Here is a 57,671-nt window from a genome sequence, read left to right on the forward strand (position 1 = left end):
AGGAAACGCCGGAAGGCGTGCGCGCATTGTCTTCCAGCACGTAAAACTGGTTTTCAGCCGTCCGCACGATATCAACACCGATAATATGCGTGTAGACATTGCCCGGCGGACGAAATCCGATCATTTCGGGCAGAAATGCCTCATTATTGGTGATGAGTTCCTTTGGAATGCGCCCTGCCCGGACTATTTCCTGACGATGATAAATATCATCAAGAAAAGCGTTGAGCGCCATCACGCGCTGTTCGATCCCTTGCGATAGCCTTCGCCATTCCTGGCCGGAAATGATACGCGGAATAATATCGAACGGAATAAGCCGTTCCGCAGCGTCCTGATCACCATAGACCGCAAAGGTGATGCCGGTTTTTCGAAAAACGCTTTCCGCATCATGTGTTTTTTGCAGAAGTTTGTGCTGATCCTGCTGGTCTAGCCACTGCTTGAGAAATTCATAAGGTTGGCGAACACTCCCGCCATGGTTGAGCATCTCATCAAATGGCTTCACTTAGTTCCCCTTCTTTTTCACCAATAGTCGGCTTCAAATCAGGGAAATGCAAGTGTGCAATTTATGCAAAAGCGCAAAGCTGGGTTGCGCAATTGCGTCGCGACAGCGGATTAATTGCTCGCGATAATCCGCGAGCTTCAACCGGGACGATGTGCTTTGACGACTGCTGGATCGGTTTCGATACGCCCTGCACCAATAAGATCGAGACAATAAGGGATGGCTGGGAATACGGCCTGCAGTGTGATAGCGATCGAGACTGGCTTACCCGGCAGATTGAGAATGAAGCTTTTGCCACGGCTGCCTGCCGTCTGGCGCGAAAGAACGGCTGTCGGCGTCTGCTCAAGACTTGCACGACGCATTTGTTCACCAAAACCCGGCAGTTCCTTATGCAGAACAGCCTTCATCGCCTCCGGTGTTTCATCGCGCGGGCTTGGGCCAGTTCCGCCTGTTGTCAGGATCAAATCGCACCCAACATTATCGACGAGATCGATAAGCGTATCACGCACGGATTCCATACCATCTGGAATGACGCGTCTAACAATTTCGTAAGGCGTTACAATCGCGCTTTTTAGCCAGTTTTCGATAGCAGGACCGCTCAAATCATCGTATTCGCCGCGGCTTGCACGGTCTGAGACTGTAACGACGCCGATTTTCACTATCTTATCCTTTTAATTGAGCTTTTACTTAAGTTTATAGCGACCACGCTTTGTCTTGTGAAGGTTTGAAGCTGGCCGCTAGCCTTCCAAAGCTGGTATATCACCTCGCCATCAAAATGCAGTTGCTTTCCTCTTAAATTCGAGCTTCAATCAAAAAGTTGGGGAGAGCAAAAATGCCATTTAGAGGCAGCCAATATCGCGGAACGTTCACGCCTGAGGACTTGCAAGTTCTGCAAGCCGCCTATAACCGCAGCTGTGCCATGTTAGACCGCTGCCCGACAACCCATGAGGCGAAAAACGAACTCGCCCGTGCGATCATCAGGACATATGAATCTGGTGAACATGATCCAGAAAAAATTGCTGCAATCGCAGCGCGAGTAGAACTTATGCGCAGTTGAAACCAGTTACTGAATGTAAACTATCCCTAAGTATGATAGTAAAGTGTTCAGTTTTACTAAAGACATGCCTTGAAAAGTATCGTCACAGGTTATGAAATCCGGTCAATCACGACCAGACTGCGAATGAAACAATATGCCGTTTTCGAGAGATTATTATTTTAAGCGTTTCAAGCCCGCTGAGCTCGAACAGTTGCAGGCGGCCTATCTAAAGACGTGTGAAGTTCTCGGACGCTGCCCGATCACCTCTCCGCAAAAGGATGAGATGTCGCGCGAAATTATCCAAATCTATGAATGCGGTATTTCAAGCCCCGAAAAGATCGCCGAGCTGATGCTTCAGATTGAGAGCGTTAAGCCAAAGCCTTATGCGGAACAGTTCTTTCCGCAGGACTTCGATCTTCCAGCGAAGCGTGCCTGAAACAGTTCGCAAAAATTATAAGCGCAAAAACACAGAAATCATTTTCACCCCGGCCCGTTTAAGCATTTCGTAAACTTTGGATTCAGCTTTTGGCGGTAATCTTTGGTTAGCAAATAGCTCGGGAGGAGCGTTGCGGGTGTTGGTTGATGGCATTTCTGCAACCAGTTTTGGTTTGGCTGTAGAGCGCCTGAGTTTTGTGTACGGGTATCATGCGTTTTTCGGTTGTGTCAGCAATTGCCCTTGCCTGCACCGCTTTGGCGGGTTGCACGTCTAGTTCCGGCATCGACAGTATCATGCCGCAGCCATCTGCAGAGCTGACCAGCTCGGTTGTCAGGCCTTCTGCACCTTTGACCGAAATGGCGAGAGCCCCGCAATCAATGCCATCCGCACCACAGGAAGAAGTTCTTGCCTGGGCTGGTCCGGTTCCTGATGCGGGCCCATTTAAAAACGAGCCGCCTGCACCATTGACGCAGCGTCCAGAGCAGCGTGTGGTGGCTCCAATCTCGGTTCCCAAGCCGGAAGTCGCGGCTTACCCACCTGTTCGCCTTGATCGCCAAACGCGCAATAAGGTCTACAGCCAGCGCTTCCGCGATGCGAAGCCGATCAACTTCGGTAGTGTTTCGCCACGCAGGCATGCAGTGCATGGTGTAGATATTTCGCGTTGGCAGGGAGACATTGACTGGGCAACGTTGCGACAGAACGGTGCGAATTTTGCCTATATCAAAGCGACCGATGGCGGCGATCATCTCGATCCAATGTTCCGCAAGAACTGGCGTGATGCCAAGGCTGCAGGCTTGAAGCGTGGTGCGTATCACTTCTTCTATTGGTGCCGCGTAGCCAGTCAGCAGGCTGATTGGTTCATTCGCAACGTGCCGGTTGATCCAGATGCGCTGCCGCCGGTTATCGACGTTGAATGGAACGGCGACTCGTCTTGCAAGCGTCGTCCATCGCCTACTCAGGTGCGTGAAAAGATGCAGGTTTTCATGGATGCGCTTGAGCGCCATTATGGCAAGCGTCCGGTTATCTACACCGCACCAGATTTTTACGATGATAATTTGAAGGGTGCGTTTACCGATTATCCGTTCTGGCTGCGTGCTGTCGCGCAACATCCATCCAAGGTCTATCCGGGCCGTCGCTGGGTCTTCTGGCAGTATTCCGGCTCAGGATTGTCGCAAGGCGTGAACGGTAAGATCGATCTGAATGTCTTCCACGGAAGTGAAGACCAGTGGCACCAGTGGATCGGACGTTTCGCGAGCTGAATTCTGGGGTCAAAATTGAGGGAGCGCTAATCTGATAATTTAGATTAGCGCTCTAATATTCTGTTTTATATTGATTTATAGATTCTCAGCAAGCTCAATCAGGCTTGCCGATCTTTGCCAGATCATACGGCGTCGATTGATACATCTCATTGATCCAGTTCCCGAAAAGTAGATGTGCATGGCCTCGCCAGCAGTTCTGTGGTTTGCGGCTTGCGTCGTCGCTTGGGAAATAGTTGGCTGGCACGGGTGTATCTGGTTGCAGCTGGATATCCCGGAAATATTCATCAGCAAGCGACGTCGTATCGTATTCGACGTGATTGAACATATGAAGTGCGCGGTGCTTTGGGTCTTCCAGCAAGCAAAGACCGCTTTCAGGGCTATCGACGAGAACCTTCAGATTGCTATCTACCGGGATGTCGTCTTTGCGCACTTCCGTCCAACGAGAAACAGGAATTGCAAAGTCGTCGGAAAATCCGCGCAGGTAAGGCGATGCTGGAGCAAGGTTTTGTTGGCTATAAACGCCTGACGCTTTACCGGGCAGGTCATATTTGCTCATGCCATGAAAATGATGCACAGCCGCCTGTGCCGCCCAGCAGATATTGAGCGACCGATGAACATGGGTCTGTGTCCAGTCGAAGACACGCTGCATTTCGTCCCAATATGTGACTTCTTCAAACGGCATACGCTCGACTGGCGCACCGGTAATCACAAAGCCGTCGAAACGTTCGTCCCGCACCTCTTCCCAAGGCCGATAGAAAGAAAGCATGTGATCTGCAGGCGTATGACGCGCTACGTGATTGGTGATGCGAACAAGCGTCAATTCCAGCTGCAATGGAGTTGAACCCAGAAGACGCGCAATCTGCGTCTCTGTCGTGACCTTGTTTGGCATTAGATTGAGAAGGCCGATTTTCAGCGGCCTGATATCCTGACGGATAGCATCTGCCTCACGCATGACCATAACGCCCTCGGCTTCGAGAACACTGGTTGCGGGCAGATCGTCAGGAATTTTAATAGGCATGTCGCGTCAGTCCTTCGTTATGTCAGAGCAGACGCGTGTGGCTTGATCCGTATATTTGCCGGTTGGCCACATCCTTCCATTTTAGGAAGTACCACCTTGCCCGGAAAGGCAGGTTGGCGTTGGGCGTCGCCCCAACTCTTGATGTGACGCTACTTCTACTCAAACTCCTGCGTCCTGGCAATAGTGTTTGAGTGCTTGTAACTCGGCTGTGATGGAATTTTATTCTAACAATTTAACGCGCAAAGTTGCTCCGGTTTAAAGAGCGTCTCCAAGACGAAAAGAACTGTCTTTATACATGCGCGGAACAAGCCGTCGCATTACGCGTTTTTCTTTTATCCGCCTGGTATGGTAAACTGTTGGTAAAAGGGAGGGAAAAATGAGCAACATTATATTTTGGATGGCGCTTGTCATTCTGCCGGTTCTGGCCGGAACTGCTTTCGCTTACCTTCGTCACATGCATCATGGTGATGATTTCTAAGCGGTAATTCAGATTGCGCCTGAAAGCTTCGAATGTCGGAACATTGATCCGATTGGATCAGATCGGAGCTCTAGGCATCTGTTTAACGCGCAACTCTGTCCGAAAACCGTTTCACACTTTTCGGAATGCGCGTTAATGACGTGGCTTACTAACTGGCTTGACGAAATAGATTGATATCAACATTACTAAGTAATGCCAGATAGTCGCGCCGTTCCGTTTGAAACCACGCTTCTTGTGCGTGATACCTGTCTTTGTTTGCATGTTCAGCGTGCAGCCCGTGCGCTTGCCCGTTATTTTGACGAGGAACTTCGCCCTTCTGGTCTCAATAATGGTCAGTTTTCGCTTCTAATGGCATTAAATCGTCCCAGCCCGCCGCCTATGAAGCCGGTGGCTGAACTATTGGCCATGGATCAAACCACCCTCACCGCAGCATTGAAGCCTTTGCAGCGCAATGGCTGGGTGGAGATTGTCGTAAATCCCGACGATCGCCGCCAACGCCTTCTTTTGCTTACATCTGAAGGACAAACGGTTCTTGCATCAGCTGTTCCTATTTGGACATCGGCTCATGCAAAACTCGAAAGCACGTTCTCCGGCAATAATCTTGAATTATTTCGTCAAGAATTAATGTCACTTTGCCGTTAGGCTCTTTACCATCTGCCTGATAACGTTAGTTTGCGAAGTGCAACTATCGTACGAAAAGCGTGACTCGGGTTCACGCCAACCTCAGGTGGTATAACTTCAATGAACGGACCGGATACCCCCCATATCCTCGTCGTTGGTGCAGGCTTCGGAGGCCTGCAATTAATTCATGATCTCAAAGGTGCCAATGTTCGCATAACCCTTGTCGATCAACGCAATCATCATCTTTTTCAGCCGCTGCTTTATCAAGTTGCAACAACGATCCTCGCTACATCGGAAATAGCCTGGCCAATTCGCCATCTTTTCCGTGATCGTAAGGAAGTGACGACATTGCTTGGCACTGTCGTGGGCGTCGATGCATCCGCAAAACAGGTGCGGCTCGAAGACGGCACGAAGATTGATTATGACACGCTCGTCCTGGCCACTGGCGCACGGCACGCCTATTTCGGCAATGATCAATGGGAAAAGCTGGCACCCGGTCTTAAAGCGTTGGAGGACGCTACGACCATTCGCCGCCGCTTGCTTTTGGCTTTTGAACGCGCAGAGCGCGAAACAGATCCAGAGAGACGGCAGGCACTGCTTACTTTCTCGGTAGTTGGTGGGGGACCAACTGGCGTAGAGCTGGCAGGCATTATCGCAGAGCTGGCCAAGCAGACAATGTGGCCTGAGTTCCGCAATATCGATACGCGTGAGGCGCGTGTGCTGCTGGTGGAGGCAGGGCCACGCATTCTGGCTGCATTTCCAGAAGACTTATCGACTTACGCACAAAATGCTCTTCAGAAGATCGGCGTAGAAGTGCGTCTCGGCGTACCTGTCAAGGAGATCACGGAAGATGGCGTGACCGTTGGCGAAGAGTTTATTCCCTGCAAAACCGCTATCTGGGCTGCTGGTGTCGCCGCATCGCCTGCAGCTTCATGGCTCGGAGCGGAAAGCGATCGTGCAGGCCGCGTTCGCGTGCTTTCCGATCTTACGGTGCCGGGACACGAAAACATCTTTGCGATTGGCGATACAGCCTGGGTTGAAGGACCTGACGGAAAGCCTGTGCCGGGTATTGCGCCTGCCGCAAAACAGCAAGGCGCTTATATTGCAAAGGTTATTCGCAGTCGCGTTTCAAGTAGTGCGGCTCCAGCGCCGTTTCGTTATCGTCATCAGGGCAATCTCGCGACTATTGGTCGAGGTGCTGCCGTGGTTGATATGGGGCGGATCAAGCTTAAAGGCGCAATTGCCTGGTGGGTATGGGGCATCGCCCATATTTTCTTCCTGATCGGCACGCGTAGTCGCGCAGCCGTTGCATGGAGTTGGCTCTGGACATTTATATCTGGGCAGCACAGTGCGCGCCTGATTACTCAGGGCAAAGCTGCCGAAGATAACAAATAAACAAAACGGCCCGCCAAAAGCGGGCCGTTCCGGTTGCCTGAGAAAGAAGATCAGCCCAATTATTCCGCCGGTTCGAGAACCGGTGTGCCCTGAACGTCGATCACATCGCCCTTCATTGCTGCTGCCAGCATGTCAGTATCGAGTTCGTTTTCCCAACGTGCCACAACGATGGTTGCAACGGCATTGCCGACGAGATTGGTCAGTGCACGGCATTCCGACATGAAGCGATCAATGCCGAGGATCAGCGCCATACCAGCAACCGGCACTGCCGGAACAACCGAAAGCGTTGCAGCAAGCGTGATGAAGCCTGCACCGGTGATACCAGCAGCGCCCTTCGAGCTAAGCATTGCCACGAGAAGCAGCAGGATCTGATCAGTGAGCGAAAGCGGAATATCCGTTGCCTGTGCGATGAACAGTGCAGCAAGCGTCATGTAGATATTCGTGCCATCAAGGTTGAACGAATAGCCAGTTGGAATGACAAGGCCCACGACCGAGCGCTTACAGCCCGCTTTTTCCATCTTGTCCATGAGGCTTGGCAGAGCAGCTTCTGACGATGAAGTGCCAAGCACCAGCAGGAGCTCTTCTTTGATGTAGCGAATAAGTGCCAGGATTGAGAAGCCGTTATAGCGTGCAACCGCGCCAAGCACGATCAGAACGAATAGCAAAGCTGTGATGTAGAACGTCGCGATCAGCAAGGCCAGATTGGCAATCGAGCCGATACCATATTTGCCGATGGTGAAAGCCATGGCGCCGAACGCACCAATCGGAGCCGCCTTCATCAGGATCGAAACCAGCTTGAAGACAGGTGCTGTGAGCATCTGTAGGAAGTCGGTGACTGGCTTGCCTTTATCGCCAACCATGGCGAGCGAAATACCAAACAGGACCGAGAAGAAAAGAACCTGAAGGATATCGCCAGACGCGAAGGCGCCAACGATGGTGGTTGGGATGATGTTGCTCAGAAAGCCGGTAATCGTCTGTTCGTGAGCTTTTTCGGCGTAGTTTGCAACTGCCTTCGGATCGAGCGACGAAGGATCGATGTGCATTCCTGCGCCCGGCTGCACAACATTGGCAACGATAAGGCCAATGATCAACGCAAGCGTCGAAAAAGTCAGGAAGTAGATCATGGCCTTACCGGCCACGCGCCCCACCTTCTTCATGTCAGTCATGCCGGCAATGCCGGTCGCGACGGTCAGGAAGATTACCGGGGCAATGATCATCTTCACCAGCTTGATGAAAGCGTCACCCAGTGGCTTTAGCTGCGTGCCAAGCTCCGGATAAAAATGACCAAGAAGAATACCGGCAGCAATGGCTACCAGAACCTGCACATAGAGGTGCTTGTAAAAAGGGATTGGGCGGCGTGGCTCGGCCACAGCGCCTGACGGTACAGCGATCATGATGTCCTCCGTTCGGCTCAGCCCGGATCTCATCCAGCCTCCCGAGCCACTAGTCTGTCGTTCAACAGCTCCCGCTGCTGTTGACATCATGATTGCAAGCTGCGTGCCAGTTTTTGTTATTAGAATTAAGCTATTGAAATAATTATATAATAGTAATTAGTTGGGAGTCTTTTTCTTCTGTTTGTGCGAATTATCGCACATATTACTTTTCATGCGGTGCGGATTAATGCACAATCGATTTCATGAATGAAGCATCGGTTTCTACAATTGAAGCAATTTCGCTGCCCGCCAATAATCGCCGGACATGGTGGATATTTGGTGCGATTTGTGCTGCAATTTTTGCACTGGCTTTCTGGGTTGTAGGCGATGCTGCGCGTGATCGTGCTTTGCTTTCACTGGGTGAGCAGACCCGGATCGATGCAAATCTGAATACGGCCCTCCTCCGAACCGTTCTTGAGAAGCAACGCGCACTACCTCTGGTCCTTTCCAAAGACAAGGAGCTAGCCGACGCGCTTGCAATGCCAAGTGCGGTGGCTATCGATCAGCTCAACCGTAAGCTGGAAGCGCTCGCTGAAGGCACACAAGCGGCGGTGATTTATCTTGTTGGACTTCATGGCTATGCAATCTCCGCCAGTAACTGGCGCGAGCCGGACAGTTTTGTCGGCAACGATTATAAGTTCAGACCTTATTTCAACGACGCTTTGAAAAACACAAACGCCGAATATTTTGCGCTTGGTAATGTCAGCCTGCGGCCTGGCCTTTATATTTCGCGCCGTGTCGATGGTCCAAATGGACCACTTGGTGTTGTCGTGGTGAAACTGTCGTTCGATCAGCTGGAAAGCGATTGGAATGAAACTGGCCGTCCGACTTTCGTTACAGATAATCGAAATATAGTGCTGATCACCACCATGCCCTCATGGCGGTTTATGACCATTGGTGAACTTCAGCCTCAAACAGTTGAAACCATTCGCAACAGTCTACAGTTTGGTGATGCGCCTCTTAAGCCTCTGCCGCTTTCGCTAAAGCCTGTGGCGGGAGATGATATGGTGCTGGTTGATGCAATTCTGCCGGGGTCGGCACGGAGCACAGATTTTCTGGCAATCCGCTCGCATGTTCCAAGCACACCTTGGCTCATGTATAGTCTCGCGCCGATCAGGCAGCCTGTGGAAGCTGCTATACGTGAGGCACGCCTTATCGTTTTCATTATCTTGGCAAGTATTGCTACCGTGGCCGGTATTCTGCTGCGCCGCCGTCAGCGTGTTGCCGCACGTATTGCCGATGCGCAACGCCGACAAATTGAACTCGAACAACGTGTAGCAGAGCGAACGCTTGATCTCATTTCAGCGCGCGACCGACTGGAGTCCGAGATAAACGAACACCATAAAACCGAAGGCATGTTGCAAGGCGTACAGCAGGATCTGGTACATGCAAACCGTCTGGCGATCATGGGACAAGTTGCGGCTGGCGTTGCACATGAGATCAACCAGCCTGTCGCGACAATCCGCGCTTATGCCGATAATGCACGGACGTTTCTTGATCGCAAGCGACTTGATGATGCGGCGGAAAACTTAGCTGAAATCGCCGCTCTGACCGAACGTATTGGTACGATCACCGGTGATCTTCGTGCTTTTGCACGTAAAGGACATCGTGCTTCAGAACCAGTGCCGCTAGCTCAGGTGATTTCAGGCGCACTTGTCCTTTTGCGCAGTCGCTTTGCAGGCAGCATGGATCAGCTGGACATCGAGCTTCCCGCGCCTGATCTTTGTGTTTTCGGTCATTCAATTAGACTTGAGCAAGTTCTCATAAATCTGTTTCAGAATGCGTTGGAAGCAGTTGAAAGCAAAGGAAATGACGGTCACATAGAAGTCCGCACAAAAGCTCTTTCGAAGAGTGTTGTACTGACGGTTTCGGATAATGGCCCGGGCATTCCGCAGCATATTCTCGATAATCTATTCACGCCATTCAACACATCCAAGGAAAGAGGCCTTGGGCTTGGACTGGTGATCGCCAAGGAAATTCTAACCGACTATGGCGGCAAGATTTCAGTAAAAAGCAGTGCGAATGGCACTCTATTCCGTGTGGAATTCAAGAAAGCATGATGAATATTCCGGTCATACTTGTCGATGACGACAAAGCACTACGCCGTGCAACCAGACAAACATTGGAGCTGGCGGGCTATGAAGTGCTGGATTTTGGCAGCGCCAGCGAGGCGCTGAATGCAATCAACTCCTCATTCGAAGGCGTGATCGTTACAGATGTGCGTATGCCGCAGATCGACGGGTTGGAGCTTTTTGCCCGAATCCGCGAAATCGACGCCGATTTGCCGGTTATCCTGATTACTGGTCATGGTGATATTCCAATGGCCGTCCGGGCCATTCAGGATGGTGCTTACGACTTTATCGCCAAGCCTTTTGCAACCGACAGACTGGTTCATAGTGTATTGCGTGCGGGCGAGCGCCGAAAGCTTGTTCTGGAAAATCGCAGCCTGCGCCATTTGGCGGATGAAGCACAGAACGACATGCCTCTGATCGGTCAGACACCGGCAATTGAAAATCTGCGCCGCACGATCCGTGATATCGCTGATACGGATGTCGATGTGCTCATTGCAGGAGAAACCGGCAGCGGCAAAGAAGTCGTCGCTCAGTTGCTGCATGATTGGGGCCGCCGAAAAAAAGGCAACTTCGTTGCGCTTAATTGTGGTGCTTTGCCCGAAACCGTCATTGAAAGCGAGTTGTTCGGTCATGAGGCAGGAGCTTTCACGGGAGCGCAGAAAAAGCGCGTCGGACGCATCGAGCACGCGAGCGGCGGCACTCTCTTTCTTGATGAAATCGAAAGCATGCCTGCGGCAACTCAGGTGAAACTTCTGCGTGTTTTGGAAATGCGTGAAATCACGCCGCTTGGCACGAATGAAATCCGTCCAGTCGATCTTCGTGTTGTGGCGGCTGCAAAAATCGATCTCGGCGATCCTCAGGAACGGGGTGATTTTCGCGAAGACCTTTATTATCGGCTGAACGTGGTTACGCTGACGATCCCACCTCTACGGGAACGGCGTGAAGATATTCCCCTGCTCTTCTCACATTTTTTGGCGCGCGCAGCTCGACGTTTTAATCGGGACATTCCAGCTCTCGATGCCGCTACACATCGCCATTTGATGGAACACAACTGGCCCGGCAATGTTCGAGAACTCGTGCATTTTGCCGAGCGATTTTCTCTTGGTGTCACGACACCTGCGAAGACAGTTCCTGTTCCAGACGATCAAGCCACGCTGCCAAAGCGGCTTGAGCGTTACGAAGCTTCGCTGATCCGTGAGACCCTCGCGGCGCATAATGGCGATGTTCAGCAGACACTGGAATCTCTCGGTATTCCGCGCAAAACATTCTATGACAAGATGCAACGGCACGGGATAAACCGCTCAGACTACAAGTCCGAAGCTTGAATATTTAGCTGATTATCGCGGTGCGGCAATCAAATGTCCTGTCGATGCATGGCGCATGACATCCATCGGAATGCCGTAAATCTCTTCGAGCTGTTCTGGCACCATAATACCGGTTGGCGTCGACTGCGCGATAAGACGACCGCTATGCAGCGCAAACACTGCGTCACAGAAGCGTGAAGCCATGTTGACGTCGTGAAGGACAACAAACACACTTAGTTTTTTCTCGTGCGATAATTTCTGCACAAGTGAAAGCACTTCAATCTGATGCGCGATATCCAAAGCTGATGTCGGCTCGTCGAGCAACAGGCATTCGGCATCTTGTGCAACCAGCATGGCAAGCCATACGCGCTGCCGTTCGCCCCCTGAAAGCGTATCGACCATACGGTCGGTGAAAGGAGCGATGCCTGTGAGCTCGATGGCTTCTTCAACCTTCTGGCGGTCAACAGCTCCGAAGCGACCAAGAGCGCCATGCCATGGGTATCGACCAAGCGCTACCAACTCTTTTACCAGCATACCGGATGCTGCAGCTGTTTGCTGAGGCAGATAGGCGAGCTTGCGAGCAAACTCACGGTCGCCCCACTCATTCAATGGCTTGCCTGCAAAGCGCACCGTCCCGCCTGATGCCGGATGTTGTCGCGCCAGAATTTTCAGCAAGGTGGACTTGCCCGATCCGTTATGACCAATGAGCGCTGTTAGGCTTGCCGCTTGGATCGACATTGTGAGGGGCTGCAGCAAAGTGCGCCCTGGTACTGCGAAGCTGACATTCTCAAGTTCAAACAATGCGGAAGTCATCAATTTATCCCGTTTTCGGATAGCAGCTCTGCATTTAAGCAGCATTTCGCCGGTTGATAGCAAAACCTGACGAAGATATACATATTAAAATTGCTTAATCAGGAAAATGCTATTGGGCTTCCATCCGCATATGACAAGCCGCATTGAGGACGTCCGCTTGCTGGACGATCTTCATTATCGTGTCTGGAATGGCGCGATTGCGGATGTTTGGACGGTCGAATGTGGTCCTGGAGCGCGAGGCGAGTATGTCTCACAGGCGCCACGGCTTTTTCTGGTGCTTGAAAGTCGTGGGGAACTTGCGATCCGGCCTGAGCAAAATGATCGCACCATCGTGCAGAACACCGAACAGCCGCGACTTTGCTATATCCCGGCAGGAATGACGATCTGGAGCCGTGTCACGCGACCCGGAAAACTACGACATCTCGACCTGCATCTCGATACGACTGTCCTTCAACAACGACTTGGAGGTGCGCTGAGTAAAAGTAATTTGGAGCGCCCTCGTCTGCTCTTCTCAAACTCAAAGATTGAGCAGATCGGATCCTTGTTGGCGGATGAATGCCTTTCACCCGCACCGCTTCACGATCTTTATGGTGAAGGTCTTATCAATGCGCTTGTCAGCGAATTGTTCGATGTGCGCCGGGATGTTCCATCGCGAAGTAGCAAACTGTCACCATGGCAGTTGCGCCGCGTTACAGATTTCATCGAAGATAATTATCACCGGATCATCCGCCTTCAGGAACTCGCATCGCTGGCTGAGCTTTCAGAATCTTATTTCTGTAGTGCATTCAAAGCTTCGACCGGAATTTCCCCTCATGCATGGCAAATGAAGCGACGTATTGAGCGTGCGCAGGGGTTTCTTTTGCAGCCTCGTGCATCTTTGCCGCATATAGCCACGATTACCGGGTTTTCGGATCAGGCGCATTTTACGCGCGTATTCAAGAAGTTGACAGGGACTACGCCGGCAGCCTGGCTGCGTTTGCAGGCCTGATATAGGCCCCAGTATATTAGCGAAATATCATTCAATTTGGCGTAATAACGATCAATCTTCACGTCATATCCTGATGTAAACACTCATATTAATTTGCTGCGTCGAACAATCGACGCAATTATAGTGCCAGCAGCTTCTTGCGATCAGAAAAAGCCATTCGTTTGAAGCAAGCACTCTCCAGATTATTTGAGGGGCTGAATACATGACGAGATCGATGAAGCTGACGCTTAAGGTGCTGCTTGCCAGCGGAACGGCTCTAGCCGTGTTACCGCTTTCGCTGATGCCTGCTGCGGCACAGGACGCCAACACTTCAATCCGTCTCGATACGGTGGTCGTACAGACTGGTGACGGTAAGCCTTCCGATGGAACTGCACCTGTTCAGGGCTTTGTTCCCCAAGCCACAACCACAGGCTCCAAAGATAGTGTTGCGATTGAAAAGATACAGCAATCTGTTGCAGTTGTTGGCCGTGATCAGATGAATGCGACAGGCGCGCAGAAAATCGATGAAGCTCTGCGTTATACCGCTGGCGTCATGGGGCAGCCGTTTGGCGTGGATAATGATACAAACTGGATTTACATTCGCGGTTTTGAAGCAACCCAGTACGGCACTTATCTCGATGGTTTGCAGAACTTCAGCTATGGCTTCGGTGGCTTCCTGATCGATGACTTCGGACTTGAGCGTATTGAAGTTCTACGGGGGGCTTCTTCGGCGCTTTATGGCGGTTCCAACCCCGGCGGTATCGTCAACTATATCAGCAAACGTCCTGATGGCGAGCGCACTCGTTATCTTGAGGCTGGCATTAACAGCTACGGCAATGGCTACCTTGGCTTCGATATCGGCGATAAGGCAACAGATACCGTTAATTACCGTATTAACGGCAAGATTCAGGGCGGCGACAACTACACGGATTATTCCAAGGAATTCCGGGGCGTCATTTCACCGAGTATTCAATACAAGCCGGATGAATCGACCAGTCTTACTATTTTGGCCAGCTATAGCCATCTTGATCTGACACATGACGGCGGTGGCTTCCTGCCCTATTATGGCACCGTTGTTCCAACTGAATTCGGTAAGATTTCGCGCAAGACCAATCTGACTGAGCCGGGTCTGGATGACTATAACCGCGAGCAGGTGCAAATCGGTTATGAGTTCGAACACCAGTTCGACAATGATTGGACTGTTCGCCAGAACGTTCGTTACGGCTATGCGCATGTAAAGGAACATAGCCTTTACGCATTCGGATATGATGGTTTCCTTGCGCAACCTGCGCCTGGAAATCCATATGTGTCACGCATCAATTTCAAGCACGACACGACAATCAATACGTTTCAGGCAGACAACCAGCTCGAAGGCACAGTTACAACTGGCGCTTTGACTCACAATCTTCTGTTTGGTGCTGAGTATCGTTATTTTGGTATCGACCAGATGCAGCAGTCCGGTGATGGCACGCTGATCAACCCATTTGATCCGGTATATGGCGCTACACAGCCTGCGATGCGCGATCCATATATCGATCAGGATCTGAGCCGGAACCAGTTTGGTATCTATGCTCAGGACCGTATGGAGTTTGGCGACGGCTGGATCGTTACGCTGAATGGTCGTTATGATTATGTGACGACAAATGCAAAGGGCTTGCCGCACTACAAGGACCATAATGATCGCTTCTCAGGTCGCGCAGGTATCGGCTACGAGTTTGAAAATGGTCTCACGCCCTATGTGAGCGTCTCATCATTTTTCAACCCGGTGCTGGACGAGCTATATCGAATTGGGGATGCTCCGAACATCGTCATTACGCCAGCCAAACCTGAAACCGGTATTCAGTACGAAGTCGGCGTAAAATATCGCCCCGAACTTTTCGACGGTCTCATCACGGCCTCATTCTTTGATCTCACCAAAGAAAATGTTGTGACCGGGCCATTCGGTAACAAGAGCCAGCTGGGACGCGTAAACTCCCGCGGCTTTGAGTTCGAGGTACAGGCCAATATCAATGAATCATGGAAGCTGACAGGTGCGTTGACGGCCTATGATCTGATAGTCAAAGACGACGACGATACATCGCTCATCGGCAAGCGCCCATATCTTCTGCCAGAACAGCAGGCATCCGTATTCGTGGAATATAAAGTTCCGGAAGGCGTACTTGAAGGCGTCAAGCTTGGAGGCGGTATTCGCTATGTCGGTTCTTCTTATGCCGATGCCCAGAACACACTTAAGGTTCCTGCCGTGACTTTGGCTGACCTGAAGCTCGGCTATGAAAAGGACAATTGGGGCATTGATCTCAACGTTACAAATCTCTTCGACAAAGACTATGTAGCTGGCTGCCAGGGCGTTTATGTTTGTGGCTATGGCGAAGGCCGTAAGGCTTTGCTCAAAGTCCATACCAAGTGGTAAAGGTCGGATAAGCCCCAAAAAGGTTGAGTTTTATATATTTTGGCGCCCACGATTTATTCATCGTGGGCGCTATTTATTTAAGCTGTTATAAATAGATAGGCTTCTTTTCTAATAAAATAATTCAAGATTGCTCCATTAGGAAGTCACGTAACACGACCGCCTGATTGTGCTCGACGTCTTTCGCACCAAAAAGTAAAGTGAGGCGTGCACCAGAGGCTTTCGTGAGGGCCTCTTGAATTGCTGCTTGATTGGCTTTCAGCTCGTCTCGATATTTTTCCTGAAACTCAGGCCACTTGGCAATATCATGGTCGAACCACTTTCGAAGCCCTGTTGATGGGGCCAAGTCTTTGGCCCAAAGATCAATTGCAGCTTCTTCTTTTGTCATCCCGCGTGGCCAAACACGATCGACCAAAATCCGAAAACCATCATTCGGCTGCGGTTCGTCATAAATACGTTTGATCTTGATATCGGGCATGACTTGTTTCCAGACTGGTTGGTCAGGAAACAATAGGTCTATTCACGTCGAGAGCAAGCCTCTGAGGATTGTAACGGATCAAGCCTCAGGTTTATCCAGCCGCGGAAAGAATTCCATCGCTTGTAGAACCCGCCTGCACCGCATGAAGACGTTTGTAACGACCATTCTTAACCGACAACAGTTCCGAATGACTGCCCTGCTCTACGATCTGGCCGCCTTCGACAACCATGATACGATCAGCATTGACGATAGTCGCCAGGCGGTGTGCGATCACAAGCGTTGTACGGCCCACTGAAAGCTCTGAAAGCGATTGCTGGATTGCACGTTCGGTTTCCGTATCCAGCGCTGAAGTTGCTTCGTCTAGGATCAGGATTGGTGGATTGCGCAGGAAAATACGCGCAATTGCCAAACGCTGTTTCTGTCCGCCAGAGAGCTTGACGCCGCGCTCGCCAATGACCGTATCGTAGCCATCAGGCATAGCTGCAATTACAGCGTCGAGACGTGCGCGACGAGCGGCATCGGCAACTTCTTCATCCGTCGCATCAAGGCGACCATAGGCGATATTCTCGCGGATTGTACCCGCAAACAGGAACACATCCTGGCTCACAATGCCTATATTGGAGCGCAGCGACTTCAGCGTCATGTCGCGAATGTCAATGCCATCGACGAGAATGGCCCCGCCGGTCACTTCATAAAATCGTGGCAGCAATGAACATATCGTCGTCTTGCCTGCACCTGAAGAACCAACAAAAGCAATGGTTTCGCCTGCGTTGATGCTCATGTTCAGACCATCAAAAATCGGGCGTTCGGAATTATAGCCAAACTTCACATCGCGATATTCGATATCGCCTTTGAGGCGCGCAACCGATTTTGCTGTCGGACGATCAGCAATATCCGGGCGGGTATCGAGAAACTGGATGTATCGCTGAAAGCCTGCAATGCCTTTCGGATAGGTTTCAATGACCGAATTGATCTTGTCGATCGGGCGGAAGAACACGTTGACCAGCAGAAGGAAACCAACAAAACCGCCAGCTGTTAGATCGCCTTGCACAACAAACCATGCACCGGCGAGCATGACCACAACCTGCACGAAACGCATCGATAGATAAGAAAGTGACATCGAGGCAGCCATGATCTTATAGGCGGCAAGCTTGGTCTTCTGATAGTTTTCATTGCTTTCAGCAAACAGCTTGCGTTCATGGTCTTCGTTCGTGAAGGCTTGAACCACACGAATGCCACCGACATTTTCTTCAATACGGGCATTGAAGTCACCAACACGACGATAGAGCGCGTGCCATGTTGCGGTCATCCGTCCGCCATAACGGAGCGTCACATAAGCGCAAAGCGGAACGATCACAGCTGTTATAAGTGCAAGTGGGACGTGGACCCACATCATCAGGCAGAAGGCGCCGATGAGCGTCATTATAGCGATAAAGAGATCTTCCGGCCCGTGATGGGCGACCTCCCCGATTTCTTCGAGATCCTTGGTCAGTCTGGCAACCAAATGTCCGGTTTTTTGATTGTCGAAGAACCCAAATGAAAGCTTCTGCAGGTGGTCGAATGCCTTGCGACGCATCTCGGTTTCGATTTTGATGCCGAGCATGTGACCCCAATAGGTCACAATGACTTGCAGAATGGCATTGAAGACATAAATCGCAAGCAACCCAACGGCAGCCAGAGCAATAATGCCGAGCTGGCCAGTAGGCAGAAGCCTATCGATGAAGAGAGTCACGGCAATTGGAAAGGCCAGTTCCAAAAGACCGGCTGCCACGGCGCTCGAAAAATCCAGCACGAACAACCCGCGATGCGGGCGGTAATATGTGCCGAAGCGCTTCAACAAATCCGCCATGGCATGGCTCCTTCCATTCACAATTAGTAGGGTGCCTAGCGCATTCCTATCGTGAGTGGAAGGCTATTATGACTTCTTGGGTCAGCATTTTTTGGGAAATGGCCTTTTCGGCCTACCCAGCCATAAAACCAACCGCATCCTTGTGCCAGTAACCAGCGACGAGCGTTTCCTCGCGGCTTTTACCCAGCGTCTGACGCCAATGCTGGCGAACAATCTTAGCCTGATCAGCCTCACCCGCAAACCAGCCAAAACTGTCTGGTCCTTCGGGCCACTCAGCTTCGCACAAAATTTGCGTCAGCGTTTCGCCTGCACGCTTTTGATCCGCATCGATAACCCAATCGACGGAAATGCCCTTTGGGTGCTGCAGAGGCTGAACGTCTTTTTCGCTATCGACGGCAATGATGACGCGACCTGTTACGTCTGAGGAAAACTCTTCAAGCATACGACCAATAGCAGGCAAGCCAGTCGCATCTGCGCCCATGAGATAGCGGCTTGCACGACGCAATGGACGTCCGACTGGCCCCATCAGACCAACCGTATCGCCAATCTTCGCGCCTTTCGCCCATTTGCAGGCCAGGCCTTCTATTTCATGGAGATAGAAGTCGATTTCAAGCCACCCAGCGTCAATATCAAGAGCCCGGATTGTATAAGCGCGCGAAGCGGGTCTGCGTTGTTCATCAGGCCAGAATGGCAAGCCATTTGGCCCCATGATGGGCCAGATCGGCTGTGGCACTTCTTCCGTGGGAAGCAGCAGACGAATATGCATCGCCCCAAAGAGGGAAAAGCGTTTCAAGTCCTCACCAGCTAGCCGCACGCGCAGCATATGCGGCGTCAACAGACTGGTAGAAATTACCCGCATCAACCGGAACTGCGGCAAAACCTGTTCACCAGCACGGTCGCCTTGCCAAACGATCTCCGGCGCTTCTTCCTTGGTGTAAAGTTTGATGGCAACGGCTGCGAGATCTTTAAGGCGATGCAGACCGATGTCTTCGTCTGCAAGCAAGGAAACGCGATAGCCGCTATCAGCGGCATCAATCTCGATCCGACCGAATTCATAAGTGAACTCGTGGCGGCTTTCGTGACTGTTATATTGCGCCTGATAAGAGTTGAGCCGATCAATGATGTTCGGCAGATAGGCTTCGCCTTTCAGAAGGCGAATATGGGAATGGCTTGTCAGCTTGGAGGTCAGTTCTGATGACATCTTGGACACGGCTTTTCTCAATCTATGTTTTCAGGAATCTCACTATCATAAACTTGAGTATTCAGGAAAACTTTTATCGTTCAGATGAGTGATTGGCAGACGAAGCAATTTTTAGCCTCGCCTGCCCAATGATCAGCCGCCAATGCGACCTGTGATAGCGATCTTGAAGGTTCGACCCTTGGCCTGCTCAATATCCGTACTCGTGGCCCAACCAGTCTGGGCGTCGGTATAGGCTTTGTTGAAGAGGTTATCGACGCCGAAGTCGAGCTTCACATTGTCGGTGACTTGCCAGTTGGCAAACGCATTAACGAGATCGACACGCGGGTAAACCTTGACGCCACCGGTTGTCAGTGCGCGATTGACCTTGCCGACGCTCTGATATTCGACACCATAAACGAGCTTCTCTTCAAATGCCTTGAGGCCAAGCGTTGCACTGAAATTGTTGAGCGGCGTGTTGCTCAGGCTTTCTCCTTTGTAAACGCCGTCTTTCATTTCGGCATCCGTGTAAGAAGCAGCCAGGTTCACATAGCCCCACCAGTTGTCATAAGTGCCTTCCAGCTCAATACCCTGCAAGCGTGCAGCGCCGACGTTTTCGGATGTTGTTACGTTCCCGGTTTTCACAGTGTTGATGTAGTTCTTGACATCTGTATGGAACAGATTGAGCTTGGCACGAACCTGATCGCCTGCATCCAGAATACCGTCTTGGCGCAAGTTTACGCCAAATTCGTAAGAGGTTGCGACTTCGGGCTTGAGAAGCAGATTTGGTTCATATCCCGAGCCATGTGCGCCGTTCTGCCTGAACATATCCTGCATATGAGGAACGCGATAACCTTGGGAATAGAGACCGTAAAACTGAACGCCGTCCCATGGTGTTACACCGACGCTGAAGCGTGGTGAAACGCGATTGCCGTCGACGTTGACATCTTCCGAGGGCAGAACATTCGTCGCCTTGGTCGTGCCATCGAGGCGATATCCGTCATAACGCAGAGCGCCAATCAGTTCGAGCCACTTTTGATAATCGCCCTGCCACTGAATAACGCCGCCATAGGCCTGCTGTTCACCATTACCGAAGTTGTCGGTGTCGGATTCACCGCGCATCTTATAGTAATCCACGCCATAGGTGAGCGTATGGCTCATAGCGCCGGTTTCAAAACGTGAGCTGTTGTAAGCACGGAAACCTGCCGTTGAGACATCATAATAACGCGTCTTGCCGATATTGGCTTTCGTCCAGACCTGATATTGATCGTTATCCGTATCACTGTAATAGGCGTTGACCGACAGATCCCAGAATGGGTTGTCGTCCGGCTTATAAGTGTAATTACCCGTGTAAGTGCTGACGATGGTTTCGGCATTATAACGCGATAGCGTGCTCGAAGTGGAACCACTGCTGCCGGTCATGATGTCATTATATTTTTGACGCTGGAAACCGAGCTTTATTTCATGCCCATCTGCAGGACGGATGGTGATCTTGCCAAGACCGCTGACAACGCGCTCGCCAGTCCAGCGCACGACATCGCCGTCACCATTCTTATAGGCGTCACTGTCGCGATAGTTGATATTACCGATGACATCGAAATTCGGGTTGAAGCGATAGGCGCCGACGGTGCTGGTCATCCAGCCATTGCCGTTGCTTTCATAGCGTAGCTTTTCGCTGAGCGCCCATGTTTCATCATCGCGCAGGAAATCGCCTGCATCCTTGGTTTCGAAAGCAACGAGACCGCCAATGCCACCAGAACCATAGGCATTGGATACCGGTCCTCGGATGACCGTTACCTGCTTAAGCATTTCAGGGTCGATATAGAATGAACCCGACCCATGCCCAACGCGCCAATAGTCCTGACGAGCACCATCTATCGTTACCGCAACCCGGCCATATTCCTGAAGGCCACGAATATTAATGGATGTTGCAGGATCGTCGCCATTCAGAGATGCGTGTACGCCCGGTGTCGAACGGAAAAGGTCGGCCGGTGTTGTTGCCTGAATACGATCGAGCTGCTGTTGTGTAATGACGCTGGTCGAGGCCATTGCATCAATCGCAGCCTGGTTCTGGATTGTCGGCGAAATAGTGATGGTGTCCAGCTGAAGAGCTTGCTCTTTCTTTTGAGCTGGCTGTGCTTCTTCCGTCGTCTTCTGATTCTGAACTGTCGCGTTTTGTCCCAGATTTTGTCCAAAAGCAGGCATCGCTGCCAACAAACTCAAACCAATTGCCCCGCTTAAAACCGTTGTTTCCAACAAATAACCGCCGCGCTTCGACTTCATTTTCATTGCAACCCCCATATTGGCTTTCACCGTCATGCCATTAAGATGATAAAAAGACTCATATTAATTGGGAGGCTATATTAATCCTGATTTAATGAGTCAACTTTAATTATATGTTGGCGGCCATGGCTATGCGTACGGTTGTGAAATGTGAAGCATTGCAGCGCTTTAATCGATTAAAGAATTTAACACCTTCACGACCAATTAAAGTTAAGACGTGAGCCTTAGGCGTGTAATTTTTTACAGAGTTATTAAAAAATTTCTTATTACATGACGATTGATGAAGAGGCTGCCGTTACAGCTTGATGGCTATTTAGTAATGCTGGTTTTACATGCAATAATTTCAGTAATTTCTGAAAATTGAGACTAGATATTAAGGGGTTGCTTTTTGATTATGTGCCGTTATTGTCGGCTCCACTTGGAGGAGGATAGAGCCGCCCCAGCGCGTATATCGCTGCGGGGCGGTTTCTTTTTTTAGCTATTCGTAAATGCATAACAGCATTGCAGCATCGCCTCTTGTAAGTGGCAAGCCCCGCACCTATTTTGGGCTTGTTCAGTTTCACTCCTCCTCCCAGAAACTGAACCCGAAGCGCGGCACTCCTCCTCCCAGTCGCGCTTTTCAGATCAGCCCGCTGCACACTCCTCCTCCCAGTGCAGCGGGCGTTCTTGCTTTTAAGCCCAGCACTGTGTGAGTTTTTAATCAGAGCCTGTTTGAGGAGGGATTTCTGTGTTCTGCTCTTGAGCCAGAAGCGACCAGGCAGCAATGAACATTGCTGCAATCATCGGTCCGACGACAAATCCATTGATCCCTACCAGGGAAATGCCGCCGATCGTCGAGATAAGCACGACAAAATCGGGCATACGCGTGCCTTTGCCAACCAATGGCGGACGCAAGAGATTATCGATCAGGCCAATTATCAAAACACCAACCAGTATCAAGATGATTGTCTGGACCCACATACCGTTGACGGCAAACCATATGGCTGCAGGTCCCCACACAAGGGAAGCCCCGACAACTGGGAGCAGCGAGAAGATCGTCATCATCACACCCCACAGTAATGCGGCCTCGATACCAAGAAGCCAAAACGTGACACCGCCAATCGTTCCCTGAACGAGTGCGATAATAATGTTACCTTTGACGGTGGCACGAATGACGGCTGCAAACTTTTCGACAAACTGGTTCTTGTAATCTTCGCTGAGAGGGATTGCCTGACGGATTTTCTCCCCCAGTTCCGCTCCATCGCGGAACAGGAAAAACAGCAGGTAGATCATAATGCCAAAGCTGATGAAAAACTGCAGCGTGTTTTGACCGAAACTTACGAGGCGGCTCGCAAAAATCTGACTGCCTTGCAGAATGCCGCCGGTAATACGCGTGCGCCATTCTGCGAAAGTGCCAAGCTCAAAGCGAACCATCCATTCTTCCAGTGTATCGGGAAGCGCCGCCAATATGCGTGTAATATAGCTGTTTAGGTCAAATTCACGCGTACTCAGCCGCTGATAGACGGAATTTCCTTCCTGAACGAGCGATCCAAAAATCAGCAATGTCGGGATGATGACAAGGCAAATGCACATAAGTACCGACAGAAAAGCTGCGATGTTCCTGCGACCACGCAACAGTCGAACAAGGCGTTGCTGCACCGGAAAAAAGATAAGTGCGAGGATTACGCCCCAAAGAACAGCGGAATAATATGGAATGAGCAGCCATGCGAAGGCTATAGTGACCAGAGCTAGAAGAATGTAAAAACTTGCGCGCTGGACGGACATGGCATCTCTTTTGACTGAAGACGGGTGGCAAACGTGACCGCTATTCGTTTTTCATTCAATAGCTAATACGACGTTCGGTGAGCAAAACTGATTGAACTTTGGTTAAGTCGACGACTCATTGATGCCTTTTAGATATCAAGTGCGTCGGCATTTTTATAGCATCACACGCCTGTTAGGTTTTACTGTTCTGCACGCAGAAGTCAGCGTAAGTCTTTAAAAACAAACTATTTGATCTATTACTAATATCCATTGTAGCCACCCTGCCCCTGTATTGTTTATGATGAGAATTAATATTGTTGACAATTTTTCAGATGTGGCGTTCAATTCCTCATGCTCTTCTCCATCAAACGAGAGAGGAGTGCTTTAAACAAGGGGAATAAAGATGTTTAACAGACGCGCAGTTATCAAAACTGCGGCGCTGGGCGCTGTTTCAATTTTTGCGCTCATGTCCGCCAATGCCTCCCAAGCAGCAGACAAAGAACTCAAAATAGGTTTTGTCGGTGTAACCAGTGGCCCTGCTGCATCTTGGGGCACTTCCAACGTCCGCTCAATGCAGGTACGGGCCGACTGGCTCAACGAGCTTGGTGGCGTGAAGATCGGCGACGACACCTACAAGATCAAGATCGTAACATTTGACGATCAGAAAGACCCCAAGCGCGCAATTGCGGGCATGGAAAAGATGGCCCAGGAAGGCGTCCACTATGTGGTCGGCCCGAATGTGGATGATGGTGCGGCGGCTGTTCGTCCTGTGGCTGAATCCAAAGGGATCATCTACTTTCCTTATTCCTTCCCGAAAGAACTTTACACACCACCGGCATCCAATGCCGTTCTTGGCATGATCGCCAATTATCAGTCCGGGCCGGCAATTTATAAGTATCTCAAAGAAAACAAAGGCGTGAAGCGGGTTGCGTTCGTGGCGGCCAATGAGTCCGATCCACTGAGCCAGCGCGATAGCGGTATTGAAGCTGCAAAAGCACTTGGCCTTGAAGTGATTTCAACAAGCGATGCTTATCAGAACGATACTCGCGATTTCACGCCGGTCCTGACGCCGATTGTCATGCAGAAGCCCGATCTGCTCGTTCTTTCTGGTGTCGCACCGGGTAACGCTCCGCTTTTGATCCGTGCTGCACGCGAACTGGGATATGAAGGTTTTATTTCCACTGAAACTGCACAGGATGCCAAGGTTCTTGAAGAAGGTGCAGGCGAGCTGGCAAATGGCTTTATTTCCGTCGGCGGTGCATCCACACCGGAAATCGCTTCCGATACGATGAAAGAATTCGTTGATCGTTATACAAAGGCCTATGGCGAGTATAACGATGAGTCCAATACCAAGGTTTATGCGCTCGATTACATCGTCGAAACGATGAAGGTTAATCCGGCAGCGATCGATAATGTCGAAGAATTCAAGAAGACCATGGATACGTTCTCAGCACCAAATCCTTTTGTGAAGGGTGACGATGCAAAGCTGACCTATGTCGGAATGACTTCATTTGGACAGAAGCGCCAGATTGGTATTCCTATGGTGGTCACTGAGTATAAGGACGGCAAGTTCGAAACGCTGTTTGTGGCTCAGGTCGACTAATCGATCGCAATGACTGAATAGCCTGACGTGGCGGATTTGAACGCGCGTCAGGCCTCCCAACCTTAAAGAACTGTCGAGGAGACTTTGGCATCGCCCTGTCTCCACAGGGGGAGTCTGCCTTCATGGAACAAATAATAGCCAATGGGCTGTATCTCGGTGCGCAATATGCACTGATCGCGTTGGGTTTGACGCTGATCTTCGCACTGATGAACGTCCTTAACTTCGCGCACGGCCAAATGTATGTGCTCGGCGGTTTTGTCACTTACACGGTTTATGGCCAGCTAGGATTGCCGTTTGTTGTGGCTTTGCTTGCTTCTGCGGTCACACTGATGATCGTTGGGGCATTAATCGAAAAGCTTTTATTCAGGCCTGTTATCAAGCGAAGTCTGCGCGATGAAAGTACGATGCTGCTTGCGGCGGCGGTGGCATTCTTTCTCGATGCAATCATTTTGCTTCTATTCGGTGAAAAACAGCGTGGCGTGCCGAAGATCGTAAATGGTGTTTACGTATCCGACTGGCTGATCATGCCTTATGACCGTATGTTGATCGGCGCACTTGCCGTGATCTTCATCGCTTCCTTTGTTCTTTTCATGCAATTCACGAAACCCGGTCGTGCCATGCGCGCGCTCGCCCAGGATCGCGTTGCGGCGCAATTGATGGGCGTGAATGTCGACCGCTATTCCATGATCGGCTTCGCATTGGGGGCAATGCTGGCAGGCTTGGTCGGTGGCTTGTTGGTTGCCATTACCGGTGTCAACTCTGGCATTGGTGGAGCAATTTCCATCAAAGCGTTCATGATGGTGATGATTGGTGGTGCAGGCGTGGTCAGCGGAGCAATTGCCGGTGGTTTTATCCTCGGTATGCTTGAATCCGTCGGTCTTACAATCCTGCGTCCATATGGCGACATCACCTATCTCGTCATCTTTGCCGGGTTGATGGTCTTCCTCAGCCTTCGCCCGAATGGGCTTATGGGCAAACCTTGGGGCTGATGGGAGGCGAACATGACAAAGATAACAAAGATCCTTGGCGTCGTTGCCTTCCTCGCACTGGTGCTGATCGGTATTCCACTACTGATCGAAGTAACGGGTCGCAACGACCTCTATTACACGCTGACTTCAGTCGCCCTGCTATCTATCGTCAGCGGCGGTGTCTGGCTCACATTCTACATTGGCCGGATTAATATCGGCCAGGGCGCCTATGCATTGATGGGTGGCTATGTATCGGCCATTCTTATGGTGCAATACGGCTTCTCATTCTGGTTGACCCTGCCTTTGGCTGGTCTGTTCTGCGCCTTCGCAAGTATCCTTATCGGTATTCCAATTTTGCGCCTTCGCGGCGTCTATTTTGCGATGGTTACGCTTGTATTGACCGAAGTTGCCCGACTGCTGGCGATGGCTCTTCCCATTACCAATGGCGCAAAGGGTATGGTCAGCATTCCGATGCCAGGCGGTATATCGATCTTTGGGTTCACCATTTTGCCTGACTTCGCGAGCCTGCAAAATCCGCGCGCGGCTTTCTACTTTGTCTCAGTTGTGTTGATGGTTCTGTGTTTTGCCGGCCTCTATCGGCTGATCCATTCGCGGATTGGTGGCCTTTGCCAATCACTGCAACAAAATGAAGAACTCGCCTCCTCTATCGGCGTCAACATCACCTATCTCAGAGTATTGGCTTATGCCATTTCATCCTTCCTTGGTGGGATCGGCGGTGCGATGTTCGTCGCAATCTCGCAGTCGATTTACCCTTCGAGCTTCACAGTTACCGACTCCGTAAACTTCATGCTCAACTGCTTCCTTGGTGGCCTCGGCTATGTTTTCGGACCAATCATTGGCACTTTCGTTCTCTATTTCGGTTGGGACTTCCTGTTCCAAACCGGCAAATTCCAGCTCCTCATCTTCTCGAGCTTGTTGATCATTCTGATGCTGTTCCTGCCTAACGGACTGCTCAGCCTTCGACTGTCCGGCAAGAAAGGAACGAAATCATGAGTGCGCTTCTCGAAGTCAAAAGCCTGACCAAACGTTTCGGCGGGCTGGTCGCGGTCAATGATGTTTCATTTTCAGTCAAGGAAAAGGAAATTCTCTCGGTAATCGGGCCGAATGGTGCGGGCAAATCGACACTTTTCAAGTTGATTGCATCCTTCATTACGCCCACGACCGGTGAAGTTTTGTTTGGCGGTCAACGTATATCTGGCCTCGCTCCGCATATAGTCGCCCGAAAAGGTGTGGTGCGGACGTTTCAGGAAACTACGATCTTCAAGGGCATGACGGTGCGTGAGAACGTTATTGTCGCTCATCACCTGCGCGCGAAGGCTAGCTTTCTGGGTTGCTATATCGGAACTGGCCTGGCGCGTCAGGATCAGGAAGAGTTTGGCCGTTCGGCTGATGAAATCCTCGACTTTCTGGGGCTTGGACATCAACGCAATGAAGTCGCGCAAAACCTTCCACATGGTCACTTGCGAGCGCTCGGCATCGCCATCGGGCTTGCAACTGAACCCAAAATTCTTCTGCTTGATGAGCCTTTTGCGGGCATGAACCATGACGAAACAGTCAAGGCGGTGGAAATGGTCCGCGCCGTTCGGGATCGTGGTGTCACTGTTCTTCTCGTTGAACACGACATGCCGGCCGTCATGAATATTTCTGATCGAATTGTCGTGATTAACTTCGGTCAGAAGATCGCGGAAGGCACGCCTAAGGAAATTCAGGAGAACGAGAAAGTCATCGAAGCCTATCTCGGCGCAGAAGATGAAACGATTGGATACTGATCATGACAGAGCTTCTGAAAGTCACTGATGCCGAACTCTATTATGATCATGTCTATGCCCTTAAAGGCGTGTCCCTAACAGTCAACGAGGGAGAGACAGTCGCGTTGATTGGTGCAAACGGGGCGGGAAAATCCTCGATTTTGAGGGCGATTACCGGGTTGAACAAGCTTCGTAAGGGCGAAATCCATTTCGAAGGCCGTCGACTTGACGGCACACGCTCGGACGCCATTGTCGAAATGGGCATTGCTATGGTGCCGGAAGGACGACGCGTATTTCCGTATATGAGCGTACGCGATAATCTTCTGATGGGTGCTTTTACTCGCTCAAGCAAAGCAGAGATTGCCAATACGCTCGAAATGGTTATGGGGCGTTTCCCACGTCTGAAAGAGCGTTACTCGCAAGCAGCGGGTACCATGAGCGGTGGTGAGCAGCAGATGCTTGTCATTGGGCGTGCGCTGATGGCTAAGCCGAAACTGTTGCTTCTTGATGAGCCGTCGCTGGGTGTCGCACCCAAGCTTGTGCAGGACATTGCCCGCTCCATCGTTGCAATTAATCGCGACGAAAAGGTGAGCGTCCTGCTTGTTGAACAAAATTCGCGTATGGCACTTCGTATCTCTCAACGAGCCTATGCTCTTACGACTGGCAAGATTGTACTCTCTGGAAATTCAGAAGAGCTCATTTCGGACGATCGCGTCAAAAAACTCTATCTGGGCGGCGAAATCTAGTCGTTGACCAGATCAGCAGCTGTGTCGTGGGGGCAAGGCACAGCTGCTAGAATTCAGCTTCAAGCCGGTTCAATGCTTGGGGTAATTGCGAAACCCGATAGCTGGGTTTCCTTTTTAATAATAATAACTTGAAGCGCGACAAGGCCATTCAAAACGCAGCGCGCTTCAAGCCATCAACAACGATAAAAAACGATGGTTTGAGGAAATGGACATACTTGTCGTCAACCCGAATACGACTTCTTCTATGACGAAGAAAATTGGTGAAGCCGCACGAAGCATTGCGCTAGCCAATACAAATATTATTGCCGTTAATCCCAAGGACGGTCCGCCGAGCATTGAAGGTTATTTCGATGAAGTTTTTGCAATTCCAGGCATGATTGGTGAAATGCAGAAACATGCTAATGCGGACGCCTGCATCATAGCCTGTTTCGATGATACCGGTCTTGATGCGGCGCGTTGCGCGGGAACAATGCCTGTCATCGGTATTGGAGAGGCTGCCTTTCATATGGCGAGCCTAATCTCGGGGAAATTCAGTGTGGTGACGACCCTCTCCCGCTCTGTTCCAGCAATCGAGCATAATCTCGTGCGTTACGGCTTGGCGACGCGTTGCGCGCGCGTTCGTGCAAGTGATGTCGCGGTGTTGGAGCTAGAAGTGCCGGGCTCAGACGCGCGAAAGCGAATTTCGGAAGAGATTGCGCGTGCAATCCGTGATGATCATGCAGAGGCAATTGTTCTTGGCTGTGCGGGAATGGCTGATCTCGCTGCATCTTTGTCGGAAGAGCATGGTTTGCCAGTGATCGACGGTGTGACTGCTGCAGTAAAGCTCTGTGAAGGCCTGGTGAGTTTAGGCTTGAAAACGTCGAAACGTGGTGGATATTTGCCGCCAAGAACCAAGGCATTTCAAGGAATTTTTGAACCTTATTCACCCGGAAGATGAATGGAACGGGCTTCAAAAGTGGATATGCAACTTTTAAACTCTATTTTGTAGATCAAATCGCGGCGTTTGTTGACACTCGATAAGCCGGGTTCGATATGTAAGTGAGTGAACTCTAAAAGTAATGTGGTCGCGGTCGTTGATCAATCCGCGCAGTTTCTATCCGGATGCAAATGAACTTTCTTGACACTCAACCAACAGACCATAGCGAGACCGGAACCAGTAACGGAGCCACACGCTGGCATCCGGTTTATCAGGGCCTGCGGGATGCTGTTGTCGGCCATCAATTGCTGCCGGGAACCAAACTACCAGAAGATGAGCTGGCAACGATCTATTCTGTGAGCCGTGCGGTTGTGCGTTCAGCCTTACAGGCTCTCGCCCATGATCGTCTCGTGCGGCTTGAACCCAATCGTGGCGCCTTTGTCGCTGAGCCTTCACGCGAAGAAGCGCGTGAGGTCTTTGAAGCGCGGACGCTGATCGAGCCGGAAGTTGCTGCTATTGCCGCAAAGGTCGCAACCGCCGACGATATCGCCAAGCTCCGCAAGCATTTGCATGACGAGCACGAAGCACTTCATGCCGGGCGGGACAGCGACGCCATCAGATTATCGGCTCGCTTCCATCTCGATCTTGCTGAGATTGCTGGACATTCTATCCTGGCGGGTTTTGTGGCTGAGCTTTTACCACGTTCTTCGCTGATTATTGCTCTGTACTGGCAACGTCGGGAAACGACTTGTGAAAGCCATGCGCATAACGCGCTCGTTGATGCGATAGAACAACATAGATCCGATGAGGCGTCTGCCTTGATGAAAACGCACATTCTGGACCTTCTCACGGGTCTCAATCTTGACCGGACCGAGAAAGAACAGAAGCGTCTTTCTGACATTCTTCGCTAATTAAAAAAAGGCTGATCTTTGATCAGCCTTTTTATCAGATCTAACGCGGAAAGCGCTGATTTTCTTCAAGAACATTCAAATCCATATGATTGCGCATATAGCGTTCTGATGCCTTCTGTAGAGGTTGGTAGTCCCAAGGGTAATAAGCGCCGTTGCGAAGAGCAGGATAAACCACATGGCGCCGCGCCTGACTGGCTCGCACCTGGCTATCGTACAATTCAAGGTCCCAACGCTTCTCGGTGGCATCGACAAGGCGTTCAAGCACGTCTTTATGTTTTGCGGAAGTAGCCAGATTTTCCAACTCATCAGGATCACTTGCAAGATTGAACAGCTGAGGTGGATCGACCTTGCAGAAATTTAGCTTCCAGTCCCCTTCCCGAAGAGAAACCATCGGCGCGACCGTACCCTCGGCTGCATATTCCATAGGAACTGCACCTCTTGAACTAGCACCGGATACGACATCGATAAGCGAAACGCCGTCGGTCCATGGCATGATGCCATGTAGGTCAATGCCTGCGAGGTCGGACAAAGTTGGCAAAACATCAAGGGTCGATACTGCCTGTTCGACTAAACCCGGTTTTAGCTGGGGTGCTGCGATCATCAACGGCACGCGCGCCGAGCCTTCAAAGAAGTTCATTTTGAACCAAAGGCCGCGCTCACCGAGCATATCACCATGATCGGATGTGAAGACGATCAATGTATTGTCGCTCATCCCACATCGCTCAATTACATCGAGCAGATTGCCAATCTTCTCATCTACATAGGAGATATTAGCAAAATAGGCCTGGCGGGCAGCCCTTACCTGCTCGCGCGTCAGATCATAGTCTTCAGCCTTGCAAGCGCGCAGCAGGCGCTCACTGTGGGGATCGATTTCGTCTTCAGATAAAGGTCTGATCTTCGGATCAAGCTCTGGAATATCTGCGTAGAGATCATAGAACCGCTTGCGTGCCACATAAGGATCGTGCGGGTGGGTGAAACTTACAGTCAGGCACCATGGGCGGTCATCGTGACCGCGAGCAAGGTCATAAAGCTTCGCTTCGGCTTGATAAGCAACCTCGTCATCATATTCGAGCTGATTGGTGATCTCGGCGGAGCCGGCTCCCGTGATCGAACCGAGATTATGATACCACCAGTCAATACGCTCACCCGGCTTACGGTAATCTGGCGTCCAGCCGAAATCGGCAGGATAAATATCTGTCGTCAGGCGTTGTTCAAAACCATGCAGCTGGTCCGGTCCGACAAAATGCATCTTGCCGGATAATGCTGTCTGGTAGCCTGCATTGCGCAAGTGATGCGCATAGGTGGGTATTTCTGACGAAAACTCAGCGGCATTGTCATAGACGCCTGTTCGGGAAGGCAACTGTCCTGACATAAAGGATGCGCGTGCCGGTGCGCAGAGTGGGCTTGCGGTATAGCAATTTGCAAAGCGTGCCGAGCGCTCAGCTAGTTTGCGCAAGTTTGGCGTGTGCAGGAAATCAGCAGGCCCGTCGGGGAAGAACGTTCCGTTCAACTGATCGACCATCAGAACGAGGATATTCGGCTTTTTCATTTGGCTAAGACCATAAATTGAAAGAAATCAAAATGCAGAATGGCGGGCGTCGAGAACGCCCGCCTAAAAGCATGTTCTGTGCAGGTTATAGACCGAGTTTGGCTTTCACAGCTGCGGCACCGGGCTCACCTTTGAAGGTCGTCACACCTTCCAACCACTTGTCGATATGTTCTGGGTTGGCTTTCAACCAAGTAGTAGCTGCAGCTGGACCTTCCGCTCCTTCGTTCAGGATTTTGTCCATTAATTCATTCTCGATATCGACTGTGAAGACGAGCTTTTTGAAGAAGTTCGCAGCATTCGGACATTGCTGAGCCCAACCGGTACGCGAAAGCGTATAAACTTCTGCGCCACCATAGTTGGGGCCGAAATAATCGTCACCGCCCGACAGATATTCAATATTGAGTTTGGTGTTCATTGGATGTGGTGCCCAAGCAAGGAAGACCATCCACTGCTTGTCTTTATTTCGACGATCGACCTGCGCAAGCATGGCCTGCTCACTCGATTCCACAATATTCCAGCCATCCAGCTTGAATTTCTTATCTTCGATGATTTTTTGGATATTCTGGTTTGCCGGAGCGCCTGGCTCAATACCGTAAATCTCCTTGCCAAATTTGTCAGCATGGGCTGACAGGTCGGCAAAGTCTTTTACGCCCTCTTTCGCTACATAATCCGGCACAGCAAGAGTGAATTTGGCGCCTTCAAGGTTTTTGACCAGAACTTCAGCAGCCTTTGCTTTATCGAGATCGTCACGAAACTTCTGCTGTGCTGGCATCCAGTTGCCGAGGAATACATCGATGTTGCTGGTCTTGAGGGCTTCATATCCAATTGGTACTGACATGGTTTTCACATCGGCCTTATAGCCCAGCCCATCCAGCAGCACGCTTGCGATGGCGTTTGTGGATGTAATGTCGGTCCAGCCTGGATCGGAAAGGCGGATAGTTTCACATGCAGCAGGATCTGCTGCAGCAGCCGCGCCCGTAAGCCCCGTGAACGCTGCCAATGCTAATGCCGTCAATTTGAGATAGCCCATTCTTTTCCCCTGTTTGGCTTTAACGAAACCTGTTCGGTAAAATCAAATTTCGTTATGTCTTGCATTCTGGCTTTAAGGAAAACATCTTTAAGGATAAGGGAAAAGACATTCATTTTTTATTGCAGATATAAAGGTTGTTTATGGTTTCTCCATCTTGGGATCTTGGCAGTCTTGGTGTTTTTGAAGCGGTGGGGCGGTTGGAAAATCTGACCCTTGCAGCGCGTGAACTGGGGATGACGCAACCTGCCGTTAGCTATCAAATAAAACGCATGGAGGAACGTCTGGGCGTCTTACTCTTCGCCAGACGGGCGCGCGGCGTCGAAATCTTGCCCGAAGGACGGATACTTTATGAGGCTGTGTGGCAAGGGTTGAATGGAATCGACGAGGCTATCCAGCAGATCAAGCGTAAACAGCGCATGCCAGGGCTTAGGATTGCTACGGATTATGGCTTTGCTGCCTTCTGGTTGATGCCGCGTGTCGCAAATTTTAGGCCAAAGTATCCAGACGTTGATGTTCGCATTACAGCATCTTCGATGCTACAGCCTCTCGATCACAGGGAGGCTGACATCGCCGTTCTGTTCGGATCGCGCGAGGATTTTCCCAAAGATGCTATCCCTTTTGTCGGGGAATCCGTTGTGCCGGTCTGTTCTCCCGGCTTTCTGGAACGAAATGGCCCATTTCCGAATGGAAAAGGTTTAAGTTCGACAGCACTTTTGCACCTCGATACTCTACAAGGTGATCGCTGGTACACTTGGCAGACCTGGCTTGACTCTATTAGTGAGGAAATTGAGGACGGAAATTACGGTTTGGTGTTTAACACCTATAATTTGGTGCTCGAAGCAGCAATTGCCGAACAGGGCGTGGCTCTTGGCTGGGCCGGTCTGATTGATGGTGCGATCAAACGAGGGCAACTCGTTCCGGCTTGCGACGTCACCCTCAAGAGCAAGAAGGGCTATTGGCTAGTCTTTAATCCTGATATTTCCGCGGCCAGCAAGGCATTATGCATGGAATTGCTCGAATCCGAGCCGAGCCTATAAGAATTTGAAGGCGAGACCTGAGATCAAAGCTTTGACGTAGCGTTGCTTTTGAAAATCGCCATTCAGCGAAATACGCTTTATGGCCGTTGGTCTCAACGCGTCAGAACGTTGGAGGACCGCTGGCTGTGTTGTGACCGCTACCTGAAAGCCAGCTTTTGCGACCATCTCGATTTCACGCTCTCCAACAGCGGAACACCAGCCGTATGGATAGGAAAATGATTTTGGCCGATAGCCCACGACACGCTCTATTGCGGCTTGAGATGCCTCTATTTCATGTGTGAGGCGTTCTTCGCTTACGCGCCGAAGATTGACATGCGCGATCGTGTGTCCGCCGATATGAGTGAGCGGATCAGTAGCCAGTGCTTTGAGTTCGGTCTGATCCATGACCATTTCATTAACGATGGCTCGCGGATCAACATCGCATTGGCTAACGGCTAGATCATCGATCAGTCGGACAGCTTCGTCTTCATCGAAAGCGCGAACGAAAGCGGCTAATCGGTCAAAAGCCACATATTTTTGCGCGACCGTTTTGGTGCATAGGGTCTCAAACCCTCTACCAAAGTCGAAGCTAATCTCCGTTGTCTTTCTCAAGAGTGCTTCCGTCGTTTCCCACCAGATTGTGTGGGTACGATCAACAAAGCCCATTGTAGGAAAAACTGTGTAGGGAATTCCGAATTTGCGAAAGATCGGAGCCGCAATCTCAGCGTTGTTGCGATAACCATCATCAAATGTGAAAGCTACGAATTTTCGATTATCCGACTTATTTGCAAGTAACGCGGGAAGATCGTGCAGATGAACAGGCACAAGACCCGCATCAAACGCAGTTTCGATTGTGTCTGTCAGAAACTCAGGTGTAACCGATAAAATGGAGTTTGGGCGAAACTCGTCAGTTTTATCCGCGCCGATATGATGCAAAGTAAAGATTACACCACGCCCACCGCTGGATGGGAACAACTTACCCAGACCGGAAAATGCAATTGCATCCAATCCTCTGCGGATTGCTGCATATCGCATATTTCGCATATTTCGCATGAATGATTGCAATCGCACCATGTTTCAAAACATCCCCGGACACTGACATACGCTAAGACTGCACGAATGCAAGGTCTGTGTCGGAGGCCTGCGCTTCTTTGAACTCACGTTGCAACCAGTCCATGAAAACACGTACGCGTGGAGAAAGCTGCCTCTCTCGCCTATAGAGCAAAGATACCGGTGTCGGTTTTGGAGGAAAATCGGCTAGAACCTCAAGCAATTCACCGGCTTCAAGCGATTTCTGTACGTGGTAAATGGGAACCTGAATAAGTCCCAGACCAAGACAAGCAGCTGATACGTAACTTTCAGCGGCATTAACTGACATTGGCGCGGGCAGACTGAGTTCCACTACCCTGCCCGCGACGGTAAATTCAAGCGGGAGCAAACCGCCTGTCGATGTCGAATGAAAACCGACCATGTGATGGCCATTTGTTAGTTCGTCTGGATGTGAAGGCTTACCGTGACGCTCAAGATAGGCCGGGGAAGCCAATGTGACCTCTTTCAACAAAGCGACACGACGAGCGATCATATCACTGTCCTGCAGAACACCTGCCCTCAGAACACAATCGATGCCTTCGCGAACAAGATCGACATAGCGATCACCTTCGCTCATATAAATTTCGATATCGGGGTATGTTTGAAAGAAACGTGGCAATGCAGGCATAAGGAAATGCCGGGCTAATGTTCCATGCACATCGATACGCAATAGACCCTTAGGCTTTGCACCAGCAAACGCACCCTCCGCGTCTTCCAGTTCTTCAAGGATAGAAATGCAGCGGCGGTAATAGGCCTCACCGTCTAGCGTTGGACTGACGTGGCGCGTCGTTCGCTGTAGAAGACATACACCCAGACGTTTCTCCAGCTGCTTGATTGCATCTGTTACGGTTGAGCGCGGCAGGCCTAAATCTTCTGCTGCGAGCGTGAAACTGCGTCGTTCCGCGACACGGGTGAAAACCCGCATGGCATCAAATCGGTCCATGATACTATTCGCCATTTTCGGATAGTGATGCCGAATTATGGATGATTATCCGGCATTTTAGAAGCGCTATGTTTCGTCTCAAAGGTGAAAAGTGCATTCCCAATGCGCTGCACTCGGATGAAATTTTTAAACACGCATCTTAAGGAAATTAGGCTCATGTCAGCAAACAAGGACAAAGTTGCAATCGTTACGGGCGCATCGCGTGGTATCGGGGCTGCTATCGCACGTCGGTTAGCTTCTGATGGCTTTACCGTAATCGTCAATTATGCTGGTAACAAAAATGCTGCTGAAAAATTAGTCGCAGAAATCATCCAGTCAGGCGGTCGGGCCGTCGCTCATCAAGCAGACGTGAGCGATGCTGCGGCCGTTAAGCATATGTTTGAAAGTGCCGAATCCGCCTTTGGTGGAGTAGATGTGTTGGTCAACAATGCCGGTATTATGAAACTTGCTTCCGTAAAGGACGGCGATGACTCAGTCATTGATAGCCAGATTGCGATTAATCTTAAGGGCAGCATTTACACGATGAGAGAGGCTGCCCAGCGCTTGCGTGATGGTGGACGTATCGTCAACTTCTCAACAAGTGTGGTTGGTCTGAAGCTTGAAAACTATGGTGTTTATGCTGCAACCAAGGCTGCAGTCGAAACCCTCACAGGAATACTTGCTAAGGAATTGCGCGGTCGAAATATCACGGTGAACGCCGTTGCACCGGGACCGACGGCAACTGATTTGTTTTTAAATGGCAAATCTGACGAACTGATTGAGCGGATGGCAAAAATGAACCCGTTGGAGCGCCTTGGAACTCCGGAAGACATCGCATCTGTAGTGGCTTTCCTTGTCGGCGAAGATGGTCGCTGGATAAATGGGCAGGTTCTGCGTGCCAATGGTGGTATGATCTAAGACAACAATGAGCGAGGAAGACCCGTTCCTCGCTCATTCTGCATAATCAGGATTTTTGGCCAACGGTATTCCAAAGTGGTTCTACAACTTTGGCCATAATAATCACTATTGCTGAACCGAGAGCAAAGCCGAAGACACCATCGGCAAAAGCCGTGGCTAGCCAGTTAATGGTTCCCGAGAGACCGGCCGACACGAACGCAGCCAGATTGCCGGCTGTTTCGGAAATCCATGCAAATGGCTGATGGACGCCAAGTTCATGAAGACCATGGATAAAAATATTGCCGCCCACCCATAACATTGCGGCTGTTCCAACTATGGTGAGAAGAAGCAGGAGCTTAGGTACGGCGCGGACTGTCCATCGGCCCAATGCGCGTGTCACCGAAAGCCGTCCTTTCCTAGCCATGAGGACGCCGAAATCATCAAGCTTTACGATGACGGCAACGACGCCATAGACCAAAACGGTGATCATAATGCCGACTACAATCAGCGTAAAAAGCTCGATCCAGATTGAATTGGTTTCGATCATGGAAAGCGCTAGTGTCATGATTTCAGCGGATAGGATGAGATCGGTCTTGATTGCACCTGCAACGCGCTTTTCTTCCAGCGCAGTTGGATCTTTTTCTTTTGAACCGCCATCCTCATGATGGTCATTGCTTGGGAAAAGTTTGTGCCAGACTTTCTCTGCACCTTCGAAGCAAAGATAAGCGCCGCCGATCATTAAAAGCGCGGTAATTGCTATCGGCAAAAAATAATCCAGTGCCAAGAGTGCCGGAATAAGCAGGGCTTTATTTCGCAAACTGCCTATCGCGATTTTGCCTATCATTGGCAATTCGCGCGCAGCAGCTATCCCAACAACATAATTCGGTGTGACGGCAGCATCGTCGATCAGAACGCCAATGGTTTTGCTGCCAGCTTTCGCAGCATTTGCGGATATATCATCGACCGAAGCCGCAGCAATTTTTGCGATTGCTGCAACGTCATCCAGAAGGGCAAGAAAGCCGCTCATATAAAATTCTCCGCTTAACGCGTCAGTATCTGGGCGTCGTGCCTGCATATGTGACGGGGAGTGTCACGCGGCCTTACATTGCAGACTCGGGATTATTTGGGCAAGCAGTGCTTTCTTCCTCGTTCGTTGTTTTATAGCGTATTTGCCTACCCAGAATGAAATGCTGAAAATGCAAAAAGGCGGCTTATGCCGCCTTCAAGCTTAGAATGTGTCGATTTTCCCGAAGCCTACCGAGCAGCGAGAATCCCTGCGATAAGGCCGGTTGCTGCTGTGATGAGCAGATATTGGTTATCAACCTTTACCCAATGCTGACCGCGACCTGGTTTGCGCAGGCCATAACGCTTGTAGTCGCGGATTTCCTGATGACGACGCCAATCTCCATAGCGCTCACCGCGCGACCAGCGTTTGTGGCCCTGATCACGGCGATCATAGCGCTGGAATTCCTTGCCGTGTGACGGACGGGTTGGCTCAACACGATTATATCCCGGCTTGCGTGGCTGATGATAATCCTGAGCCTGAGCAAGTGGCGCGCCAACAAACGAAAGAGCAATGGCGGCGAGAACGGCTTTCTTAATCATGGGACACTCCTTTTGTGTTGAAACGAATTTATCGCCGCGGGAGTGAACACGAGATGAATAAAGAACTATGCAAACATTAAATAAAATCAATGTGATCAGAAACTAAAAAGGCGGCAATGAAGAGTATAAGCTTCAATGCCGCCTTTAAACTAAACGTCTCATCCTATTCATACCACGTACAGCATCAGTGGAATGAGAACGAGAAACGCCGCAGCGATACCTGTTTCAATCTTCGAATAGAACAGCATAGCAACCTCCATTATGGTTAATGACAAATTAACAACGCGACTGCCGTGATTTGGTTCAATCGAGTTTGGAAATATCGCCAAATTTCCAAAAAGGATGGTTTGCGATAACACTGCTAACACTGGAAGCATCGAGAAACGTGTGCTCTCTAACGGCTAATTTCCGAATGAGCATAATTACGTGCGCCCGACTTTTCCGTAGTATTCAGATGTTCTATTTTGAATGGCTTATTAATAATCACGACGATAGCGAATATTGAAGATCTGTGATGCGTTTCATTTGTATCTTCGGGTGGATACAAGACCAATTTCCAAGGCATTCAAGCAAAAAGTCGAAAGAAACAGATCATATCGCATTTTAATACTCAATCGGATTGTCCAAGAGCGGTTGGACGTAGTAATCCAACCGTTTTTTGTTAGACTTAAATATTGATACCCAATGCAGTAACAGCCATTTGCATCGCTTTCGAAATGGCCGAGAATTTTAATGACTGCCAATTACGATAATCGTTGACCAGCGTTGCAGATATCCAGCAAGCGCCGCGATTGGCGGGCCGTTCCCATCCTATCAATCCCGCGTCTCGTGCACGCGCAAGAATTCTCGCAGTGTTGCTTTGGGACATGCGATAACGATTAGAAATGCCGTTTGATGTGACGTTCCCTACCCATATGCGATCTTCTGAAAACTCCCACGGTGCGCGAGATGCAACGTCGTGGAGAATGTTGTTTCCTGATTCCGCATGCGTAAAATTGGCAATGCTAGCTACTGGCCTGCACCAATCACTGTTGTGCAGAACTTCCCTCGTCATAATTGGTTGAACGTAGCTGAGAAGAGAAGGATAAGTGTTCATCAGCTCGACCCGGTTTCCATCATCTACCAGATCCAGCGCGGTGAGATGCGTTATCACCCAAAAGCGGATCAATTCTTCTGTTTCAGGTTTGGCTCGGTAAAGCTGCTGTCGCTTATCTGACGTGGGTACAGCCTCAATCAGCTTATATTGGCGGGTCTCCTGAAGAAATGCCAGCGTGGTGTTTTTACTGGCGATAGGCGTCCCTTTCAGAAAATTGAGCAGGTTTGTGGGTGAAATCGGTGGATTTTCAGGATTGGTTGCGTGCTCGAAATGCACTGCGAATGTTGCCTGACTGAGCAGCCACTTTTGCATATCAGATAGGTAGCGCGCTTCGCGCGGCAACCTACCAGTGATGGCCAGAAGCTCCTTTGCTGTTGATGCAAGGCAATCACCAAAGCGTGGGATCTTGCATAATTCGTGTGGTTCGAAAGATTTTGGCAGTGAATGGGCAGTTCAACTGGATAACGCGGCTTCCATGATTGCATTCGCATCCGAATCTTGCAGGTTTTCCATGTTTCAAGGAGTAACACCTAAACAAGACACTCATATCATATACCGGTCTTAGCGCCATATTTAAGCAAGTCTTTTGGTTACTTTCCCTGCACTAAAAATCTTCAACATGCGCAAGAAGTGTGCTTACCTCCGCACCAGAAGCACAGGGCATGACATGGCAGATATTTCACATCCAGCAATTAGCACACGTAAGAAGAAGATTATTGTTTTCGATACTGAAACCACAGGCCTCCTGCCATATGACCGGATTATCACAATTGGTGCCGTGAGAATCGAAGGTGATGAGTTGCTAAATCAGCCGCTATATCTGATTTTTGATCCTCGAAAGGACAGCTCACCGCAAGCTGAAGCGGTTCACGGTTTCGACAATTGGATGACGCGTTATCAGGATTTGTTTGCTGATCTGGCCAGATCTTTGCGTGATTGGTTTTCGTGGGCTGACGAAATCGTTGCCCATAATGCCGAGTTCGATATGCGCTACATTCAGCGCGAGTTTCGTAAGGCTGAAGTGGAAATGCTGACTTAGCCGGTTCATTGCACAATGGACGGCGCCCGGAAGCTCTGGAGAGGCAAATCTGCCAGATTGGATGATTGTCTTTCGAGAGTAGGTTTATCGCGTGTGAGGACCCGCCATGGCGCCCTGGAAGACGCTTACTTGACAGCGGCGCTTTATTTACACCAGCAAGGATCGCGAGCGGCGTTGCCAATCATCGATCCATTGCAGGCGCCAAAAAACCTTAAAGCCTATCCAGATCGCCCCTTAGGACAGCTCCCCCGTCGCACGCCAAAGCGTCGACAGGGCATCTTATCCTCGTTCTAGTTACCGGATATGGAGGAACTGTATTCCTGCAATTGCTTCGTGCGGGCTTCAATCACGCTAGCTCGACAGCTGGGATAGCTAAGAACCTGTCCTTCCCTGCCCCAGTCACCATTTGCGTAAAAATTGCAGGACGATTCTTTGTAGCTATTCCAAAGTCGCTGTTCTGCCAGCAAATCGGTTTTGGTTTGTCCATCGGCTTGGCCATAAACTTTTTTCCAAGCTGTGTTTAGCTTGCCATCGGCGCGTTTCAGCCAGTCGCCGCCACACTGCGACCATGCGCTATTGCTGCCGTCGGATTGATTGATGCATTTGTCGTAGATTTTGTCTGCCAGTGCTGGTCCTGCAGATACAAAAATTATGGCGGCAAGAAGTGTTCTTTTCATAACATCTACCTAGTTGAGCCTGCCCCATTAATGGCGTGATCTGTGATCAAGTCAAGAATAGGAAAAAGCCCTGTCCGCAGATGAGCTGACAGGGCTTTTCGATGATTCAGAACTCACAAGCTTTTAGTTGTGAGATTCTCGCTTCTTTGGCCAGAAGTGACGGTTATCTCTACCGCGATAATGTCGGTCGGAGCGGTGGTGATGTCCGCCTCTCCAGTCACGGGATGGCCTGTCACGATGCCAACGGGGCGGAGGCGGCGCATGTCGGCGAACACGTACACAGCGGCCTCGACGGTCCGTTACGCGCCCTGGTCCGCAGCGATAATCAACATTATGGGTCAAACCCGTTTGGTTGGTTGGCTCCGGCATTGATACCGGTGCAGCATTTGCACCGAATGAAAACATTGCCATAGCAGCGGCCAGCGAAATCACAGAAAGCTTCATGTCTTCCTCCATTCACGAGACTTGACGATATTGGGGACAGTAATCAAAAAAACGAACGGAGCGTCATCACGTTCTGTTTTCAACCTACCGAAATCATTGATGATTTTGATATTGCGCATCGATCTAGCGCTTTCGAAGCACAAGAAAATAGATAAGAATCACGACGATAAAGGGAACGCCAAAAAGCCACATCACACCGGCGGTCAGCATATTTCTCTCCTATAAGGACAGAAACTAAAATGCATGACGGCCAAACTGGTTCCGAACAATTAAAATGATTCACAAAGTCGGAAAAATCTTTTCCACTCCAACCTCAGAAAGAAGTATCTTTTATAATTGGAAAGGATTGTTAGCCTGATCTAGCTGCTCAATTCTGGAAGTTCTATCGTACGAGCAAGAAGTTTAATTTCTTAAATCACTTAGAAGTAAGTGGCTCCCCGGGCCGGATTCGAACCAGCGACCAACCGGTTAACAGCCGGTTGCTCTACCACTGAGCTACCGGGGAAGAGGTGCTCGTTGCGTCAGCGAGGTGGCGTATAGCAGGAGGATTTCTGATTTGCCAAGCCCTAATTTTGTTTTTTTTCAATTTTTTGCATTCTGATCATGAAACCCTATATTCTCTGGTACGTTTCCAACCGAAAAGTTGCTGTCCCTAAGCTGTGAGAAAGACCGAGTGACCGAAGAATACGAACCTACACCACGAAAACGCGCAATTGTGATTCTTGGAAAGCGAATCCCAATGCCGCAATCAGTGCTCATGCGGCGAACACTTGGCGGTTCATTGGTCGTCGGCGGCGCATTAGGTTTTCTCCCAGTGCTCGGCTTCTGGATGTTGCCTCTGGGATTGATCGTACTTTCGCATGACTCACATCGTGTGCGGCGTTGGCGTCGAAAAAGCGAAATTCACATTTGGCGTAAATGGCTGAAACGAGGATCGACACCGACTGCTAGCTAGTCCGACCGCTCTTCAGTTCTGTTTCATGCTTTATCCGGTGGATTGCTTCTTTGGCGCGATCCTCGGCGTCGGATTTCGCCAGGCGTCAATTGACGGTACTTTCGCAACGCTGTCGTAAGATGGCTTTGGCTGGAGAAGCTTAACTGGGCAGCGATCGCATTGATCGGTATTTCCGTTTCTTTTAGCAATCGCTCCGCCTCATTCAGGCGCAAATTCATCAGATACTGATGAGGCGTCTGGCCAAAGCTTTCCCGAAAGCAGGTTGCAAAGTGACCGGCGGATATCCCAAGCGTTACCGCCATATCTGGAACGGAAAGTGGGCGGTTGAAATTCTCCGCCAGATAGGATTCGATTTGCCGGGTCGCATATGCGCTAAGGCCCACAAGACTGGGACCGGGCTTACCTACAAAGCCGTCACTACGTAACAGTATGTGAATCACTACGGAGTGTAGAGCGCTCAAATAGCTTTCGTCGCTGTCATGCGCGTCTCTTAAGCAGCCCACGACAAGCTGACTGATCTGCAAACACTGTTTGCTGGAAAAGCTAACGATCTCTCCGCGTGTTTTCACCGATTCTGCGCTTACCTTCGCAAGATCGCTTATAGAGTGGTTCGTTTCAGGAATAGTTACCAGTAGATACTCCACAGAATTTGGCCATGAAAACGTCATTTCCGTTTCGGCTGGGACAAAAAAAATAGTCCCCGCGATGCAGTTCGCAGTAAGTTCGTGATTGTCTGTAACTTTCCACTTTAAATTGCGAACGGATTCGAGCAAAATTATTATCAGTGCATATTTCGACACATATCGTCTTACCCCTGGTTGCTGGACGCCATAAGAGAAAAAACTTTTGCCCAAGTTGCCTGGTTCTACCCAGTTCTTTTCCTCATTCTTATGGCTTTCTCCCTGAAAAATTTCGTTATTTTCTCGACTTTTTTCTTTGTTATAAGGCATTCTGTCCCACTCCAGAAAGATAAAAAATACTAATAATTCTGAGAAACGCGGCAGCGTTAATCCATCAAAATTGCGTTTGGGCACTAGGTGAAAATTCGTGCAACGAACGACACCGCAATCATCTCTGTTCTGAAACAGGAATTTACACGCAAAAAACAGAAATACAATTTATGCGTGTATGAAAGAATGGGTTAAATTTATATCTAACAATAATATTGCCCCATCTAATTGCAAATGATTTGCAAAAGCGCTTGAGGTGGGTATTCTTCTGCATTATGCAATTGCTAATTATTCGCATTAAGGAGAAGGTGATGTATCGACCGACTAGACGTGGTTTGGCAAAAGCTTTTGTTGCTGGATTCGCAATGCTGCTGGCAACAGGTACCGTTTATGCTGCAGAAAAATTCAAAGCTGTAACTACATTTACGGTTATTGCAGATATTGCCCGGAATGTTGCCGGTGATGCCGCCACTGTTGAATCGATCACCAAGCCCGGTGCCGAAATCCATGAGTATCAGCCAACACCCGGCGATCTTATCAAGGCGCAGGGTGCGGATCTCGTCCTCTGGAATGGGCTTAATCTCGAACTGTGGTTTGAAAAATTCTTCTCGCGACTTAAGAATGTTCCAAGCGCGGTGGTAAGTGACGGCGTTGTGCCTATGGGTATCACGGAAGGCCCTTATAGTGGCAAACCCAACCCGCATGCATGGATGTCGCCAACTTCGGCCCTCATCTATGTCGATAATATTCGTGATGCATTCGTCAAATATGACCCTGGTAATGCCGAAGCCTACAAAGCCAATGCTGAGAAGTATAAGGCCGAGATAAAGGCGACAATCGATCCCATCAGAGCCGAATTTACGGCTATACCAGCTGACAAGCGCTGGCTCGTTACCAGCGAAGGCGCGTTCTCCTATCTCGCTCGTGATTTCGATTTAAAGGAGCTTTACCTCTGGCCGATTAATGCGGACCAACAAGGCACGCCACAGCAGGTGCGTAAGGTGATTGATGCGGTTCGTGCAAATAACATCACGGCTGTTTTTTCTGAAAGTACGGTATCGGCAGCACCGGCAGAGCAGGTTGCGCGCGAAACCGGCGCGAAATACGGCGGTGTGCTGTATGTCGATTCTCTTTCCGAGGCTGACGGACCAGTGCCTACCTATATCGACCTTCTGAAAGTAACTTCGGACACGATCGCAAAAGGCCTCAAACAATGAACGTTCCGATAAATCGTCATTTTCAGGATCAGGCCGCGCTTAGAAATAGCGCGGCTGAAGGATTGAAGGTGAAAGACGCGACTGTGACCTATCGCAATGGTCACACGGCTTTACGCAATGCCAGTTTTGAAATCCCTACCGGCACGATTACGGCACTGGTTGGCGTGAATGGCTCAGGCAAGTCGACCTTATTCAAGGCCATCATGGGTTTTGTCCGTTTGGCAAAGGGTGACATTTCCATCCTCGGCTTGCCGGTCAAACAGGCGCTCAAGCAGAACCTTGTCGCCTATGTGCCGCAAAGTGAAGAGGTTGATTGGAACTTTCCCGTTCTGGTCGAAGATGTCGTCATGATGGGTCGATACGGGCATATGGGCATGATGCGCATTCCCCGCCGTGCCGATCACGAAGCGGTCGAAAAGGCACTGAGCCGCGTCAACATGCTCGATTTTCGCAAGCGGCAAATCGGCGAGCTGTCTGGCGGTCAAAAGAAGCGTGTTTTTCTTGCTCGCGCACTTGCTCAGGATGCACATGTCATTCTTCTCGATGAGCCTTTTACCGGTGTTGATGTAAAGACCGAGGAAGCGATTATCACGCTTCTGCGTGGGCTTCGCGATGAAGGCCGCGTGATGCTTGTTTCCACGCATAATCTTGGCAGCGTACCTGAGTTTTGCGACCGGACAGTTCTCGTCAAGAATACCGTGCTGGCTTATGGTCCAACGGAGGAAATTTTCACCCAGGCCAATCTCGAAAAGACTTTTGGCGGGGTGCTACGGCACCTTATTCTCGATGAGAAAACGAAGCAGAATCGCTCAGCCATCGGTGTCATTACCGATGATGAGCGGCCTTTCGTGCTCTATGAACATAAGCAGCAAGGGCAGAACTGATGGCTCTCCTGCTCGAACCGTTTGCTTACGGCTATATGCTCAATGCTATGTGGGTTTCAGCGCTTGTCGGCGGTGTTTGTGCGTTTCTTTCCGCCTATCTGATGCTCAAAGGCTGGTCGCTTATCGGCGATGCCCTCTCCCATTCCATCGTTCCCGGTGTTGCTGGCGCCTATATGCTCGGCCTGCCCTTTTCCATCGGCGCGTTCTTTTCCGGTGGGTTGGCTGCTGCAGCAATGCTGTTTCTTAATCAGCGAACCAAACTCAAAGAAGATGCAATCATTGGCCTGATTTTCACAGCTTTCTTCGGCCTTGGACTGTTTATGATTTCATTGCGGCCAACCTCGATCAGTATCCAGACCATCGTGCTTGGCAATATTCTGGCGATAACGCCGGGCGATATTATACAACTCGCGATCATAGGGTTCGTTTCGCTCGCGCTGCTTTTGCTGAAATGGAAAGATCTGATGGTGGTGTTTTTCGATGAAAGTCATGCACGTTCCATTGGATTAAAACCAACGGCGTTGAAGATCATGTTCTTCACTCTGCTTTCGGCAAGCACTGTTGCTGCCATGCAGACCGTAGGCGCGTTTCTGGTCATCTGCATGGTCGTCACCCCCGGCGCGACTGCATATCTGCTCACAGATCGCTTTTCGCGGCTTTTGTGGATTGCTGTACTAATTGGCGCGCTAACCAGCTTCATCGGCGCTTATGTTAGTTACTTCATGGATGGCGCAACCGGCGGCATCATCGTCGTGCTTCAAACGCTGGTGTTTCTCACCGTGTTTTTTCTGGCACCCAAGCATGGAATGCTTGCAGCTCGCAGGCGCGCAGCCAAAGCATTGCAGGAGGTTGAGCTATGAGCTTTCCCGACATGCTTCTGATGCCCTTTCAGTTTGACTTTATGATCTATGCGCTGATCGCGTCCGTGCTGATTGCCATTCCAACCGCCCTGCTCTCCTGTTTTCTGGTGCTTAAGGGTTGGTCGCTGATGGGTGATGCCATAAGCCACGCGGTGCTGCCGGGTGTTGTGATTGCCTATATAGTCGGTCTGCCCTTTGGTATCGGCGCTTTTGTTGCAGGTATGGTCTGCGCACTTACCACAGGTTTTCTCAAGGAAAACAGCCGTATCAAGCAGGATACTGTCATGGGTATCGTCTTCTCCGGCATGTTTGGGCTGGGGCTTGTGCTCTATGTTTCTGTACGTGCGAATGTGCATCTTGATCACATCCTATTCGGCGACATTCTCGGTATCAGCGCAAGCGACCTTATAGAGACCGCGATTATCGCAGCTGTGACCGCGGGCGTTCTCATCGTCAAATGGCGCGATTTCCTGCTGCATGCATTCGACCCCGCACAGGCGCGTGCAGTCGGCTTGCCCGTACGGCTGCTGCATTACGGGCTTCTGTGCCTGATTTCGCTCACCATTGTAGGTGTCTTAAAAGCGGTAGGAATCATTCTCGCAATAGCCATGCTGATTGCTCCGGGCGCCATCGCCTTTTTGCTCACCCGCAGGTTTAGCAGCATGATGATCGCTTCAGTCATCGTTGCTGTCTTCTCATCCTTCATGGGCGTGTATCTGTCGTTCTTCATAGACAGCGCCCCTGCACCGACAATTGTTCTGCTGATGACGGTGATCTTCATTGCAGCTTTCCTGTTCTCAAGCTGGCGAACCGCACGCGCAGAAACGCGGCATGAGGCAGAAACGGCCTGAAACCTTATTGTAAGCTGTCTCCTTTCGTGTCGGAACAGCTTGCGTGCAGCGTGGACAGCTTTTCAAAGCTGTCCACGTTTTTGCACAGCTGCGCAGCATCAGTCATATGGCTGTTATAAATCCTCGATAGATAACCATAATAACGAGCGGTGCCTAAACACCGTTCGCTATTTTCCAGCGCACTATAATTTGTCGCTTGTCGAGGTAAAATAAAAATGCTTCAATCCCGATTGCACGGCTGTGCAGAAAAAATAAAACCGGCCGTCGATCCTGGGGAGGATACGCATATGCCTGCGTTTTTGGAGGTAGCGGATGCACGCGTCCGTTATGGCAATAATGAGATTCTTAAAGGTGTAGACCTTTCGGTGAAGAAGGGTGAATTCGTAGCGCTGCTCGGCTCTTCCGGTTGTGGCAAAACCACTTTGCTGCGTGCGATTGCTGGATTCAATACACCCAGCGATGGAGCTATCCGCGTTGGGGGCAAGGACGTCACTCGATTGCCGCCTGACAAGCGCGGCATGGCACTGGTGTTCCAGTCCTATGCGCTCTGGCCGCATATGACGGTTGCGCAAAACATCGGCTACGGCCTGCGTATTCGCGGTACAGCGAAAGATACCATCAGGCAGAAAGTTCAGGAAGTTGCACGTCTTCTAGGGCTTGATGCGCTGCTTGATCGCAAGCCAGCCGCACTTTCCGGCGGTCAGCGTCAGCGCGTAGCACTCGGTCGCGCATTGGCAATCGAGCCAGACATTCTACTGCTCGATGAGCCGCTTTCAAACCTTGACGCCCGCATTCGCCTGTCGGTGCGCCATGAAATCAGCGCTCTGCAGCGCCGCCTTGGCATCACTGCGGTGCATGTAACGCATGATCGTGAAGAGGCCATGGTTATGGCTGATCGCATCGTGATCCTGAATAATGGTGAAGTGGCACAGGCCGGCGCACCAGAAGAAGTTTATAATCATCCGGCATCTGACTTCGTTGCGGCCTTTATGGGTGCTGAGAACCTCATCGAGCTTCCTGTCAGTGTTAAAGCAGACCGCATCGAGATCGCCGCAGGGCCACAAAACAAGGCAAGCACAATCCCGGCTGGCCGTCGCAATCTGTCCGATGGCATCGCAACAGCACGCTTCCGCAGTGAAGCCGCAAAACTTACAAGTCCTGGCGCTCCGAATTCTGGCACAGAACCTGAACTTATCCTGACGGGCACCGTCGATCAGACGAGCTATCCAGGTGGCCTTTGGCGGCACATGATAAGTGTGGGCGGCAGGCATCTTCTGGTTGATGCAACAGAGAGCCATCAACCCGGTTCGCAGGTTGAAATCCGCATTCCCGAACAGGCTCTCTTCCTGTTCGACAAGTGACCTGATCGGCTCAATCGGTAACTATTTCCACAATGCACAGGTGTGCATGGGTATGGAGTTGTCATCAAGTCGATCACTAGCAGGCTCGCCTGCTCAGAAGAGGATTGCGGGCCTTCAACCGCCCGCAGCCGCACAAAATTCCCGATCACACCTCACCGGATACCCAATTATCCAACCGCCGAAATCTTCCGCCATGCGGATATAAAAGCAGGAATTATTCGATGAAGACGATCCTGAAAACAGCCCTTGTCCTCGGCCTGACGGCATCACCCGCCGCAGCGAATGAATTGACCGTTCTGACCGCAGGTGATCAGAACATGGTCGATTACGTGAACGAATATCTCGGCCCATTGTTCGAGAAGGAAAATCCAGGCACGACAGTTCGTGTTGTTGGCACCGGCCCAGGCGACGCTGGTTCACAGAAGATTCTTGAACGCTTTGAAGCGCAGTCGAAGGCGGGCGTTGAAAAGTGGGACGCAGACGTTGCTGTCGTTCACGAGAAATTCGCAGGCCCGATGGTCGAAAAGAAATTTCTCGAAAACTATCGCAGCAAGATTGACAGCGGCAAGCTCGTCACGCGCGACAATGCGAAGATGGCGCTCGGCACCAATGTTGATGGCTATGTCATGCCAATGTTCAACAGCCAGACAGCCCTCGCCTACAACCCGGCTCTCGTTGCAAATCCACCAAAGAGCTATGACGAGCTGGTCACATGGGCAAAGGAAAACCCGAAGCAGTTCGGCTATAACGGCATCAAGGGTGGCGCATCAGGCGTGAGCTTCGTCATGGGCTGGATTTATGCCTATGGTGGTGATGCCGACAAGCTGATGAAAGGCCCGTTTGAAGAAGGCGAAGCCAAGAACTGGGAGAAGGCCTTTGCATCGCTCAAGGACTTCACGACGAATGCAACATTGACACCGGGCAATGCCGGTACGCTCGATATGCTGAGCCGCGGTGAAATCGCCATGGGTCCGGTCTGGGTTGACATGTTCTATTCATGGAAGGCCAATGGCCAGCTTCCGCCGGAAATGAAACTTGTTCTGCCTTCGCCGGGCATGCCGGGGCAGCCAATGCATTATGTTATTCCAGAAAAGAGCGCCAACAAGGAACTTGCTGAAAAGTTCGTGGCACTTGCAACCAGCCCCAAAGTTCAGGCTGAAGGCATCGTTGAACGCTTTAACTGGTATCCGGGCATTGATGCTGATCACGTCAAGGCAGAACTAAATGCCGATACCTGGAACAAGCTCTTCACCGATATCTCGCCGGAAGATCTGGCCAATTACGGCAAGCCATTTCCGATTGCACCATACAACACTGCAATCCTCGAAGCTTACGAGCGTCAGGTCGGCAACTAATCAGCTTGCACTAAAGCATAGACCGGGTGCGTGAAACACGGACCCGGTCCCTACATCAAAAATTCGGGGAATATCAATGTCGCAGAGAATGACGGGTTTTCTGCTGGTCGCGCCAGCATTGGCAATCGTGTTGTTTCTGTTCATCGTGCCGTTGTTTGGCGCGATAACCGGAGCATTTCATGTTGGTGAGGACTGGGGTTTCGGCAATTTCACCAAGGCTTTCGAGCTTTATTCAAGCGACATGCTGTTCACCCTTGTGATCGTGACGCTTTCTTCTGCGCTGATCGCACTTTTTGCAATCGCCATCGGTGGCTATCTAACGCTCGGCTCTAATCAGCGTGCCGTTACCGTGCTGCGCTGGCTCTATCGTTGGCCGCTGTTCATTCCATTCATTGTGGTCGGCCAGATATTGCGCACGTTTCTCGCTAAAAATGGCCTGATGAACAGCCTTCTGATTGAAAGCGGCATTCTCACGCCGCTTCAGGCAATGAGCTTTCTCGACTGGCGCGGCATCGTCATTGCCTTTGTCTGGAAACAGACGCCCTTCGTTACATTACTCCTTGCGGGGGCAATGGCATCGATTGATCGCAGTACGATTGAATCTGCGCGCAATCTCGGTGCTGGACGGCTGCGCATTTTGATCGAAATCGTGCTTCCACAAGTGCGCCCCACCTTGCTTGTTGGCTTGATCCTCAGCTTCGTCACCATGATGTCGGTACTTTCTGTGCCGCTGATGATCAATGCTCAATCTCCAACCATGATCACCGCTAATATGGCTTTCCGCATCAATGCTTATGGCGATTACGGCGTTGCCAATGCGCTCGGTACGATATCGCTCCTGATGACCAGTCTGGTTGCATGGATTTATCTCAGACAAACCATGAAGGAGCACGGCTGATGAGCACCGCACTCGACTGGCGCTGGATACCGCGCGGAATTCTGCTTGGTTTGCTGGCCTTTGCAATCTTCGGCCCACTTGCCAATCTGCTTCTCTGGGCTGTGGCTGAACGCTGGTATTTTCCGCATACCCTGCCTATTCAGTATGGCTTTTCCTTCTGGGCCAATGTGTTTTCGCCACGCGGCAACGCTCTTTCATCACTTGGAACAAGCGTCGTTATCGCAAGCCTTACTGTGGTTGTCTCTCTCGGTCTTGCCATCCCGGCTGGCTATGCACTGGCACGGCTGAAACTGCCATTTCGCGGGTTGATCTTGCTTATCCTGCTGATCCCACAGGCATTTCCGAATCTGCCGATCTACGTCAATATTGCGCAAATGTTCTATTCGCTGCGTTTAAACGGCACGATTACCGGCGTGGTTCTGGTTCATGTGACCCATGGCTTGGTCTATGCGGTGTGGATTGCAACAGCCGCTTTCTCCGCGATTGATCGCGAATTGGAAGAGGCCGCACGTTCCATGGGCGCTTCCGCCATGAAGACCTTCTTCCACATTACAATGCCAATTGCCGCACCCGGCCTGCTCGCCAGCGCTATCTTTGTGTTCCTTGAATCACTTGATGAATTCACCGGGACATATTTTGTGGGCGCGCCCGACATTACAACATTGCCGCTGATGCTTTATACAGCAAGCTCCGGTGGCAACTATCAGATAGCGTCGATCAGTGCGTTAATCCTTCTGGTGCCGTCCATTGCGTTCATGTTCGTGGTCGAGCGTTTTCTGCGCGCCGATGTTCTCTCGAAAGTGGGTCGATAACTATGGCCGACAAAGATCGTTTTCAGGACGAGCTTCCCGAAAACCAGCCGCGTTTCATCAGCGCGCATGAAGTTGCAGTGGAGGCTGGCGTCTCTCGTTCGGCGGTCTCTCGCACCTTTACGCCCGGAGCCAGCGTATCCCCCTCAACGCGTGAGAAAGTGCTGAAAGCAGCTGAAAAGCTCGGGTATCAGGTCAATGATCTTGCACGCGGTCTGCTTGCCAAGCGTAGCCGGATCGTCGGCATGATCGCAGCCGATCCGGCAAGTCCTTTTCGCTCACGCCAGATCGCGGCCCTATCACGTCGATTGACGGCGCGTGGCAGCGTGCCGGTGCTGATCCCAACCGGTCAGCACGGCGAGAATCTCTCCGCGGCCCACCAGACGCTTCTTCGTTATCGGGCCGAAGCGACTGTCGTTCTGTCTGGGATGCCGTCATCGTCGTTTGTCGAGTTGGCCCAGCGCAACGGTCATACGCTGATCGTTGTGGGCCGTAACGAAGATGGTCCTGACCATATCCGGATCAATAATAAACAAGCGGCGGAAACAGCTGTCGATGTGTTTGCCGCGCGCGGCATGAAAAGGCTCGGGCTTGTCACATCAAATGTTCGCAGCCCTAATCTGCTGGAACGCGAAGAAGCCTACGTCGCTCGCGCTAAAAATTTAGGCCTGGATGTTAGCGTACAGCGCGGAGAACTGACTGATTACGATGGCGGCTTTGCTGCAGCGTCGCTTCTTCTGAGTGAGCGCGACCGTGTTGAGGCAGTATTTTGCGTCAATGATCTGATGGCGTTTGGGCTGATAGATTGCGCACGCGACGTTTTTAATCTTTCAATTCCGGAAGACCTGTCGGTTATCGGATTTGATAATGTCACCGAAGCACGCTGGGGCGCATATCGTCTCACAACCTTCGACCAGAATGCCGAACGCCTGTCTGCTGAAATCATCCGTATGCTCGATGAACGACAAAGTGCACCCAACGAGCCGCCACAGATGGTGATGATCGACACTCCACTTATTTTGCGAGGCAGCGTGCGCCCGCTTAAAACGGAAAATTCTTCTAACGGAAGCAAACCCTGAATGTCCGATCATTCTATCTGGCTGCGCCCTGCGCATGATGATCTTGTTTTTCTTGAGAAAATCGTCCGGGATTTGAGCGGGCAATTTAACTCACCGATATTTGAGCCTCACGCAACGCTCGTACCGGATATGAATCGATCTGCAGAAGAGCTTCTTCCACAGGTGGTAAGCCTTGCAATCGGCCGCAAACCGTTTGAACTTTTGATTGAGGATGTAACGGGAAGCGAAGCCTATTTTCGCTCTTTCTACGCAGCGCTTGAAAAAGCACCGGCGCTGATGCGCCTGAAACAAGATTCGCTTGAAATATCCGGCGAGGCCAGCTTGCAGAGCTTCATGCCGCATGTCTCATTGGCTTATGGTGTTGAGGATACAACGCAGAAACAAACGGAAATGCAGCGGCTTGCCAAAAAGCTTTCAGGTAGAAAGCTGCGCTTCGACCGGCTGGTGATCGTGAGTTCATCAAGCGAGACGCCGATCGATGAATGGCACGTAAAGCACGAGATACAGCTTAAAGGATAAAAGCCAGCCACAAATATGTGGCTGGCTGGTTTTTAATCAAAGAGGACGCGGATGAGAGCGGTAGACTTTTTCAATGTCTGCCAGCACTTCTGCTGAAAGCGTCACTTCGCTTGCAGAAATGTCGATCTTCAGCTGTTCGACAGACGTGGCGCCGATAATGACAGATGTCATGAAAGGTCTCGAAGACGAGAACGCAATCGCCATCTGCGCAATATCGAGCCCATACTTCTTAGCAATATCGATGTAAGCGCGAATTGCCGGTTCCGAATAGGAATTATCACGCCAAAGGCCGCCATCTGTCACCGAAGCGCGTGATCCTTCGGGGATTTTTCCGCCTAGATATTTGCCGGTTAAAACACCTGCAGCAAGCGTTGAATAGGCAAGCAAACCAACTTGTTCAAACAGCGATACTTCTGCCATGTCATGATCAAATTCACGCTGCAGCAGACCATATTCATTCTGGATAGACGCCATACGTGGCAGATTGTGCTCTTCAGCAATCTTCAGCCATTGCATCGTACCCCAAGCCGTTTCGTTGGAAAGACCGACGTGACGAATCTTGCCTGCGCGAACCGCATCTTCAAGGCCGAGCAGAACATCATGAATCTGTTCACGTTCAGCCTTTGGGTCAACATGGGAGGGATCAAAACCCCAGCCCTGACCGAAATGATAATGCGGACGCGATGGCCAGTGAATCTGATAGAGGTCGATGTAATCGGTCTGCAGTCTCTTCAAGCTGTCGTTGACTGCCACAGTAACACTTGCGCGGCTTGGCTTTGCACCGCCACGAATCCACTCCTGGCGACCGCCCCCGGCGATCTTGCTGGCGAGAATAACGCGATCACGCTTACCAGACTTCTTGAACCAGTTGCCGATGTAGGTTTCAGTCTTGCCATAGCTTTCCGGGCTCATCGGAATAGCATAACCTTCAGCGGTATCGATAAAATTGACGCCGGCGTCGACAGCGAAATCAAGTTGCTGATGCGCGTCGTTTTCAGTGTTCTGTACGCCCCAGGTCATGGTGCCGAGACAGATTTCGGTAACATTGAGGCCTGTACGGCCCAAAGGTTTCATTTTCACGAGATTTTTCCGGATCGATTTGCCCGCAGAACGCGGATTTGACGGGGCTAAAGTCTTACCCCCGCTGTGCCGCGCCTGACAAGGCCGCTCGCTGAAAATTGAAAGCGATTAGAGAAACCGTTTTGCGGAATATGGTGCAGGATCAGTAAATGTATTCTCGCCAGTCATCAATTCGGCAAGCAGACGCCCGCTTGCCGGGCCAATCGTCAACCCATGATGAGCATGGCCAAAGTCAAACCATAGTCCCTTATGGCGCGGTGCAGGTCCAATAACCGGCCGCATATCCGGCAGGCACGGGCGCAAACCTAGCCATGGCTTGGATTCTACAGGCGTACCCAGTTGCGGCAAAAGACGTCGTGCAACTTTCTCAGCACGTTTAAGCTGAATGAAATTGGCAGGCGCATCGGGTGAAGCGAACTCTATGCCGGTTGAAAGTCGAACACCCTGCACCATAGGCGCTAGTACATAGCCTGCTTCTTCATCAACAACCGTATGACCGAGCCGCACATCATCCTGCATTTCAAAATGCATATGATGACCACGCTTGATACCGAGCGGGATTGAGTAACCAAACTTCTTGAAGATCAATCCGGATTGCGGTCCGAGAGCCACCACCACATCGCGCGCAATTATCGGGCCTTCTTCAGTCGTTACCTGCCAGCCATCGCCATTTTCAACGAGTGAAGCTGCATCTCCATGAACAAATGTGCCCCCATTCGCGCGGAAAAGATCAGCGTAAGCTTCAACCAAACCACCCGGATTGACGATTGTTTTTGGGTCAAGCCAGTGAATCCCGCCCGCAACATCGCCAAGCGTCGTTTCCCGTTGTTTCAGCGACGCTGAATCCAGGACATCATAGGCTAGATTAAACTGCTGCAATTGCGGCAAGCGTTGCACGGCAGCGTTGAAAGCTGCTTCGTTGCGAAAAACTTCGATCCAGCCCTGCGCACGTACGAGTCGTTCGCAGCCAGCTTGGGCAATAAGCGCATCATGCTCGCGAACACTTGCTTCGACCAATGGCAACATAGCGTTTGTCGCAATTTTCAGGCGCTCTGGCGAAGATTCGCGCCAATATTGGAACAGCCAGCGGGCCATTCGCGATACATAAAACGGGTCATATCGCACATCTGAACGGCGATTCAGGCCGTAACGCAACAGCGTCCAGAAACCTTGCGGAAACGAATATGGAATGACACTTGAACGCTCAATAAGACCGGCATTACCGAAACTCGTGCCCTGCCCCGGCTCACCACGATCAATCAGCGTAACCGACCGCCCTCGCGCTTGCAGGTGAAGTGCAGCCGAAACCCCAACGATACCCGCGCCCAATACAATGACGTCTTGTTTCTGCATGGTATTCCCGCCAATTCCATGAAGTGAAAGAGCGCGCTGATCGATTTTCAGCGCGCTCCCGCATACAGCAAAGAGTGGAGACTTTTACAAGTCACATATCTTCGATCAGTAAATGTCGAAGTCGAAATATTTCTTCACGATGGTCGCATAGGTGCCGTCATCGCGAATTTTTTTGATAGCTGCGTTGAACTGTTCACGCAGGTCGTTGTCGTCCTTACGCAGTGCAATGGCTGTATCTGTTTGTGTGCCAGGCACATCGCCAATCAGCTTACAGCAATCAGCACCGTCACCCTTGATCCAGTCGGAAATCGGGAACTTGTCTGAAATCACTGCATCAAGACGACCGCTTTTAAGATCGGCATTGGCTTCATCGGCTGTTGGATAGAGTTTTACGTCTGCTCCAGCTTTGCCATAGACATCTTCCGCATAAGTGCCCTGTGTGGTTGATCCCTGCGCGCCTATTGATTTACCTTTGAAAGCGTCAGCATCGAGCGCTGTAATCGGGCTGTCTTTCGAAACCGCAACAGACAGTGGTGTGGAATAATATTTATCGGTAAAGGATACCTGCTTCTGGCGTTCTTCCGTCACACTCATCGACGCGATAACGGCATCAAACTTATTGGTCTGAAGACCCGGAATCATGCCGTCCCAGTCATTGGCAATGATGGTGCATTTGGCTTCCATCGCTTTGCAGAGCGCATTGGCGATATCAACATCCAGTCCCTGCAAAGAACCATCAGCCGCAACAAAATTGAAGGGCGGATAAGCACCTTCAGTTGCGATCTTGATTTCTTTCCATTCTTTGGCTTGCGCTGGAAGTGCAGCGATAATGGAGGCCACGCCTGCGAACAGGATTGATTTCAACATAATATTCCCCTTGACCGTTGTTATGGTTCTGTTTTGCAGGTTTCCCGCCCGCAATATTATGCATTGAATGAAGCACTGAGCGCCGCCAGTTTCAAGTTAAACATTTGGCGGCGCTCATAAATTCTATCAATAAATATCGAAGTCGAAATACTTCTTGCGGATTGTCTCGTAAGTACCGTCGTCACGGATCTTTTTGATTGCAGCGTTAAACTGCTCACGCAGATCATCGTCACCCTTACGCAGAGCAACAGCGATCTTGGTTTCAGAACCCGGAATATCGCCAAGGAACTTGCAGCAATCAGCGCCCTGCTTCTTCAGCCAGTCGGCAGCAAGGAACTTGTCAGCAGCAATAGCATCAAGGCGACCACTTTCAAGATCAGCATTAGCTTCGTCAGCCGTCGGATAAAGCTTCACATCCGCGCCCGCTTTGCCATAAACGTCATCGGCATAGTTGCCCTGCGTTGTGCCAGCCTGCGCGCCTACAGTCTTGCCATCGAACGCTGAAGGCTCAAGCGAGGCGATGTCGGTGTCTTTCGGTACAACGACTGCCAGTGGCGTCGTGTAATAGCGCTCTGAGAAAGCAACCTGCTGCTCACGCTCTGGCGTAATGGCCATGGATGCAATGACTGCATCAAACTTGTTTGCCTGCAAGCCGGGGATCATACCATCCCAGTCATTTGCAACGACTGTGCACTTTGCTTCCATTGCTTCGCAAACTGCATTGGCAATGTCGATGTCGAAACCAACGAGCTTGCCGTCTGGCGACATATAATTGAAGGGTGGATAAGCACCTTCACTGGCGATACGGATTTCTTTCCATTCCTTTGCCTGCACAGGCATGGCAAGGACGACGGAGGCCAGACCGGCCAGCAAAATTGTTTTAAACATCGCTTCCCTATTCCACTTGTTAGACACGGGCTTTTTATGAAGTCCACAGTTCGGATTGCCCGCAAAGCCGAACAAATTCAATTGCAACTTTGGTCATATCAAAACGCAAAATAACCCGCTGCGCGTTTAGCGCAACGGGTCTGATATGGCCTCAACGGTGCTTTCAGGCAACGAGACGCGTCGAATGATCGTCCTGTGCATAG

General features: G+C 50.7%; 53 protein-coding genes, 1 tRNA gene, 1 pseudogene and 1 riboswitch (1 of these 56 running past the window's edge). Of the genes and pseudogenes, 30 read left to right on the forward strand and 25 right to left on the reverse strand.

The window, feature by feature from the left end; all coding sequences use genetic code 11:
• Both RT142_RS06495 and mog read right to left on the reverse strand, forming a co-directional pair.
• On the reverse strand, positions 1–499 hold a 499-nt coding region (locus RT142_RS06495; protein ID WP_313028031.1), incomplete at its 3' end, for a circularly permuted type 2 ATP-grasp protein.
• Between the two features lie 137 nt (positions 500–636).
• The gene (gene mog / locus RT142_RS06500) at positions 637–1,155 is read right to left on the reverse strand and encodes a molybdopterin adenylyltransferase (protein WP_313028033.1); all 519 of its coding nucleotides are present in this window, start codon (positions 1,153–1,155) and stop codon (positions 637–639) included.
• Between the two features lie 173 nt (positions 1,156–1,328).
• Between mog and RT142_RS06505 the strand changes: the two genes are divergently transcribed.
• From RT142_RS06505 to RT142_RS06515, 3 genes are all read left to right on the forward strand, one after another.
• Positions 1,329–1,553 (forward strand): hypothetical protein, encoded by a 225-nt coding sequence (locus tag RT142_RS06505; RefSeq protein WP_007879218.1) that lies wholly within the window; start codon positions 1,329–1,331, stop codon positions 1,551–1,553.
• A gap of 133 nt (positions 1,554–1,686) precedes the next feature.
• Positions 1,687–1,968: a hypothetical protein gene (locus RT142_RS06510; protein WP_007879219.1), complete on the forward strand. Its 282-nt coding sequence runs from the start codon at positions 1,687–1,689 to the stop codon at positions 1,966–1,968.
• A 209-nt stretch (positions 1,969–2,177) separates the two neighbouring features.
• On the forward strand, positions 2,178–3,227 hold the full coding sequence (locus RT142_RS06515; RefSeq protein ID WP_313028034.1) for a GH25 family lysozyme: 1,050 nt from the start codon (positions 2,178–2,180) through the stop codon (positions 3,225–3,227).
• 94 nt (positions 3,228–3,321) lie between these two features.
• Here the strand turns inward: RT142_RS06515 and metA are convergent, their stop codons facing one another.
• Positions 3,322–4,245 (reverse strand): homoserine O-succinyltransferase, encoded by a 924-nt coding sequence (gene metA, locus RT142_RS06520; protein WP_007879233.1) that lies wholly within the window; start codon positions 4,243–4,245, stop codon positions 3,322–3,324.
• Positions 4,246–4,286: 41 nt separating this feature from the next.
• Positions 4,287–4,395: riboswitch (SAM-I-IV-variant riboswitch) on the reverse strand.
• Between the two features lie 520 nt (positions 4,396–4,915).
• Between metA and RT142_RS06525 the strand changes: the two genes are divergently transcribed.
• Positions 4,916–5,365: a MarR family winged helix-turn-helix transcriptional regulator gene (locus tag RT142_RS06525; RefSeq protein ID WP_007879241.1), complete on the forward strand. Its 450-nt coding sequence runs from the start codon at positions 4,916–4,918 to the stop codon at positions 5,363–5,365.
• 99 nt (positions 5,366–5,464) lie between these two features.
• Positions 5,465–6,739: an NAD(P)/FAD-dependent oxidoreductase gene (locus RT142_RS06530; protein WP_112806652.1), complete on the forward strand. Its 1,275-nt coding sequence runs from the start codon at positions 5,465–5,467 to the stop codon at positions 6,737–6,739.
• Positions 6,740–6,798: 59 nt separating this feature from the next.
• On the opposite strand, the gene RT142_RS06535 is transcribed toward RT142_RS06530, so the two are convergent.
• Positions 6,799–8,133, reverse strand: a complete 1,335-nt coding sequence (locus tag RT142_RS06535) for a dicarboxylate/amino acid:cation symporter (protein WP_079213813.1) — start codon at positions 8,131–8,133, stop codon at positions 6,799–6,801.
• Between the two features lie 242 nt (positions 8,134–8,375).
• Here RT142_RS06535 and RT142_RS06540 point away from each other — a divergent pair, with 242 nt between their 5' ends.
• Both RT142_RS06540 and RT142_RS06545 read left to right on the forward strand, forming a co-directional pair.
• The gene (locus RT142_RS06540; RefSeq protein WP_113158101.1) at positions 8,376–10,232 is read left to right on the forward strand and encodes an ATP-binding protein; all 1,857 of its coding nucleotides are present in this window, start codon (positions 8,376–8,378) and stop codon (positions 10,230–10,232) included.
• Entirely contained in the window at positions 10,229–11,569 is a 1,341-nt protein-coding gene (locus RT142_RS06545; RefSeq protein ID WP_313028038.1) for a sigma-54 dependent transcriptional regulator, read from the forward strand. Before RT142_RS06540 ends, RT142_RS06545 begins: the two co-directional genes overlap by 4 nt.
• Positions 11,570–11,581: 12 nt before the next feature.
• Here the strand turns inward: RT142_RS06545 and RT142_RS06550 are convergent, their stop codons facing one another.
• Positions 11,582–12,361, reverse strand: a complete 780-nt coding sequence (locus RT142_RS06550) for an ATP-binding cassette domain-containing protein (RefSeq protein ID WP_094544720.1) — start codon at positions 12,359–12,361, stop codon at positions 11,582–11,584.
• 157 nt (positions 12,362–12,518) lie between these two features.
• Between RT142_RS06550 and RT142_RS06555 the strand changes: the two genes are divergently transcribed.
• Together RT142_RS06555 and RT142_RS06560 are read left to right on the forward strand one after the other, a co-directional pair.
• A complete protein-coding gene (locus tag RT142_RS06555) occupies positions 12,519–13,349 on the forward strand; it encodes a helix-turn-helix transcriptional regulator (protein WP_237853864.1) in 831 nt (276 codons plus the stop codon).
• A 202-nt stretch (positions 13,350–13,551) separates the two neighbouring features.
• Complete coding sequence (locus RT142_RS06560) at positions 13,552–15,738, forward strand: TonB-dependent siderophore receptor (protein ID WP_313028041.1); 2,187 nt, start codon at positions 13,552–13,554, stop codon at positions 15,736–15,738.
• 121 nt (positions 15,739–15,859) lie between these two features.
• Here the strand turns inward: RT142_RS06560 and RT142_RS06565 are convergent, their stop codons facing one another.
• The 5 genes from RT142_RS06565 to RT142_RS06585 all read right to left on the reverse strand — a co-directional run bounded on the left by RT142_RS06565 (position 15,860) and on the right by RT142_RS06585 (position 23,286).
• Positions 15,860–16,213 carry a DUF488 domain-containing protein gene (locus RT142_RS06565; RefSeq protein ID WP_105519578.1) on the reverse strand — a complete coding sequence of 118 codons (354 nt, stop codon included), beginning with the start codon at positions 16,211–16,213 and terminating at the stop codon, positions 15,860–15,862.
• 91 nt (positions 16,214–16,304) lie between these two features.
• Complete coding sequence (locus tag RT142_RS06570; protein ID WP_007879265.1) at positions 16,305–18,062, reverse strand: ABC transporter ATP-binding protein; 1,758 nt, start codon at positions 18,060–18,062, stop codon at positions 16,305–16,307.
• Positions 18,063–18,174: 112 nt separating this feature from the next.
• Positions 18,175–19,263, reverse strand: coding sequence for a siderophore-interacting protein (locus RT142_RS06575; RefSeq protein WP_007879267.1), 1,089 nt, complete (start codon positions 19,261–19,263; stop codon positions 18,175–18,177).
• A gap of 132 nt (positions 19,264–19,395) precedes the next feature.
• Positions 19,396–21,528: a TonB-dependent hemoglobin/transferrin/lactoferrin family receptor gene (locus RT142_RS06580; protein WP_313028043.1), complete on the reverse strand. Its 2,133-nt coding sequence runs from the start codon at positions 21,526–21,528 to the stop codon at positions 19,396–19,398.
• Between the two features lie 690 nt (positions 21,529–22,218).
• Positions 22,219–23,286, reverse strand: coding sequence for an AI-2E family transporter (locus RT142_RS06585; RefSeq protein ID WP_007879280.1), 1,068 nt, complete (start codon positions 23,284–23,286; stop codon positions 22,219–22,221).
• Between the two features lie 382 nt (positions 23,287–23,668).
• Here RT142_RS06585 and RT142_RS06590 point away from each other — a divergent pair, with 382 nt between their 5' ends.
• The 7 genes from RT142_RS06590 (at position 23,669) to RT142_RS06620 (ending at position 30,178) form a co-directional block, all read left to right on the forward strand.
• Positions 23,669–24,868, forward strand: a complete 1,200-nt coding sequence (locus RT142_RS06590) for an ABC transporter substrate-binding protein (protein ID WP_079213807.1) — start codon at positions 23,669–23,671, stop codon at positions 24,866–24,868.
• 122 nt (positions 24,869–24,990) lie between these two features.
• Positions 24,991–25,857 carry a branched-chain amino acid ABC transporter permease gene (locus tag RT142_RS06595; protein WP_079213806.1) on the forward strand — a complete coding sequence of 289 codons (867 nt, stop codon included), beginning with the start codon at positions 24,991–24,993 and terminating at the stop codon, positions 25,855–25,857.
• Between the two features lie 12 nt (positions 25,858–25,869).
• Positions 25,870–26,850, forward strand: a complete 981-nt coding sequence (locus RT142_RS06600; protein WP_112806953.1) for a branched-chain amino acid ABC transporter permease — start codon at positions 25,870–25,872, stop codon at positions 26,848–26,850.
• Positions 26,847–27,626 carry an ABC transporter ATP-binding protein gene (locus RT142_RS06605; RefSeq protein ID WP_007879288.1) on the forward strand — a complete coding sequence of 260 codons (780 nt, stop codon included), beginning with the start codon at positions 26,847–26,849 and terminating at the stop codon, positions 27,624–27,626. Before RT142_RS06600 ends, RT142_RS06605 begins: the two co-directional genes overlap by 4 nt.
• 2 nt (positions 27,627–27,628) lie before the next feature.
• Positions 27,629–28,351 (forward strand): ABC transporter ATP-binding protein, encoded by a 723-nt coding sequence (locus tag RT142_RS06610; RefSeq protein ID WP_007879290.1) that lies wholly within the window; start codon positions 27,629–27,631, stop codon positions 28,349–28,351.
• A 205-nt stretch (positions 28,352–28,556) separates the two neighbouring features.
• Entirely contained in the window at positions 28,557–29,288 is a 732-nt protein-coding gene (locus RT142_RS06615) for an aspartate/glutamate racemase family protein (protein ID WP_007879291.1), read from the forward strand.
• Positions 29,289–29,458: 170 nt separating this feature from the next.
• Complete coding sequence (locus tag RT142_RS06620; protein ID WP_112806673.1) at positions 29,459–30,178, forward strand: GntR family transcriptional regulator; 720 nt, start codon at positions 29,459–29,461, stop codon at positions 30,176–30,178.
• Between the two features lie 40 nt (positions 30,179–30,218).
• On the opposite strand, the gene betC is transcribed toward RT142_RS06620, so the two are convergent.
• Both betC and choX read right to left on the reverse strand, forming a co-directional pair.
• On the reverse strand, positions 30,219–31,727 hold the full coding sequence (gene betC / locus RT142_RS06625) for a choline-sulfatase (RefSeq protein WP_207441806.1): 1,509 nt from the start codon (positions 31,725–31,727) through the stop codon (positions 30,219–30,221).
• Positions 31,728–31,812: 85 nt separating this feature from the next.
• The gene (gene choX / locus RT142_RS06630; protein ID WP_313028047.1) at positions 31,813–32,757 is read right to left on the reverse strand and encodes a choline ABC transporter substrate-binding protein; all 945 of its coding nucleotides are present in this window, start codon (positions 32,755–32,757) and stop codon (positions 31,813–31,815) included.
• 140 nt (positions 32,758–32,897) lie between these two features.
• On the opposite strand from choX, the gene RT142_RS06635 reads away from it, so the two are divergent.
• Positions 32,898–33,794 (forward strand): LysR substrate-binding domain-containing protein, encoded by an 897-nt coding sequence (locus RT142_RS06635; RefSeq protein ID WP_113158108.1) that lies wholly within the window; start codon positions 32,898–32,900, stop codon positions 33,792–33,794.
• Here the strand turns inward: RT142_RS06635 and RT142_RS06640 are convergent.
• Positions 33,789–34,826, reverse strand: a complete 1,038-nt coding sequence (locus tag RT142_RS06640) for a polysaccharide deacetylase family protein (RefSeq protein ID WP_313028049.1) — start codon at positions 34,824–34,826, stop codon at positions 33,789–33,791. The genes RT142_RS06635 and RT142_RS06640 overlap by 6 nt on opposite strands.
• Before the next feature lie 52 nt (positions 34,827–34,878).
• Complete coding sequence (locus RT142_RS06645; RefSeq protein WP_105519589.1) at positions 34,879–35,805, reverse strand: LysR family transcriptional regulator; 927 nt, start codon at positions 35,803–35,805, stop codon at positions 34,879–34,881.
• 156 nt (positions 35,806–35,961) lie between these two features.
• On the opposite strand from RT142_RS06645, the gene RT142_RS06650 reads away from it, so the two are divergent.
• Entirely contained in the window at positions 35,962–36,702 is a 741-nt protein-coding gene (locus RT142_RS06650; protein WP_313028051.1) for an SDR family oxidoreductase, read from the forward strand.
• Positions 36,703–36,748: 46 nt separating this feature from the next.
• Here RT142_RS06650 and RT142_RS06655 read toward each other — a convergent pair whose 3' ends face one another.
• The 3 genes from RT142_RS06655 to RT142_RS06665 all read right to left on the reverse strand — a co-directional run bounded on the left by RT142_RS06655 (position 36,749) and on the right by RT142_RS06665 (position 39,724).
• Complete coding sequence (locus RT142_RS06655) at positions 36,749–37,708, reverse strand: DUF808 domain-containing protein (RefSeq protein WP_105519591.1); 960 nt, start codon at positions 37,706–37,708, stop codon at positions 36,749–36,751.
• 227 nt (positions 37,709–37,935) lie between these two features.
• Positions 37,936–38,286, reverse strand: a complete 351-nt coding sequence (locus RT142_RS06660; RefSeq protein WP_064321758.1) for an RcnB family protein — start codon at positions 38,284–38,286, stop codon at positions 37,936–37,938.
• 667 nt (positions 38,287–38,953) lie between these two features.
• On the reverse strand, positions 38,954–39,724 hold the full coding sequence (locus tag RT142_RS06665; protein ID WP_313028053.1) for a hypothetical protein: 771 nt from the start codon (positions 39,722–39,724) through the stop codon (positions 38,954–38,956).
• Between the two features lie 325 nt (positions 39,725–40,049).
• Between RT142_RS06665 and RT142_RS06670 the strand changes: the two are divergent.
• A pseudogene (locus tag RT142_RS06670) lies at positions 40,050–40,715 on the forward strand (exonuclease domain-containing protein).
• On the opposite strand, the gene RT142_RS06675 reads toward RT142_RS06670, so the two are convergent.
• The gene (locus RT142_RS06675) at positions 40,712–41,098 is read right to left on the reverse strand and encodes a lysozyme inhibitor LprI family protein (RefSeq protein ID WP_007879308.1); all 387 of its coding nucleotides are present in this window, start codon (positions 41,096–41,098) and stop codon (positions 40,712–40,714) included. The pseudogene RT142_RS06670 and the gene RT142_RS06675 overlap by 4 nt on opposite strands.
• Positions 41,099–41,972: 874 nt before the next feature.
• Positions 41,973–42,047 (reverse strand) — tRNA-Asn (locus RT142_RS06680).
• Between the two features lie 168 nt (positions 42,048–42,215).
• Between RT142_RS06680 and RT142_RS06685 the strand changes: the two genes are divergently transcribed.
• Positions 42,216–42,497, forward strand: a complete 282-nt coding sequence (locus tag RT142_RS06685; RefSeq protein WP_039860816.1) for a hypothetical protein — start codon at positions 42,216–42,218, stop codon at positions 42,495–42,497.
• Positions 42,498–42,520: 23 nt separating this feature from the next.
• Here RT142_RS06685 and RT142_RS06690 read toward each other — a convergent pair whose 3' ends face one another.
• Positions 42,521–43,531 (reverse strand): helix-turn-helix domain-containing protein, encoded by a 1,011-nt coding sequence (locus RT142_RS06690; protein WP_235820895.1) that lies wholly within the window; start codon positions 43,529–43,531, stop codon positions 42,521–42,523.
• A 227-nt stretch (positions 43,532–43,758) separates the two neighbouring features.
• Here RT142_RS06690 and RT142_RS06695 point away from each other — a divergent pair, with 227 nt between their 5' ends.
• From RT142_RS06695 to RT142_RS06740, 10 genes are all read left to right on the forward strand, one after another.
• The gene (locus RT142_RS06695; protein ID WP_079213793.1) at positions 43,759–44,664 is read left to right on the forward strand and encodes a metal ABC transporter substrate-binding protein; all 906 of its coding nucleotides are present in this window, start codon (positions 43,759–43,761) and stop codon (positions 44,662–44,664) included.
• Entirely contained in the window at positions 44,661–45,548 is an 888-nt protein-coding gene (locus RT142_RS06700; RefSeq protein WP_313028058.1) for a manganese/iron ABC transporter ATP-binding protein, read from the forward strand. The genes RT142_RS06695 and RT142_RS06700 overlap by 4 nt, the downstream gene beginning before the upstream one ends.
• Complete coding sequence (locus RT142_RS06705) at positions 45,548–46,408, forward strand: metal ABC transporter permease (RefSeq protein ID WP_112806685.1); 861 nt, start codon at positions 45,548–45,550, stop codon at positions 46,406–46,408. The genes RT142_RS06700 and RT142_RS06705 overlap by 1 nt, the downstream gene beginning before the upstream one ends.
• Complete coding sequence (locus RT142_RS06710) at positions 46,405–47,259, forward strand: metal ABC transporter permease (protein ID WP_112806687.1); 855 nt, start codon at positions 46,405–46,407, stop codon at positions 47,257–47,259. The genes RT142_RS06705 and RT142_RS06710 overlap by 4 nt, the downstream gene beginning before the upstream one ends.
• Positions 47,260–47,546: 287 nt before the next feature.
• A complete protein-coding gene (locus RT142_RS06715) occupies positions 47,547–48,620 on the forward strand; it encodes an ABC transporter ATP-binding protein (RefSeq protein ID WP_064321763.1) in 1,074 nt (357 codons plus the stop codon).
• A gap of 221 nt (positions 48,621–48,841) precedes the next feature.
• A complete protein-coding gene (locus RT142_RS06720) occupies positions 48,842–49,975 on the forward strand; it encodes an extracellular solute-binding protein (RefSeq protein ID WP_112806689.1) in 1,134 nt (377 codons plus the stop codon).
• Positions 49,976–50,051: 76 nt separating this feature from the next.
• Positions 50,052–50,873 carry an ABC transporter permease gene (locus tag RT142_RS06725; RefSeq protein ID WP_079213790.1) on the forward strand — a complete coding sequence of 274 codons (822 nt, stop codon included), beginning with the start codon at positions 50,052–50,054 and terminating at the stop codon, positions 50,871–50,873.
• On the forward strand, positions 50,873–51,685 hold the full coding sequence (locus RT142_RS06730; RefSeq protein WP_007879337.1) for an ABC transporter permease: 813 nt from the start codon (positions 50,873–50,875) through the stop codon (positions 51,683–51,685). The genes RT142_RS06725 and RT142_RS06730 overlap by 1 nt, the downstream gene beginning before the upstream one ends.
• A 2-nt stretch (positions 51,686–51,687) precedes the next feature.
• Positions 51,688–52,761: a LacI family DNA-binding transcriptional regulator gene (locus tag RT142_RS06735; protein ID WP_112806691.1), complete on the forward strand. Its 1,074-nt coding sequence runs from the start codon at positions 51,688–51,690 to the stop codon at positions 52,759–52,761.
• Positions 52,762–53,280, forward strand: coding sequence for a 2'-5' RNA ligase family protein (locus tag RT142_RS06740; RefSeq protein WP_105519600.1), 519 nt, complete (start codon positions 52,762–52,764; stop codon positions 53,278–53,280). It begins immediately after the preceding gene.
• 36 nt (positions 53,281–53,316) lie between these two features.
• Here the strand turns inward: RT142_RS06740 and RT142_RS06745 are convergent, their stop codons facing one another.
• From RT142_RS06745 to RT142_RS06765, 5 genes are all read right to left on the reverse strand, one after another.
• Entirely contained in the window at positions 53,317–54,354 is a 1,038-nt protein-coding gene (locus tag RT142_RS06745; RefSeq protein WP_112806693.1) for an aldo/keto reductase, read from the reverse strand.
• Between the two features lie 114 nt (positions 54,355–54,468).
• A complete protein-coding gene (locus tag RT142_RS06750; RefSeq protein WP_064321769.1) occupies positions 54,469–55,713 on the reverse strand; it encodes an NAD(P)/FAD-dependent oxidoreductase in 1,245 nt (414 codons plus the stop codon).
• A 105-nt stretch (positions 55,714–55,818) separates the two neighbouring features.
• Positions 55,819–56,580: an ABC transporter substrate-binding protein gene (locus tag RT142_RS06755; protein ID WP_313028061.1), complete on the reverse strand. Its 762-nt coding sequence runs from the start codon at positions 56,578–56,580 to the stop codon at positions 55,819–55,821.
• A gap of 126 nt (positions 56,581–56,706) precedes the next feature.
• A complete protein-coding gene (locus RT142_RS06760) occupies positions 56,707–57,468 on the reverse strand; it encodes an ABC transporter substrate-binding protein (protein WP_105519602.1) in 762 nt (253 codons plus the stop codon).
• A gap of 163 nt (positions 57,469–57,631) precedes the next feature.
• Positions 57,632–57,671, reverse strand: the final stretch of a protein-coding gene (locus RT142_RS06765) for a saccharopine dehydrogenase family protein (protein WP_007879351.1). The gene runs 1,064 nt beyond the window's last position; only the last 40 of its 1,104 coding nucleotides appear in the window; the start codon falls outside the window, past its right edge; the stop codon is at positions 57,632–57,634.

It is taken from the genome of Brucella sp. (assembly GCF_032066345.1).
In the GTDB taxonomy this organism is placed as follows: domain Bacteria; phylum Pseudomonadota; class Alphaproteobacteria; order Rhizobiales; family Rhizobiaceae; genus Brucella; species Brucella pseudogrignonensis.

Bases quoted from the DNA above. Each gene is read 5' to 3' on its own strand.
- RT142_RS06505 (WP_007879218.1), top strand. From the start codon at position 1,329: ATGCCATTTAGAGGCAGCCAATATCGCGGAACGTTCACGCCTGAGGAC.
- RT142_RS06510 (WP_007879219.1), top strand. From the start codon at position 1,687: ATGCCGTTTTCGAGAGATTATTATTTTAAGCGTTTCAAGCCCGCTGAG.
- RT142_RS06515 (WP_313028034.1), top strand. From the start codon at position 2,178: ATGCGTTTTTCGGTTGTGTCAGCAATTGCCCTTGCCTGCACCGCTTTG.
- metA (WP_007879233.1), bottom strand. From the start codon at position 4,245: ATGCCTATTAAAATTCCTGACGATCTGCCCGCAACCAGTGTTCTCGAA.
- RT142_RS06525 (WP_007879241.1), top strand. From the start codon at position 4,916: ATGCCAGATAGTCGCGCCGTTCCGTTTGAAACCACGCTTCTTGTGCGT.
- RT142_RS06530 (WP_112806652.1), top strand. From the start codon at position 5,465: ATGAACGGACCGGATACCCCCCATATCCTCGTCGTTGGTGCAGGCTTC.
- RT142_RS06535 (WP_079213813.1), bottom strand. From the start codon at position 8,133: ATGATCGCTGTACCGTCAGGCGCTGTGGCCGAGCCACGCCGCCCAATC.
- RT142_RS06540 (WP_113158101.1), top strand. From the start codon at position 8,376: ATGAATGAAGCATCGGTTTCTACAATTGAAGCAATTTCGCTGCCCGCC.
- RT142_RS06545 (WP_313028038.1), top strand. From the start codon at position 10,229: ATGATGAATATTCCGGTCATACTTGTCGATGACGACAAAGCACTACGC.
- RT142_RS06550 (WP_094544720.1), bottom strand. From the start codon at position 12,361: ATGACTTCCGCATTGTTTGAACTTGAGAATGTCAGCTTCGCAGTACCA.
- RT142_RS06560 (WP_313028041.1), top strand. From the start codon at position 13,552: ATGACGAGATCGATGAAGCTGACGCTTAAGGTGCTGCTTGCCAGCGGA.
- RT142_RS06565 (WP_105519578.1), bottom strand. From the start codon at position 16,213: ATGCCCGATATCAAGATCAAACGTATTTATGACGAACCGCAGCCGAAT.
- RT142_RS06570 (WP_007879265.1), bottom strand. From the start codon at position 18,062: ATGGCGGATTTGTTGAAGCGCTTCGGCACATATTACCGCCCGCATCGC.
- RT142_RS06575 (WP_007879267.1), bottom strand. From the start codon at position 19,263: ATGTCATCAGAACTGACCTCCAAGCTGACAAGCCATTCCCATATTCGC.
- RT142_RS06580 (WP_313028043.1), bottom strand. From the start codon at position 21,528: ATGAAAATGAAGTCGAAGCGCGGCGGTTATTTGTTGGAAACAACGGTT.
- RT142_RS06585 (WP_007879280.1), bottom strand. From the start codon at position 23,286: ATGTCCGTCCAGCGCGCAAGTTTTTACATTCTTCTAGCTCTGGTCACT.
- RT142_RS06590 (WP_079213807.1), top strand. From the start codon at position 23,669: ATGTTTAACAGACGCGCAGTTATCAAAACTGCGGCGCTGGGCGCTGTT.
- RT142_RS06595 (WP_079213806.1), top strand. From the start codon at position 24,991: ATGGAACAAATAATAGCCAATGGGCTGTATCTCGGTGCGCAATATGCA.
- RT142_RS06600 (WP_112806953.1), top strand. From the start codon at position 25,870: ATGACAAAGATAACAAAGATCCTTGGCGTCGTTGCCTTCCTCGCACTG.
- RT142_RS06605 (WP_007879288.1), top strand. From the start codon at position 26,847: ATGAGTGCGCTTCTCGAAGTCAAAAGCCTGACCAAACGTTTCGGCGGG.
- RT142_RS06610 (WP_007879290.1), top strand. From the start codon at position 27,629: ATGACAGAGCTTCTGAAAGTCACTGATGCCGAACTCTATTATGATCAT.
- RT142_RS06615 (WP_007879291.1), top strand. From the start codon at position 28,557: ATGGACATACTTGTCGTCAACCCGAATACGACTTCTTCTATGACGAAG.
- RT142_RS06620 (WP_112806673.1), top strand. From the start codon at position 29,459: ATGAACTTTCTTGACACTCAACCAACAGACCATAGCGAGACCGGAACC.
- betC (WP_207441806.1), bottom strand. From the start codon at position 31,727: ATGAAAAAGCCGAATATCCTCGTTCTGATGGTCGATCAGTTGAACGGA.
- choX (WP_313028047.1), bottom strand. From the start codon at position 32,757: ATGGGCTATCTCAAATTGACGGCATTAGCATTGGCAGCGTTCACGGGG.
- RT142_RS06635 (WP_113158108.1), top strand. From the start codon at position 32,898: ATGGTTTCTCCATCTTGGGATCTTGGCAGTCTTGGTGTTTTTGAAGCG.
- RT142_RS06640 (WP_313028049.1), bottom strand. From the start codon at position 34,826: ATGCGAAATATGCGAAATATGCGATATGCAGCAATCCGCAGAGGATTG.
- RT142_RS06645 (WP_105519589.1), bottom strand. From the start codon at position 35,805: ATGGACCGATTTGATGCCATGCGGGTTTTCACCCGTGTCGCGGAACGA.
- RT142_RS06650 (WP_313028051.1), top strand. From the start codon at position 35,962: ATGTCAGCAAACAAGGACAAAGTTGCAATCGTTACGGGCGCATCGCGT.
- RT142_RS06655 (WP_105519591.1), bottom strand. From the start codon at position 37,708: ATGAGCGGCTTTCTTGCCCTTCTGGATGACGTTGCAGCAATCGCAAAA.
- RT142_RS06660 (WP_064321758.1), bottom strand. From the start codon at position 38,286: ATGATTAAGAAAGCCGTTCTCGCCGCCATTGCTCTTTCGTTTGTTGGC.
- RT142_RS06675 (WP_007879308.1), bottom strand. From the start codon at position 41,098: ATGAAAAGAACACTTCTTGCCGCCATAATTTTTGTATCTGCAGGACCA.
- RT142_RS06695 (WP_079213793.1), top strand. From the start codon at position 43,759: ATGTATCGACCGACTAGACGTGGTTTGGCAAAAGCTTTTGTTGCTGGA.
- RT142_RS06700 (WP_313028058.1), top strand. From the start codon at position 44,661: ATGAACGTTCCGATAAATCGTCATTTTCAGGATCAGGCCGCGCTTAGA.
- RT142_RS06705 (WP_112806685.1), top strand. From the start codon at position 45,548: ATGGCTCTCCTGCTCGAACCGTTTGCTTACGGCTATATGCTCAATGCT.
- RT142_RS06710 (WP_112806687.1), top strand. From the start codon at position 46,405: ATGAGCTTTCCCGACATGCTTCTGATGCCCTTTCAGTTTGACTTTATG.
- RT142_RS06715 (WP_064321763.1), top strand. From the start codon at position 47,547: ATGCCTGCGTTTTTGGAGGTAGCGGATGCACGCGTCCGTTATGGCAAT.
- RT142_RS06720 (WP_112806689.1), top strand. From the start codon at position 48,842: ATGAAGACGATCCTGAAAACAGCCCTTGTCCTCGGCCTGACGGCATCA.
- RT142_RS06725 (WP_079213790.1), top strand. From the start codon at position 50,052: ATGTCGCAGAGAATGACGGGTTTTCTGCTGGTCGCGCCAGCATTGGCA.
- RT142_RS06730 (WP_007879337.1), top strand. From the start codon at position 50,873: ATGAGCACCGCACTCGACTGGCGCTGGATACCGCGCGGAATTCTGCTT.
- RT142_RS06735 (WP_112806691.1), top strand. From the start codon at position 51,688: ATGGCCGACAAAGATCGTTTTCAGGACGAGCTTCCCGAAAACCAGCCG.
- RT142_RS06740 (WP_105519600.1), top strand. From the start codon at position 52,762: ATGTCCGATCATTCTATCTGGCTGCGCCCTGCGCATGATGATCTTGTT.
- RT142_RS06745 (WP_112806693.1), bottom strand. From the start codon at position 54,354: ATGAAACCTTTGGGCCGTACAGGCCTCAATGTTACCGAAATCTGTCTC.
- RT142_RS06750 (WP_064321769.1), bottom strand. From the start codon at position 55,713: ATGCAGAAACAAGACGTCATTGTATTGGGCGCGGGTATCGTTGGGGTT.
- RT142_RS06755 (WP_313028061.1), bottom strand. From the start codon at position 56,580: ATGTTGAAATCAATCCTGTTCGCAGGCGTGGCCTCCATTATCGCTGCA.
- RT142_RS06760 (WP_105519602.1), bottom strand. From the start codon at position 57,468: ATGTTTAAAACAATTTTGCTGGCCGGTCTGGCCTCCGTCGTCCTTGCC.